Annotated in this window: 33 protein-coding genes (1 of these 33 only partly in view); 11 read left to right on the forward strand and 22 right to left on the reverse strand. The window is 64.0% G+C overall.

All coding sequences use genetic code 11. The features are described 5' to 3' along the window. The 5 genes from H597_RS32925 to H597_RS0128955 all read right to left on the reverse strand — a co-directional run. A partial coding sequence (locus H597_RS32925; RefSeq protein ID WP_035375476.1) for a transglutaminase domain-containing protein occupies positions 1-7,341 on the reverse strand: 7,341 nt, incomplete at its 3' end. 57 nt (positions 7,342-7,398) lie between these two features. Further along, the gene (locus tag H597_RS0128940; RefSeq protein WP_161630659.1) at positions 7,399-8,244 is read right to left on the reverse strand and encodes a choice-of-anchor A family protein; all 846 of its coding nucleotides are present in this window, start codon (positions 8,242-8,244) and stop codon (positions 7,399-7,401) included. 14 nt (positions 8,245-8,258) lie between these two features. Beyond that, positions 8,259-27,032, reverse strand: coding sequence for a CARDB domain-containing protein (locus H597_RS0128945; RefSeq protein WP_211232103.1), 18,774 nt, complete (start codon positions 27,030-27,032; stop codon positions 8,259-8,261). A 19-nt stretch (positions 27,033-27,051) separates the two neighbouring features. Continuing rightward, positions 27,052-27,423 carry a hypothetical protein gene (locus tag H597_RS0128950; RefSeq protein ID WP_154668338.1) on the reverse strand — a complete coding sequence of 124 codons (372 nt, stop codon included), beginning with the start codon at positions 27,421-27,423 and terminating at the stop codon, positions 27,052-27,054. A 289-nt stretch (positions 27,424-27,712) separates the two neighbouring features. Further along, on the reverse strand, positions 27,713-28,612 hold the full coding sequence (locus H597_RS0128955) for a LysR family transcriptional regulator (RefSeq protein WP_028105190.1): 900 nt from the start codon (positions 28,610-28,612) through the stop codon (positions 27,713-27,715). A 117-nt stretch (positions 28,613-28,729) separates the two neighbouring features. Between H597_RS0128955 and H597_RS0128960 the strand changes: the two genes are divergently transcribed. After that, positions 28,730-29,329, forward strand: coding sequence for an FMN-dependent NADH-azoreductase (locus tag H597_RS0128960; RefSeq protein ID WP_028105191.1), 600 nt, complete (start codon positions 28,730-28,732; stop codon positions 29,327-29,329). Positions 29,330-29,347: 18 nt separating this feature from the next. Then, positions 29,348-30,217 (forward strand): pirin family protein, encoded by an 870-nt coding sequence (locus H597_RS0128965; RefSeq protein ID WP_028105192.1) that lies wholly within the window; start codon positions 29,348-29,350, stop codon positions 30,215-30,217. A 40-nt stretch (positions 30,218-30,257) separates the two neighbouring features. Here H597_RS0128965 and H597_RS0128970 read toward each other — a convergent pair whose 3' ends face one another. Continuing rightward, a complete protein-coding gene (locus H597_RS0128970) occupies positions 30,258-31,307 on the reverse strand; it encodes a hypothetical protein (protein WP_028105193.1) in 1,050 nt (349 codons plus the stop codon). A 144-nt stretch (positions 31,308-31,451) separates the two neighbouring features. Here H597_RS0128970 and H597_RS0128975 point away from each other — a divergent pair, with 144 nt between their 5' ends. Next, positions 31,452-31,919, forward strand: a complete 468-nt coding sequence (locus H597_RS0128975; protein WP_028105194.1) for a hypothetical protein — start codon at positions 31,452-31,454, stop codon at positions 31,917-31,919. 195 nt (positions 31,920-32,114) lie between these two features. On the opposite strand, the gene H597_RS0128980 is transcribed toward H597_RS0128975, so the two are convergent. Beyond that, positions 32,115-33,287, reverse strand: a complete 1,173-nt coding sequence (locus tag H597_RS0128980; RefSeq protein ID WP_028105195.1) for an acyltransferase family protein — start codon at positions 33,285-33,287, stop codon at positions 32,115-32,117. Positions 33,288-33,343: 56 nt separating this feature from the next. On the opposite strand from H597_RS0128980, the gene H597_RS0128985 reads away from it, so the two are divergent. Continuing rightward, positions 33,344-34,306, forward strand: coding sequence for a M14 family metallopeptidase (locus H597_RS0128985; protein ID WP_028105196.1), 963 nt, complete (start codon positions 33,344-33,346; stop codon positions 34,304-34,306). Positions 34,307-34,345: 39 nt separating this feature from the next. Beyond that, entirely contained in the window at positions 34,346-35,137 is a 792-nt protein-coding gene (locus H597_RS32930; protein ID WP_083941351.1) for a substrate-binding periplasmic protein, read from the forward strand. On the opposite strand, the gene sugE is transcribed toward H597_RS32930, so the two are convergent. Next, positions 35,134-35,454, reverse strand: coding sequence for a quaternary ammonium compound efflux SMR transporter SugE (gene sugE / locus H597_RS0128995; RefSeq protein ID WP_028105197.1), 321 nt, complete (start codon positions 35,452-35,454; stop codon positions 35,134-35,136). The two genes, H597_RS32930 and sugE, sit on opposite strands and share 4 nt — an antisense overlap. A 124-nt stretch (positions 35,455-35,578) precedes the next feature. Here sugE and H597_RS0129000 point away from each other — a divergent pair, with 124 nt between their 5' ends. From H597_RS0129000 to H597_RS0129010, 3 genes are all read left to right on the forward strand, one after another. Then, positions 35,579-35,938, forward strand: coding sequence for a DUF1304 domain-containing protein (locus H597_RS0129000; RefSeq protein ID WP_028105198.1), 360 nt, complete (start codon positions 35,579-35,581; stop codon positions 35,936-35,938). 80 nt (positions 35,939-36,018) lie between these two features. After that, entirely contained in the window at positions 36,019-36,327 is a 309-nt protein-coding gene (locus H597_RS0129005; protein WP_035375482.1) for an ArsR/SmtB family transcription factor, read from the forward strand. Next, entirely contained in the window at positions 36,324-37,379 is a 1,056-nt protein-coding gene (locus H597_RS0129010) for an alkene reductase (protein ID WP_028105200.1), read from the forward strand. The genes H597_RS0129005 and H597_RS0129010 overlap by 4 nt, the downstream gene beginning before the upstream one ends. Before the next feature lie 44 nt (positions 37,380-37,423). On the opposite strand, the gene H597_RS0129015 is transcribed toward H597_RS0129010, so the two are convergent. From H597_RS0129015 to H597_RS0129045, 7 genes are all read right to left on the reverse strand, one after another. Beyond that, entirely contained in the window at positions 37,424-38,362 is a 939-nt protein-coding gene (locus H597_RS0129015; RefSeq protein WP_028105201.1) for an MBL fold metallo-hydrolase, read from the reverse strand. A gap of 51 nt (positions 38,363-38,413) precedes the next feature. Beyond that, positions 38,414-39,688 (reverse strand): acetate kinase, encoded by a 1,275-nt coding sequence (locus H597_RS0129020; protein WP_028105202.1) that lies wholly within the window; start codon positions 39,686-39,688, stop codon positions 38,414-38,416. A gap of 9 nt (positions 39,689-39,697) precedes the next feature. Continuing rightward, a complete protein-coding gene (locus H597_RS0129025) occupies positions 39,698-40,108 on the reverse strand; it encodes a hypothetical protein (protein ID WP_028105203.1) in 411 nt (136 codons plus the stop codon). A gap of 11 nt (positions 40,109-40,119) precedes the next feature. After that, positions 40,120-40,788, reverse strand: a complete 669-nt coding sequence (locus H597_RS0129030; RefSeq protein ID WP_028105204.1) for a C39 family peptidase — start codon at positions 40,786-40,788, stop codon at positions 40,120-40,122. Next, complete coding sequence (locus tag H597_RS0129035; protein ID WP_154668339.1) at positions 40,785-41,165, reverse strand: hypothetical protein; 381 nt, start codon at positions 41,163-41,165, stop codon at positions 40,785-40,787. The genes H597_RS0129030 and H597_RS0129035 overlap by 4 nt, the downstream gene beginning before the upstream one ends. A gap of 34 nt (positions 41,166-41,199) precedes the next feature. After that, a complete protein-coding gene (locus H597_RS0129040) occupies positions 41,200-43,041 on the reverse strand; it encodes a hypothetical protein (RefSeq protein ID WP_154668340.1) in 1,842 nt (613 codons plus the stop codon). 217 nt (positions 43,042-43,258) lie between these two features. Next, positions 43,259-44,602 carry a sigma-54 dependent transcriptional regulator gene (locus tag H597_RS0129045; RefSeq protein WP_028105207.1) on the reverse strand — a complete coding sequence of 448 codons (1,344 nt, stop codon included), beginning with the start codon at positions 44,600-44,602 and terminating at the stop codon, positions 43,259-43,261. A gap of 197 nt (positions 44,603-44,799) precedes the next feature. On the opposite strand from H597_RS0129045, the gene H597_RS0129050 reads away from it, so the two are divergent. Then, on the forward strand, positions 44,800-45,315 hold the full coding sequence (locus tag H597_RS0129050) for a 1-acyl-sn-glycerol-3-phosphate acyltransferase (protein WP_307581411.1): 516 nt from the start codon (positions 44,800-44,802) through the stop codon (positions 45,313-45,315). On the opposite strand, the gene ureB is transcribed toward H597_RS0129050, so the two are convergent. The 6 genes from ureB to H597_RS32940 all read right to left on the reverse strand — a co-directional run bounded on the left by ureB (position 45,293) and on the right by H597_RS32940 (position 53,509). Continuing rightward, positions 45,293-45,565: an urease subunit beta gene (gene ureB, locus H597_RS0129055; RefSeq protein ID WP_035375478.1), complete on the reverse strand. Its 273-nt coding sequence runs from the start codon at positions 45,563-45,565 to the stop codon at positions 45,293-45,295. The two genes, H597_RS0129050 and ureB, sit on opposite strands and share 23 nt — an antisense overlap. Positions 45,566-45,634: 69 nt before the next feature. Continuing rightward, on the reverse strand, positions 45,635-47,383 hold the full coding sequence (locus H597_RS0129060; RefSeq protein WP_028105210.1) for a DUF885 domain-containing protein: 1,749 nt from the start codon (positions 47,381-47,383) through the stop codon (positions 45,635-45,637). A 111-nt stretch (positions 47,384-47,494) separates the two neighbouring features. Further along, the gene (locus H597_RS33695) at positions 47,495-49,798 is read right to left on the reverse strand and encodes a sensor histidine kinase (protein WP_028105211.1); all 2,304 of its coding nucleotides are present in this window, start codon (positions 49,796-49,798) and stop codon (positions 47,495-47,497) included. A gap of 28 nt (positions 49,799-49,826) precedes the next feature. Beyond that, complete coding sequence (locus H597_RS0129070; protein ID WP_028105212.1) at positions 49,827-51,455, reverse strand: SulP family inorganic anion transporter; 1,629 nt, start codon at positions 51,453-51,455, stop codon at positions 49,827-49,829. Further along, positions 51,455-52,024 carry a TetR/AcrR family transcriptional regulator gene (locus tag H597_RS0129075; RefSeq protein WP_028105213.1) on the reverse strand — a complete coding sequence of 190 codons (570 nt, stop codon included), beginning with the start codon at positions 52,022-52,024 and terminating at the stop codon, positions 51,455-51,457. The genes H597_RS0129070 and H597_RS0129075 overlap by 1 nt, the downstream gene beginning before the upstream one ends. A 111-nt stretch (positions 52,025-52,135) precedes the next feature. After that, positions 52,136-53,509, reverse strand: a complete 1,374-nt coding sequence (locus tag H597_RS32940) for a diguanylate cyclase (RefSeq protein WP_229632272.1) — start codon at positions 53,507-53,509, stop codon at positions 52,136-52,138. A gap of 188 nt (positions 53,510-53,697) precedes the next feature. Between H597_RS32940 and H597_RS0129090 the strand changes: the two genes are divergently transcribed. Together H597_RS0129090 and ku are read left to right on the forward strand one after the other, a co-directional pair. Next, positions 53,698-54,681 carry an SDR family oxidoreductase gene (locus H597_RS0129090; protein WP_028105214.1) on the forward strand — a complete coding sequence of 328 codons (984 nt, stop codon included), beginning with the start codon at positions 53,698-53,700 and terminating at the stop codon, positions 54,679-54,681. Positions 54,682-54,683: 2 nt separating this feature from the next. After that, positions 54,684-55,670, forward strand: a complete 987-nt coding sequence (gene ku / locus H597_RS0129095) for a non-homologous end joining protein Ku (protein ID WP_028105215.1) — start codon at positions 54,684-54,686, stop codon at positions 55,668-55,670. A gap of 1 nt (position 55,671) precedes the next feature. Here the strand turns inward: ku and ligD are convergent, their stop codons facing one another. Then, positions 55,672-57,671 carry the 3' portion of a DNA ligase D gene (gene ligD, locus H597_RS0129100; protein ID WP_028105216.1) on the reverse strand. 448 nt of this gene lie beyond the right edge of the window, so the window shows 2,000 of its 2,448 coding nt (coding positions 449-2,448); its start codon lies off the right edge, out of view; it ends in the stop codon at positions 55,672-55,674.

A 57,671-nucleotide genomic window follows, 5' to 3' on the forward strand; every position in this document is an offset into this window, starting at 1 on the left:
GCCGTCGCGCGTGGTGCTGGTCACGCGGTTCAGCTTGTCGTAAACATGCGTGGTGGCGATGCCGCGCTTGTCGGTTTCCTTGGTCTTGTTGCCGTTGTCGTCATACTCGAACTTCAGCACCTGGTTCAGCGCGTCGGTCACCAGTACCGGACGGTTCAGGGCGTCGTACTGGGTGGTGGTGCTGTGGCTGAGCGGGTCGGTTTCCCTGGTCTTGTTGCCAACCTTGTCGTACTCGAAGACGTGGGTGTAGCCCTTGGCGTCCTTGCTCAGGATTACGCGGTTGAGCTTGTCGTACTCATAGGTCGTCTTGTTGCCGCGGCCGTCCGTCAGGCCGGTGCGGTTGCCCATCAGGTCGACCTCGAAGACCAGGTCGCGCCCTTCCGGCTGGTGGCTGGCCTTCAGCTGGCCCAGCGCATTGTAGTCGTGCGTGGTGGCGTTGCCGTTGGCGTCGGTCTGGGACAGCACGTTGCCGTCGGCATCGTAATCCCAGGCGCCAAGCTTGCCCAGCTTGTCGTAGCTGGCGGTACGGCGGTCCAGCTTGTCGTAGGTGTGGCTGATCGCGTTGCCGTTCGGCTCGGTCTGGCCCACCAGGTTGCCCAGCCCATCGTAGCGGAAGGTCGTCACGTAGCCTTCGGCGTCCTTCAGGTCGATCTTGCGGTTCAGCTCGTCATAGCTGTACAGCGTCACGCTCAGGCGCGGGTCAACCACCTTGATCAGGTTGCCTACCTTGTCATAGTCGCTGGTCGTGACCTTGCCGTCCGCGTCGATGCGGTTGATCAGGCGGTTGCCGGCGTCATACTCGAACTTGGTGGCGTTGCCGCGCGCATCCGTTTCGCGGGTGCGATTGCCGTTCTTGTCGTAGGCGTAGCCCAGGCTGCCGATCGGGCGGGTCACCGTCACCAGGCGGTTCATCGCATCGTAGCTATTGCTGGTGGTGCGGCCTTCCGGGTCGGTGGTGGACAGCAGGTTGCCGACGTTGTCGCGCTCCATGGTCCAGCTGCCGCCGGCGGCGTCCGTCGTGCCGGTGCGGAAGCCCAGCGCATCGTAAGCATGGGTGGTGGTGCGGCCCAGGCCGTCCTTTTCGCTGGTCACATGGCCCACGCCGTCGTAGCCGTAGGTGGTCTCGCGGCCCAGCGGCTCGGTGCGCAGGGTCAGGCGGTTGGCCGCGTCATAGGCGAACGTGGTCTTGTTGCCGCGGTAATCGGTTTCCCATGTCTTGTTGCCGACATCGTCATAGCCCATGGTCTTGCTGCTGCCATCGGCGCGGGTTTCCTTCACCGGATGGTCGTGCGGCGAGTATTCCCAGGTGGTGCTATTGCCCTCTTCGTCCTTTTCGCTCAGCTTGTTGCCGACTTTGTCGTAGGTGAAGGTGCTGACACCGCCCTTGGCGTTGGTGCGGCTGGTGATGCGGTCCAGCAGGTCGACTTCGTAGGTGGTGCCGTGGCCCAGTGCGTCGGTCTTGCGGATCACCTGGCCGCGCTCGTTCAGGTCCATCAAGGTCGTGGCGCCGAGCGGATCGGTGACGCCAACCAGGTTGCCCTTGGCATCGTAGCGGTAGGTAGTGGCGCCGCCGCGTGCGTCCACCGACGACAGCAGGTCGCCGGCGTCGCTATAGCTCTTGGTGATCTTGCCACCGTCGGGGTTGTCGATGGTGATCAGATTGCCCTTGTTATCACGGCCGAATTTGGTCGTGTGCTGGTTGCGGTCGGTCTCTTCCAGCAGCTTGTCCTTGATGTACGGGCGCTGGGTCTGGATCAGGTAGCTGCGCTTGATCGCCTTGCCGCCTACGGTTTCGCTCGCCAGGTTGCCGGCCGCGTCGTACGCGAATATGGTCTCGATGCCGCGCGGGTCGACTTTGCTCAGCATCTGGATGTCGTCGGTCGCCCAGGTCATGCTGGTGGTACCGGCGCCGTCGATGATTTTCAGCGGCGAACCGAACGGGTTCAGCTCATAGTCGGTCGTCTTGCCGTTCTGGTTGGTGACGGTGGTCTTGGTGAAATTGCCGATCTCGTAGTCGAAGCGGATCGGGCCGGTTGGCGTGACCACCTTGCTGACCACGGTCTGCGGTACGGCGAACGGCATGCCACCGTTTGGCAAATTCAGCTTCAGTTCGTAAGGCGTGTACTCGTAAGTGGTCTTGCGGCCATTCGGGTCGGTATAGCCGATCAGCTGGTTGCGCTCGTTGAAGTCCGGGGAGTTGACCTTGTAGTCGAAACCTTCGCTGCGGCCGTTGCCGCTGGCCTGGACCAGGTTGCCGAAGTCGTCATACTTGAAGTCCATTGCAACGCCGGGGCCGCTGACGGCGCGCAGCAAGGCGCGTTTTTCGCTCCATCCACGGCGTGTCACAACTGCGTCCGCATAGTCGAACTTGAGCATGCGGCCATCGTTGGCGGTGACCGTCTTCAGCAGCGGCGCCGGACGGGCTTGCATGTCGTAGGTCAGCGTCAGCGCGTTGCCGTTGCTGTCCTTCACCGACATCAGTTTCCATTGGTTGCGTTCATCGACAAAGCCGTAGTGGTATTGCGTGCCGTCCTTGCTGAAGAAGTCGAAATCGTTGCCGTCGCGCACCAGCGTCGAGTGGTAGCCCTTGGCAGGGGTCAGGCCGCCCTTGGCGTCCGGGAAGAAGACCACGTTGCCGCTGTCGCCGCCGCTGACCACCACGTTGCCGCAGCGGTTGATGTGCACGCCGGAGTCCCAGTTGTGGCCCCAGTTCATGCCCATAGGACCCAGCTGGCCGTTCACGCCCGTGCTGTAGGTCGGCTGGAAGCGCATGGACGGGCCGCGGCCCGGCTCGGAGAGCGGATATGGCTGCACCGTCAACGTGCCATCGCGCACTTTGACACCGTGCACCAGCACCTGCCCTACCGGCAGCGGATTACTGCGCTGGAATTGCGAACCAAAACCGGACTGGGTGCTGTCGGTCAGGCCAGGGTCGGCGGCACTGACCGCACTGAGCGTCATCAGGAAATCGCCGGTGCCGATCTCGCCCGCCGGCAAAGGCAGGTCAAAGTCGCCCGCCTCGTAGGATTTGTTTGCGAACAGGCTGCGCTTGGCGCCCACCGGCTTGCCGTCCACGCCAAGCGACTGGATTTCCAGCTTGGCCACGACCGGGGAATTGAAGCCAAAGGTGGTCGTGCCGTTGATGTCGCAGCTGCGGTTGTTGATTTCGTCGACTTCCAGGCTCGGCGAAGTCGCGTGCAGGTGGGAAATCAAGCGCGGCCGGGTCGGCAGCGTCACACGCTCGGAACGCAACTCCACCTTCGAGTCGCGGTTCAACACGAGCTGCGCCTGATAGACCTTGCCGGGTTCGAACGCCATCCCGCGCGGGACCAGCGCCTTGCCTTTGCCGTCGACCACGGCAGCCCTGATCACGCCGACCATGGTGTTGTTTTCGTACAGGTCCACATCGACTTCCGTGGTCCGGTACTCGCGCGGCGCCACCTCGAATTCAATGCTCAGCGGCTTTTCGCTGCGATTGCGATTGTCTAGCGCGATCTGTCCTTGGGCATCTTTGGGCGTCACATCGGTGATTTTCGGCTGGACCGAAAATACCGTGGTCCAGGAAGGCGTCGTGTTATAGAGCCCAATCCTGGTCATGCTCAGGGCGTTGTTCGAAATGATCGGGTATTCGACCACCATGCTGGCGTCGCCGTTCACCCGGTTGAGGGCGGGCGACGGACCCACGGTGACTTTCGTTTCGTAGAGGCCTTTGCCCACGTGCGTGGTGCCGTTGGACATACCGCCATTGCTGACAGTAAAGACCACATTGTCCGCATCCTGGCGCTCGTGCTTGACGAACGGGAAGGTGTACAGGATGGGTTTTCCGCCGCTGCTGCGCACTTCCCAGTTGTATTGGGCGTGCATCACCGTCGCGGTGACCGGCTGCTTGTATTCCTTGCCAGGCAAGGCGGCGCTGATCCAGTTGCCGTTGTTGTCGGTAATTCCGCCTTCGACAATGACGGAGATCCAGCCGAAGTGGCTTCCCACCTCCCGCTCGCCGCAGCTTAAGGCGCCTTTATATGTTGCCGTCTGCTTGACGCCGGCGGCGCTGGCCGTCACCACGTTCAAGCCCGCCGCGTCGTTCGACAGGATCACGCCGAGCGCGACCGTGCCGTCGCTGACGGTGCTCAAATTGATGCTCGGCTTGCCGCATTCGCCCAGAACCGGGCTGGAGACGTCGCAGCGCTCAGGGCCGGTGAAGGCGCCGTTGAAGAGCGCGCCGGGCCTGAAATACTTGTCCGCCTGATCCGATTCGCAGACGCGCACCGAATCCATGCGGGCCGACACGTCGATATTGGCCAGCGGGTTGCCGAACTGGTCCGCCGCCTTGATCCCGAGGGTGTCGCCCCACAGGGCCGGCATGCCGAATTCCACCGGCGCGCTGGTGCGAACCAGCTGGGTCAACTTGTCGGGGCGTGCCGTCGCGTCGAACGGCACGTCGATGTGGACTGCGCCGCGTTCCGACGCCACCTCGGCATACACCAGGTGCTGGGAGACGCGGGTCGTTGTTTGATCGTCCGGGTTAATGTAGGTGTAGTACGCGTTGTCGGCGGTATTCTGGCCCAGCGTCAACTGAACCGAGGCAATACCGGACGCATTGGTCAGCACGGTCGTGGAAGATTGACCGCCCACGGTGCCGCCGCCGGCGCCCACGCGGAACGTCACGGCCGCGCCCACCACCGGTATGCCGTCGGCATCCAGGGCCGCCACCGACAAGGGCTGGTCGAGCACCTGGCCCGCCGTACCCGTCTGGCCATCGCCGACGCCAAGCTTGAGCAAGGTGCGTACTGCGCTGGCATCGGCATTGGCATCGTGGCCATTCTGCGCCGCGAGTACCGCGGCCAGGAAGGACAGGGTCCAGGCTTTCGGTTCGGTGGCGGTGGCACCGCCATGGATGCCGCCGGACAGGAAGTAGCCGCTGGCGCCGCTGGCATGGTCGATCGCGCGCCAGCCGGAGCCGCTCCAGCCGGCCACGTTCAAGGGCCCGGACGGGATGTCAATGCGGTAGCCAAGGCGTGCCAGGTTGCGCACGCTGTCCTTGACCGCTTCCGTATGGCTGGTGGCATCGAGCTGCGCCAGGTTGGAATTGTCCAGGCGTAGCAGCGCGACTTTCCTGGCTTTGGCTTGCGCCAGCACCTGGTCCGCCGAAACGGCGTCCACGCTGAATTGGCGGCCGGGGACCGCCGCCTCCAACGAAGAGCCGTGCAGGCCGGACAGTTGAAGGAAATCGCGCGCGCCGCTGCCCACCGCATCGACCGGGTGCGACAGCGCGTCCATCGTCACACCCTTCCACTCCAGGGTGTAAGGCGTCTGGCCGTGGTAGAGCGTATCGAAACGATCGGTCACGATCAGCAGCGATGGCACGGGACGCACGGCGCGTGCGCCAGCCAGGGCGGCCAGTTGGTCTTCACCTTGCGTCCAGGCACGGGCATATGCCACGCCCACCCCGTCCAACAGCCGCATGGCCTGGCTATCGGCGTCGCCAGCTTCGGCGGTGCCCGGCCGTGTGACGGCGTTGCCGGCCATCACCAGCACCTGGTTACCGCCTGTTGCCAGAGTCTGCGTCACGCGCTGGCTACCGAATGGGCCGGCGAACTCCACATCGAGTTTCAGGTCGCTGCCTGCGGACAGGCCCTCACTGGCGCGTGCCAGCACGTGGCCGCCCAGGGCCAGTTGCGGACGCAGCTTGATCAGGTAAAGCGGCACCGCATCCTGGCCGCCCATCAGCAGGCTGAGGCGGTGGTCCTCCAGCGATGCCGGCTGATAGGTCAGCGACACACGCTGGTTCAGGGCCTGGTACAGCGGCAGGTCGGTGGCCAGCACGGTACGGCCGGCGCTGGCCAGCTTGATCCTGGCCTTGACGATATAGGCGTCGCCGAGCCGGGCCTCTTCGGATGTTACGGCGACAACAGTGTAAGGCAGCGAATTGGGAAGCAAGCTCAGGTTCAGGGGCACCAGGGTCTGGCGGCCCAGTGCAGCGTCAAAGTCGGCGGCCGCGCCGCTGCGGGACTGCAGCAGGTCGGTGCCGCGGCGCTTGACGAATTCGGCGAAGGACTCGCTGCCCGGTTTGGCCAGATAGGCCTCCTGCAGCGCGGCAGCGCCGCCCAGGTCCGTCAGGCTCAGGCCATTCGCGCTCCAGCTGCTGGCCTTATAAGACGGGTCGAGCGGGATCCAGGTCTTGCCGGAGGCATCGACCATGGCGCCGCGGTAGTTGGTATACGGCACACGCGCCGTCACCCAGGTATGTTCCAGCGCCACCGCAACCTGCTTGCCGCCGCGCGCCACACCGCTGAAGGCCACGCCGGCCTTGGCCAATGCCGCCGGCACCTGGGCCGGGTCCGGCAGGCCCAGGTCCTGGGCCACTTTTTCCAGCGGCAGTTCGATCACGCCGTGTACATAACGGGTGGGCAGCGAAGCGGCGCGCAGCAGCGCCACCAGCAGCGCGGCCTGGTCGACGTCATTGCCGCTGCCGCTGCGCAGGGTGCCAACGGCGCCCTGCACTGCGCCCGCGTACCAGGTGGTTTTCGTGTTGTTGCGAACGTATTCGTAAATGCGCACGTAATCGTTGCCCAGCTCCTCGGCCTTGGCAACGATCTCCTGCGACAGCGCGCCTTCCGGGGCGGCGGCACTGTCTTCCGGCGCACCTGCCGCGTCGGCCTGGCTGGCATATGCGGGAGTGACCACGGGCGCCAGGATCGGCGCCCGGCTGGCCAGATTCAGGCCGCCCACAGGCAGGTTCAGGGCGTGCAGGACATTGTCGCTGGTCTTCTTCGGCGCTGCGGCCTGCAGCAGTGCCAGCGCTTCAGCGATAGCTTTGCCGTTGTCTTTTGGTGCTTCCCTGGCGGCACTCTTGTCCGCGGATTGCTTCGGTGCCAGCAACGGGTCGAGCAGTTTCACTACCTGCTCCCGGCGGGCCTTCAGGGTGTCCGATACGCCGCGCTGCGCCGCCACGTAGGCAGAACCCTCTTCACTGCCTGCCAGCTTGCTTTCCACACTGCGGTGGCGCGCGGCCATCAGCAGCGCCGCACCTTGCCATTCGCGGTAGGCGGCTGCCGCCGCTTCCGGGCTGCCCTTGCCTTTCCAGCTTTGCAGGGCGGAAGCCAGGTTGGCTTCGGCGCCTTGCAGCTGGCGCAGGGTGGCGGCGCGGTCCAGGCGCGGGCTGCCTGTTGATGGATGGGCCTGCAGGTATTGGCCGATCATGGCGGAGGCATCCCCGCCGGCGGCGATCCGGTCGACGATCTTGCGTTCAGCCGCCTTTTGGTCCTGCGCCGTGGCGCCGGTTGCGGTGAAGATTGCCAGCACGGCGGCCACGGTGGCGCGCCAATTCAAGCTGCATTTCATACTTTGCATTCCAGTGTGGTGTTGCTTAGGTGTTTATTCTTGTGTTCTTTGGGCCCATCAAGGCCCTGGGGTGAACGGCGCCTGGGCGATTTCCGCCGGGCCGATCCAGCTGGCCGCAAACACGGAGCCCTCTACCCTGCCGGCGTTGCCCTTGACGCAAGCTTGTGGCGCCAGCAGCGTGCCCCAGACGGTGCCGCCAGGTAGCGTCAGCACATCGGTGTCGTACAAGTTGTACAGCACGCGCGCCTGGATCGCCTGCAGCGGCGCATGGTTCCAGCCAATGACGACCTGGCGCTGCGCATCGCCACCGACATTCAGCACAAGCCAAGCGCCCGGTTTAATGTTCGACAACACCAGGGTCTTGCCGCTGGCGACCTGCATCGCCTGCAAGTTGAATACTTCCATTGCGGCGCCACTGCCCGTCAAGGTGATAGTGCTGGTCGACTGGATGGTCTTGCCGGTGGCGGCCCGCCCTTTCAGACTGGCCGACAGCATGTCCAGCCAGGCGATTTCGGCCGGAAAATCGAGCACCGCCGCGTCCTGACGCAGGTCGAGACTGGCGGAGGCGCTTTTGATGCCCGCGCCCACTGTGCCATACCCTTTTCGTCCGCTACTGCTCCAGATGTCGCCAGCGGTATAGGCGGTTACATTGCGGCGCACCACCAGACTGGGCCCGGCGTCGTCGCTGGCGGGCAGGTTGCGGCCAACCTCCAGTTGCGCCGCATCCAGGTTGCGCCCCACCGCCAGGCGGCCTTCCACCTTTTTCAGGCCGCTGGCGTCGCCGTAGAAGAAGCCGGCATAGCGCCCGGCTGCTCCCAGGTCGAGCTCCTGCGCCAGACCGGGTCCAGCCCAGGCCAACCCGAGCGCCAATACCACCATGCTTGTTGCCATGCTACGTTTCATTCCTAATCTCTCCATCACATGCGGCGCTCGATCGCGCGCATCAGGCGCGCCAGAGCTTGCTGAACCGTGCCTGCGTCGTCGCTCAACTGCTCCAGCCTTGCCTGGGCGGTTGCCGCTTCGCGCAGCGCCCGCTCATAGTTGCCGGCAACCGCCGAGGCGCGGGCGCGCACCAGCCAGCCAGCCGCATCGGACTTGGCGCCGCCGTCCGGCAGCACAGCCAGCGTGTCCGCGGCCGCACGGCCAAGGGCATCCAGGTCGGCTACCTGCAGGCTGACATCCTGGCTGTTCAACAGCGTATTGCTGCCGCCGACTGCGGTGCTCACGCTGTAATGCAGCTGGTAATTGCCGCTTGCCTGCGGAGCCTGCAAACGCAGGTCCAGCTGGGCATCGGCACCGCCGTCGAGCGTCAACTGCCACGTCACCAGGTCGCCATTGGCGCCCGCCGTGACTTGGCCGGCAGGCTTGCTCTCGAGCAGCTTGGCGCCGGCCGGCAACTGGGCCGACACGGTCACGCTGGCGCGCTGCCCGCTGTTATGCAGGCTGGTGCGCCGCACCAGGACGTCGCCGGCCACCATTGGCCCGGCTTGTTCGGGCGCTTGGTTCAGCCAGCCGAAGCTGTTGCGTGCCATCGCCTGCCAGGCCGGATCGGCGCCTTGGGCGGTGCAGCTGGCTTCAAAGTCGAAGCCGAACAGCAGCGTACGGCCGCTGCCGTACTTCCCGCTCAGGACGGCCGCATCCGCGCCGCTGGTCGAGCCTGGCGCAGGACACACTTGCACCTCCGGACCGGCAACCGGCGCCGCCGTGCCGCAGGCGTCGTCGTCCCAGGCGACCGACTGGTTGGCATCACGCTGGAACAAGCCCTCGGCAGTTGCCGCGCTACGGCCCTGCAGCGTGAAGATATCGCCCAGCACGGACAGCGATCCGCTGCCCAGCAACGGGCTATGAAAACTCAGCTTCGGCCTTGCAGTGCCATTGAACCTGCCGCTGTACTGCATCCCCAGCAGGCCGTCCAAGGCCAGGTCCGACTGGCGCAGATCGTGCAAGCCGTCCGCCACCAGGGATTCTCCGAGGTAGAGCCCATTGCGCAGTTCCGACGTCAGCGGTTGACGCAGCTTGGTCGCGCCGCCGCTGATCCAGTAGCCGGAATAGGCACCGCTACGCAGTTCGCGCGCAAAGTCGGTTTCCTTGACCACGGTCTTGTGCGGCACGCCCAAGCCATCGAGGAACTGGTCAATGGTTTTGGCGCGGTTGGTGTCGCACAGGAGCAAGGAAGTGGCCGTGTCGACCGTCAGCGGCTGCGCGCCGCAGCGGCCCAAGCCGGCCGAGGCGCTGCGTTTGCACATCGACAGCACCAATACGCGGTCCAGGCCGGCTGCGCTTTGCTGCACGTTGAGCACAGGTAAAGGCTCGACCGCAGTAAAGCTTGCCTGAGCCAGTTGACTGCTGCGCCCGCCCGCCGTTGCCGACAGCGTTGCCAGGTAGCTGGCACCGGCCGGTCCCGGCACAGTCCAGCCGCGGCCCAGGTTCCAGCTGGCATGCGCCGCCAGATCCACGGTATCGATCGACTGGAACACCAGGGCGCCGGTGCTGCTGTTGGCGATCACCAGCTCGATGCGCGTGCCCGGCGCCGGCACGGCGCCATTGCGCACCGTGCCGGACAAGGCCACCGTCGCGCCCACTTCGGCACGGGCCGGACTCGCGTCCAGTGTGCCACTCAGCTCAGGCGCCGCCGACACCAGCGTGAAGCTGATGCTGCGCACGGCCGAGTTGCCGGCTTGGTCGCGCGCCGTCACCTGCAGCGTGTGCAGGCCCGGCGCCGCTACCGGCGTACCGCTGGCGAAGGCGGCATTATCCAGCGTGATGGTCACGTTGGCCAGGTGCGCATCCGTTGCGCTGGCCACCGGCGTCACGGCGGCGTTGTAGCGGCCGCCCTCCTCGATGCCGCTGACGCTGAGCACCGGCGCGGTGTTGTCCACCACCAGCTTCAGCACGGCCTCGGGACTGACATTGCCGAAGCTGTCCGTTGCGCGCGCGCGGAAGCTGTGCTGGCCATCGGCCAGGTCTTGCAGCTGCCAGCCATACAGGGCTTGTTGAAGGTTCCGCGGCTGCATGGCACGCCATGGGCTATCGTCGACGGCCACTTCCACGCTGGCCACTTGCGATTCGCGGTCGGTGGCCTGCGCCACCACGACAGCGTCCGCACCGCCAATCACGCTACCGGGACTTGGAGTAGCCCATGCCAGCACCGGCGCCACGCGGTCGATGACGCGCAAGCTTGCGCGTTGCAGCGTCACTTGCTTCCCGTCCAGGGACGCCTGCAGTGTCACCTGCAGCGTCGTCAGCGGCCAGCCGGACACCTCGAAGCCAGCCTCGCCCTGCGCCTTGCCACGGGCCGCGATATCGGCCTGGGCCGGTACGCTGGCCAGCACCGCGCCATTGTCGGCGCGGCTGACCACGACCATCACCGGCACACCGGCAAGCGCCGTGGCACCGGCGTTGTTCAGCGTGTAGCGCGCCGCCAGGCGGTCGCCGTTGGCAACGGCTTGCCCACTGAGCGCGAGCTCACCGGTCACGCTTGCTGTGGCGCTTGCCGCTTTGACCTCGAAAGCGGTTTCCGCAATAGCAAGCTGGCTGTCGCCGGAGCGCACCAGCATGCGCGCCGTATAGTTGCCGGCAGCAGTAGCGCCGACATTCCATAGCGCGGCCACATTGGCCGAAGCGCCCGGCAACAGCGTGCCAACCGGCTGCGTACCGCTCCACAGCACGCTGCCGTCCATCGCCAGCACTTGCAGCACGGCCTCGACCTGATCCAGCTGGGCATTGGCGTCGGCCAATTGCACCGTTCCTCCCAGGTTCACGTCCTGGCCGTGTACATACTGGCCGCGGTCCACCGCCAGCGTGGCGGCGACCTGGCGTAGCGCCGCGATCCTGAAGTCCGCACTGCCGCGTTGCACAGCCTTGCCGTTTGCATCGACCAGCTCTCCGACCAGGCGGTAGCCGCCGGCCAGATAGCTGGCCGTATTCCAGCCGGTGCGCAAGCTCAGCTCCTGTCCGGTCGCCAATTGCACCGTCTGTTCCGGCAACGCCGCAACCAGGTAGCCTTGCGCATCTTCAACGCGCAAGGCCAGCTTGGCAGCGAGCGCCGGCCCGGCATTGGAGAGCACGATCGTGCCCGCAACCGCTGCCTTGCCGCCGTAACTCGCGGCGTCGGTAGTCACCACCACTTTCGGGAGCGCGCTTTCCGCCACGCGGACGTCCAGCACACCGACGTTGTTGAACTCATTGCGTTCGGCAACGATATTCGCCGCGTCCAGTGTCAGGGCAAAGGTATGCACGCCTGCCATCGACGGTTTCCAGTCGACGGCGATTGACGCCGACGCGCCCGCCGCCAGCGACGGCAGCTTGCGCTCCTCCAGCGTAGTCAGCAGGCCTTGCGGGTCGCGCAACATCAGCACCGCGCCGACATTGGCGGCATCGGCGTTGCCGGCATTGCGGACCGTGATGGTGACACGAGTCGCCTCGCCGGCCACCGGTGCCGCCGGCAACACGACAATGTCGTTTGCGCCCGCAGCCAGGTCAGGCTGCGGCGCCGGGTTATAGATCACGTGCGCCGGCAGCGCATCCGCGCCACGGCGGCCCGCCACATCGCTGGCATAGGCGCCGAAGGCGTTGTCGCCCTCGTTCAACGGCACGCCTTTGAAGATCGCCAGGCCCGGCGGATCGTACCGCAGGAAAGCGCCGCCGCCGGGCGCATCCAGATAAACCTGGCCGGCGCGGGTGTACCACATACCCCTTGCCGGAGATGCACGGCCCGACAGCTCGGAAACGCTCACCCCGCCGTGCGAATAGAACGCCGGCACGCTGTTGATCTCGGCCACGAAGTGACCGGCCGCCCCCGCCCAGTGGGCGCCGCCGAGCGCGTAAGGCCCAGGCGCAACAAGCAGGGTTTGCACCTCGCCGCCAGGCAGGGACATTTCCCTCACCTCGCCGATATTGTTGGCGGGCGTATGCGTGAACAGCAACTTGCCGTCTTTGGACCAGCTCACGCCAGTGTTCCCTTCAGCCGCGCTGGCCACCACGCTGCTGTCGTTGGTCTTGATAACCTGCAGGCCGCTATCGCGTGCGAACGCCAGGTATTGGCCGTCCGGCGAGAAGGCCAGTGCCAGCACACGCTGCGCGCTTTCGGCCGCCAGGCGGCGCTGGCCGCTGGCGATATTGAACAGCCACACGCCCGCCTTACCGCCGTCTTGCGCGCCGGCGACGGCCAGCGTCGCCGAATCCGCCGACCAGGCCGGCAATTCGCCCGTGTACGGGAAGGTCGCCAGCGTGCTGGCCGTCTCCCCATCCAGCACCATGGTGCGCAAATCGTAGCCATCGCTGTCGGCCGATCGCTCCCAGTAAGCGAGCATCTTGCCATCCGGAGACAGGCTGAGTTCGCCACGCCGGGCAATCCTGGTCTGCTTGCCGCTTTCCTGGTCGACAATGACGGTATCGCGCGCAGTCGTTTCGTAGGCAAGCGTTCGGCCGTTGGCGCTGACCGCGCGCAGGCTTCTCAGTTCCGCGACCGCTCGCTGAAGCTCGACATAGCCGTCAGCGGCCCGCGCTTGCTCCAGCACGCGTCCAGCACGGGTCAGTGCAACCGTGGTGCCGCCTTCCGCGGACACCAATACATCGATCCGGCCGGAATTCACGGTCGCAGGCAGGCCCGCGCTCGCTGGCGCGAGCAGGACCGGCGCCGCTGGGGCAGTGTCGCCGTTGACCATACCGCTGGCCACATTCGACGTGGCGCGGTCACGCCCATCGGCATCCAGCGCCGTCACTGTGTAGCAGTAGCGGACGCCTTTCTTGACGCTGTCGTCCACATACCGGTTCGTTGCGGCATAGCCCGACTGCTCAAATGGTCCGTCCGCGCTTGCCGCACGGCGCACGCGGTAGCCTGTCACCACATCGGGAGCCACCTGCGTCCAGCTCAAGGCCAGCGTGCTGCTACCCGGCACACCATCCACCGTGAGGGCCGGTGCTGGAACCGGCGAAGCCACCACGACCGCCTTGGCGGCGCGGTTGTCGTCCGTACGGCTTTCAGCCACGCCCGGCGCTTGAATCTCCGCTGCGATCGTGTAAATGCCGACGCTGGCAGGCGTCCAGTCGGCCTCCACGGCCTGCTGCTGGCCCACCGCCAGCGCATTGACCAGGCGCGTGCCGAGCGCCGACACGGCGCCATTGCCGTCGATTGCGCTCAGCGCGACCGAGAAGGCGCCCGCGTCGGCGGCGCCGGCGTTGCTCACGGCAACGCTCAATCGGACCGCCTTGCCGGCTTCGAGCACATCCTTATCGAAGGTGATCCCCTGTTCCGCCACCGCCAAGTTCGGCTGGAAGGCATCGGCCAGGGTAATCTCAACCGGCGCCGATGGCACGCCCTGCGCGCCGCTGCGGGCGGCAAAGCGGTTCACACCGGCATTCAGCGCCACATTGGCAAAGCGCGCCGTACCGGGCGGCAGCAGGCGGACAAATTCCTGATTCAGGTTGCGGTACACGACAAAGCCGTTGGCGCTGACCAGCAGCGGCGCAGCGGCATCCAGGTCTTCGGCCAGCAGTGCGCGGTAATCGCCTGCATTGCTGCGCAGGACAGCGGCCTTGTCTTCGACCTGCACAAAGCCGTCATTGCCCGGCATCGTGCGCAGGCTGCCGGCACCCGGACCAAAGACGCCGATATCGGTCGTCTGGCCCGACGCTGGTGCAAAGCCGGAAACGCTGTGCACGTCGCCGTCCGTTGCGGAAACCAGCAGGATGGCGCCATCACGCGTCCAGTTCAGGGCACTGACCTGGCGGTTGGCCGCCAGTTCTGTCACCGTACCGTCAGTCACAGCCGCGATGCGCGCACCGACGCCGCTGCTCCATGACAGGAACTTGCCATCGGGCGACCAGCCAAGCTGCGCGAAACTGTCGCCGGCCGCCCCGCTCACCAGCTGACGCTGGGTACCATCGGCAACATTCACCAGCCACAGGCTGAGATTGCCGCTGCGGTCGGGAGCGGCGAGCGCAACTGTGCTGTCGTCCGGCGACCAGGCCAGTCCGGCTTGCGCGCCATACAGGCTGCCCAACGGGGTCGCTGCGGCAGCGCCCGGCGAATACAGCTGCAGCAGGCTGCTCTGCGCCGCATCGACGAAGGCAATGGTGCGGCCATCATGAGACCAGCGCAGCGACGTGGCGCTATTCAATACCGGCGCCGGAACGATTGTCTGCGCCGCAAAGTCCAGCAGGTAGGCTTGCGGCCCGGTGCCGGCAAGCATTCGTCCATCCGCACTGAGATCGGCGAGCGCCAGCGACGGTTCCAGCTTCAGCTTGACCACGCTGGACTGCGCTTGGGCCGTCGCGGAAGCGACGACCTGGTCGCCGCGCAGCAAGGACAGCTGCGCGCCGGGCGAGGCGCTGGCGACGATATCCACCGCATTCTGGCGGGTCGAGAATGGAATACCGCTGATAGTCGGCGCGAACAGCACTGGCGCGGCCAGCAAGTCCGGTGCGCCCATGGCGGCGTGCGCTTCGTTGGAATTGCCGCCGGCGTTGCCCAGTTGATCCACACCCGCTACCACATAGTAGTAACGGTTGCCTGGCACAGCCGTGTTGTCTATATAGCTCAGGCCATAGACCTTGTCCGCCACGGATGCGTAGGCAGCACCAGGTTGGGTCGAGCGCAGCACACGGAAGGCCAGCACGTCCGCTGTCGGACGATTCCAGCGCAAGGCGATGCCCGCGCGCTCGGCTTGCGCCGACAGATTGGCCGGGGCAGCGGGAGTCGGAACATTGACAACCAGCGTCACCACATTGGAAGCGGCCGAACGGTTGCCATCGTTGTCGATCGCCAGCACCGTGAACTGGTAGCTGCCGTTCTTCAGCGTGGCGTCGTACGACAAGCCGGCGGTTTCGCCCTGGGCGCCGCCATCCATTCGGATTTCGTACTTGGCCACGTCGATGGCCTGGCTGGCAGTCCAGGCCAGGCGCGCCTGCGAACCATTGACCGAGCCGGTCAAGCTTACCGCCGCGGGCGGCGTGTCGCGGCCCTCCGCAGTAGTGCTGGCGGCAGGACTCAACAGGCCAAGCCCGTTGACCGCCCACACCTCGATACGCGGGTTGTCGCCGCTACTGAAGCTTAGACGGGTGTCGCGATACAGCAGGGAAGCATAGGCGCTGACTTCCGACAAGGTCGGGATCGCCTGCTTGGTCGGCATCAGTTTGATACGCAATCTATCGGTGAGATAAGGCTGCGGCAGCTTGGTTTCAACGGTTTCGGCGGTATTGCCGCGCAGCGATGCCAGCGGCACCCACTCCATTCCACTCCAGCCTTCGATATCGAAGTCGGCGGCGGCCTTGCCAGGCAACCAGTGGGTAACAACCGTTTCAATGCTGGACTGCTGGCTATCCTGCGCCACAAACCAGGCATCAGCCAGGCCAAGCGCCGGATCGGGCGTCCAGACACCACCGGACTGACCGTTCAACGGACAGCTCGGCCACGCGCCTGCCGGCATGCTGGAGCGATCGCAGCTTGACCACGCAAAGTTGGTGATGGTCGTCGCGCCGTTCGCGGCGGCGCGATAACCGATAATGTCCGGCTCCGCGTTCGCCTGCCATCGTGCTTGCAGCACTTCGCGGCTGCCCTGCATATAGGCCAGCATCAAGCCGCTCGGCTTTGCCGGCGGAGTGCCCCGGACAACCCGGAATGCGGCTCCCATGCTGATGTTGCCTTGTTTGTCGGTATGCACCAGTTCGAAGCGGTTCTCGCCCAACGCCAGCGGCAGCGCAGGCGGCACCATCGTACCGTCGGCCGCCGTTTCAAACGACAGGCTCGAGTCCGGCTGGCCGGTTACGCGACGAAGCACGCTCATCTGCCCTGCGCCGTTGGCGCTTGCCTGCAGGCGGAACTCGCTGTCGCCGGTCGGCGTATAGGGCTGGCGGAAGGCCGGCGCGTAGATCAGGACCGGGACATCGTCACTCGCGACACCTTCGCTGCCGTCACCGTAGCGTGCATGGATAGTGTAGCGATAAGCACCGGCCGGCACGTTCCAGTCGGTGTGGGCGAGCGCATCGGCAGCAAGCTCCATCGTTTGCTCATTGCCGGGCTTTTCGTCCGCGCTATGGCGCACCAGCACCAGGCCGGTGGCCTCGGCTGGAACGCTCGGCCAGCTCAAGCTGACCATATTGCCATTGACTTTTGCGGCCAGGACCGGCGCCGGGTGGTCGCCCAGGTGCACAAGAATCGGCATCGGCGCGGGATCGGTCAAACCGAACTTGCCGCTCGCGACCGCCTGCAACTCGTAGTCGCCAAACTCCAGGCCGGCAGTATTCCACTGCACCGTGAACGGCGCCTGGGTCGCTGCCGGCGCGACCGGGATCCATGCGCCGCCCGCAGCCGGACGGTATTGGAACTCAATCTGCACCAGGTTGCTGTCCTGGCTGACCGCCCGCAGGCGCACACCATCCCCCACCCTCGCATTATTGGACGGTGCGGCCAAGACCGCGTGCGGCGGCACCCGAACGTTCAATTGCACCGGATTCGATTCCTGGCTGAGGTTGTCGGCCATGTCCATGGCCTGCACCGTGTAGGTATAGTCGCCGTTCGCCAGTTTCAGGTCAGTGAAAACAGTCTGCGTCATCAGGTAAGGCTTGAGGCTGCCCACCACTGGGCCCTGGGCATTGGCCAGGCGGCCGTTGCGCCACAACAGGTAACCGGCCACGTCGGCCGACGGGCTGGCAGTCCAGGACAGACTGGCATTGGGGCCATTCACCTGGCCCGCCAGCTGGCTTGGCGCAAGCGGCGCCACATTATCGACCAGCACGGCCGCCGTGGCGGTCGCCACCTGGCCGGAAAGGTCTTCCGCTTCGAGCTTCAGGGTGATCGTGCCATTTTCCTCGATGCCGAGGGTGCTCATACCGCCCAGGATATCGGCCACCATCGCCACCGGGGAGCGGCGCAGCAGCTTCCAGTCGGCCGGTGCCGCGCCCTGCCCCATATACAGCCGGTATTCCTTGAAGGAATTGCCTGCGCTGGCGGTGCCCTTCACTTCCAACGAGGCGCCTACTTTCGCGCCTGCCAGCGGTGAATAGATCACCGCGGTCGGGCCAGCATTGCTGACCGTGGCGGGTGCCCGCGCGGAAGCATCGCTTTCCCAGCCGGCCTTATCGACTGCCTTGACTACATAGCCGTACAAGCCAACCGCCAGCTTGGCGTCGACATAGCTCGTGACTTTCAGCAGCGCCTGATTGAGGCGCTTGCCATCGCGGTAGACGTTATAGCCCGCCAGGTCGCTTTCGGTGTTGGCGGTCCAACTGACGCGCACATCATTGCCGTTCTCGACGTTGGCGCGCACGCCTTGCGGTGCGGCAGGCGGCTTGGTGTCGACGATGACTTCGGCCATCGCCTGCGCGCTATTGCCTGCCTTGTCCGTTACGCTCAGGCGCAGAGTATGCAGGCCATCGATCGGCAAGCCTTGCCAGGCCAGCAGCGTTCCGCCTTCCACCGAGGAAGCGCCTCCGCCCAGTGGCGACCAGCGCTGGGCGGCAGCCTTGCTGCCCGGCGCAATTTCAAGATGGTATTCCTGCAGGTTGGCGTCGCTGGCCACCCCGACGATGTCGGACGCGGAGCGAACATAGGCACCGCTCGCCGGCGCCGTCAATTTGGCCAGCGGCGCTGTGTTGTCGACAACGACGGTGACGCTGGCGTCGCCCGCCAAGCCGGCCTTGTCCTGCGCGTGCAGGGCCAGCACATAGGTGCCGTCAGCGACATTCGCCAGATCCCAATTGGCCAGCAGTTCTGCCGCAGGAGCGGCGTTAGCTGCGGCCAGCTCGATAACATCGCCGTTGTCGGCACGGGTCGCGCGCAGGCTGTAACTGGCCAGATTCGGCTCGTCGATCTTGCCGCGTACCGCAACGGGACCGCTGCGTGCAGCAAGATAGGCACCGTTGGCGGGTGCCACCAACGATGGCTTCGGCGGCGTGTTATCTACCGTAATCTGCTTAATCAATTCGCTGCGATTGCCGCCTTGATCGGTGGCGATCGCCTTGATCGCATACTTGCCTTCGGCCACGCCCTCCAGCGATTTGACGGACAGGCCGGAACCGCTGGCGCTGCCTTCTGCCGCCAGCTGCCAGCTGCCGTCATTGGCGGGAGCGGGCGAGAAATACACCTTGTACGACTCAAGATTGGCATCGGCCACATCGAGTGTGACGGAACCATGGCCCGAGATCATGTCGCCGAGCGGATTTGTCAACGAAAGTACCGGCGCAGAGTTGTCAAGCACAAAGCCCACCGTCTCTTCCTGGGTATTGCCCGCATCGTCCTGTGCCGCAAGCGTCAACTTGGCGACATATTTTCCATCCGCTTGCAGCGTGCCATCGCCGGACTTACCGTCCCAGACGACCGCCGCCACCCCGGCATCGCGGTCAGCGTCCTTCATCAGGGTTGCGATCACCTTGCCAGGCGTCAGTTCGGGCGCAATCGTCACCGTTGCCTTGACAGCATCCAGTGCCGTCCAGCGCAGGCTGACAAAGTCCTGGCGTCCATCGCCATTTGGCGAGAAGACGGATGGAGTGGCGTCAAAACCGGTGACGAGCTTACCGCGCTGGCCAATTTGGACGGGCACTTCCAGCATGCTGCCGTTGCCGGCCAAGTCCACCGCGCGCAAGCGTAAGGTCATCGGCTCGGTCAAACCAAAGGTATTCCAGTTTGCAAACAGCTGAGTCGTCATATTTGCCGGTGTGGCTTTCTTGCCGTCTGCCAGGGGCAGCCAGGCATTCGGCGCGCTCGCCAACGCAAATTCCAGCTGATAGGACTCCAGATGGTCGTCACGCACAGTGCCAGTGACGGCCGCCAGCAGGCCCAGCTTGGCATTGGCAATCGGCGATGCAATGTTCAACAACGGCGGCGTGCTATCCACCTCGACCGGCAGAATCTCGACCAGTTCGTTCTGGCAAGCGTCCTTATAGCTGACACGAATTGCGTACAAGCCATCTGCCACGGGCTGCTGCCCGTCATCGCGGCCATCCCACTCAAATCTGGACTGACCAGCCATCAGCAGCACGCGGTCGACGATTGTGCGCACGACATTGTCTGCAGCTAGCAGCTCGCCCTTCGATCCACGAACGGCCGCTCGCACTTCGATATGAACATTCAACTCCTCGCCGAGGGCGAGACCGATCTGGACATGCGACCGCGGTGCCGGAGCGAGCGGCGAGAACAGGCCGCGATCAATCGTGAAATGCTCGGTCTCTACCTGGGCATCGTAATCGACCTTGATCGGTGCAGTGCAGACGTTGTAACCGGCGCCGTTATAGCCATGCAGACGCAGCGTGACGGACTTCTGGCCTGGCTCAATCTTGACTCGACCAACTTCGCCGCTCACCGCATCGTAACCGCGATGTCCATGCTTCTTATAGAACTTCTCATCCTCCTTTGGATGGGCAGCTTCAACTGGCCGGGCATTCCGGCAGGTTTCAGCCTCAAGGTCCGCATCAGTGCAAAGAGTTTGTATCCACGGCGCGCCGCCAAACTCGACACCATAGTTCATCGGACTGCTGCTGCCGATTTCTGCCTCAACCGGCAGTTCAAGCGTTCCATCCTTCGCGCGCGAAGGGCACAGCTTGCCGCCAGCAAGCGGCGCTGTGATCCTCATTTCGGGCGCGTCATGCGCCACATTGACAGTTATCTGTTCGTCGTGGGTTTTACCATCTTCATCAACCAGACGTGCAAAATACTGGCGTTCCCCCTTAGGCAAGGCCGCCGTATCGATTTCAAAGGTGTACTCTTCTTCACTCTTGACGTCGTTCCAATTATTCAGGAAGCTTTCCGCCCCATTCGGCAGACGTTCACCGAACAGCAACTGCACCAGACGACGACCGTTCAGCGCGAGCGGCTTGAGTGTCACAGTGGTCATGCCGGAGGGCTGCACATTGCAAGACTCCGGCGCATTCGGCCTGACAGCCCATGAGACACCCAGGCACCTTTTCTGCAACGGATATGGAGGAACCACATCGCGCTCGCCGCCTCCTTCAAACACCGCGTGGAGATAGAACGAGTAGTCGGCGCATGGCATCAATTGCAACTGCCCCAGGTCATGGTAATAAGACGCGGGAGGGAAATCGCGCGAAGCCACCGTGGCCGGTGTCAAGTAGCGAGGATCCTGCCCATCAAGGCTCGTCAGAAGCAAATCGATGCGCCGCAGTGCTCGCGCCGAGTCGGCATTGATAAATACGGCCACGCCCCCGGGCCTGCCGTCTTGAACTTTTTCGATCGAGATGTCGCGGGGTGCACCTTCATTAGCAAATATGTACGAGACTTTGCTGACGAATTCGGTACCAGCGGTATCACGCAACTTCACCCGGAATATATAGTCCTTGTTGCGGGGGAGGTCTTTCGGATCCCATACCAGCTCGAACTCGCCCTCGGGCGCTACGCCCGACGCAACGACCATATCGCCTTTCAGAACACCGAAACTGGAGATCGCAACTTCACGCCAGCAGGTCGTGCAGTCGCCAGCAGCCCGAACCAGCAAGGCTACGGCAGACAGAGGCTTGTGCACGCTTTCGAAGACGTGCAGGCTGATTGGACCGCTGCCGTCATAGGGTTTCAAAACGGCCATCGGCTCCCGGTGATCGGGATCATCAAGGGCGACGTACCCAATCCTACTGCCAAACGACCATCTAGTTTTCCCCGTTCCATTCCTGTCGCTGAGGTAGCCCCAGGAGGTAGCGAATACCTCTTCCTCCGCCAGCCCGCTGTAGGCTACGGTCTTGTTGCCAGCCTTATCCTGTACCGTCATGCGGTATTGGATGTTGGCGAATTTGTCCAGGTTCAAAGGAACGTAAGGCGGATTGACTTCGACCACCAGACTGGATTCGCCGGCTCGCGGATTACGAGGTACCGCAGACCACTGATCGGGGGTCTCGCCAACGCCCATCTCTTGCAGCATCGACCCGAAGTTGGCGTCAGCCGACTTCCAAATCAGCTTCGGATCGACACCGACATAGTCCAATTCAGGCCTGCCGCCATTCCTCCTGACATAGGCCGAACTGAACTTCAATTCAGCGACCGGCGCCACGCGATCCAGGGTGGTGAAGAATTCGTAGTCCTGCAAACGCACGCGATACTGGCCATCCGGCAAGTCCATGCCGCCCTGGTCACGGCCATCCCACTGGAAAGCGGCTTCGACGCCAACGCTGAGATGGTCACGAGCGATGCTGCGCACTACTTTATTGTTCTTGTCGAGCACTTCGAACATCAGGTGTACCGGCTCCACGACACGGTAATGGAGGACGAAGTTGTCCTGCACTTGGTCGCCATTTGGCGAAACAAACTCATGTTCCTTGTAGACGTCGGTGATACTCGGCCTGTCGTCCCAGGCGAGATCCAGTATGCGTTCGCGCAGGTTTCCAGCAGCGTCTTCCACCGCCAGGCGCACCCGGTAGCGGCCATAAGCCGGCGGAACCCAAGTGGTGAATCGGCCATCAAGCACAGGCGTCGACGAGGCCGGCTGAATTGGCCTCCAGTCGTTCGGCGTCGCGACATTCGAGTATTCCAGGCGGAAGCGCGTGAAATTCAGGTCGGCGGCTGTCCCGCTCAGAACAATGCCGCCCCCTTGCCCACGCAGGGCGCGCAAGTCAGCAGTCAAGTTCAGCAAACTGGATACGGCAAACAGGTCCTGCCCGCTTTGGTAGCACTGGCTGCCGGAGTTCTTTGCATCATGCGACGAGGTAAACAGCAGCCTGCGCCCGGATGGGAGGAACCCCATGATGGAAGCGATGGTGCGATCGCTTTTTACAAACAGTGGACGACGGGCGCCACTTTCCAAGTCAAACTCGACGCCACAAGCTGAATTATTATCATCGCTCCCGGCGCAATAGCTGGTCTTACTCACGACCTTCTGCTCGCCTGGGGCGAACAAATATCCCGCTGAGGCATGCACCCCGCCTTCGAAGCCACCCGCACGCATGCGGCTCGCCTCCACTGGCGCCATGCTGAGCTTTTCCAGATCGACCAGCATCAAGACCTCCTGCTGGAGGCAAGGATCGAAATCAGGCCCCCACTGGGAATCAGGTCCAGCTTTTACGCAGTCCACCGGCATGTATGCATGACCGAAGCCGAAACGGCGGCTATCGCCCGACCAGGCAATTTCCGTAGCGCCGAGCTGCCAGCCGGCATCGCCTTTGCCTTGAGCCGTATCGCCGCTGAAGGCGGCCTTGCCCTGGCGATCCAGGACTTCAACGTGAACGACGTTCCGCATATCGCCGTTGCTGTCGCCGGCCTGGACTTTCGTCAAGCGTGCGAGCCATTGGCCATCCGGGGACCATGCCTCCGACTGCATCGACGACAGCGGAGCATCCGCTTCTCCGAGGATGGTCTCGGCCGAGCCATCGACTGGAATGCGCAGGCGCTTGCCACCGACAACCGCCTCGAAATAGCGCCCGTCATCGCTCAATTGGCCCTTGAATTCCTGATTGCCAAAGTCACGGAGCAGTCGTGCATCGCTGCCATCGGCCTGCATGACCCATAACTGCCGGCGCAAGAAGTCGCTCCACAGCTGACGTTTGGCTGCAAACACCTTGCCGTTGGCCGATACGCTGAAGTCAACCCAATCACCTTCCTTTGCCAAGTCTTCTGGCAATATCGGCTTCAACTCGGAACCATCGCTCAGTGCGTGCCAGTAATTTCTGAGCATGCCGCGGCTCGGGTCGCGACCCGCGCTCATAAACACGCGCTCTTCATCTCCCGTGAACTGCATGTCGCGACCAGAGTCGAGGTCTAGGACGAAGTAAGGCATTTCACACGAAAGATTCTTGCGATACTCAAATTCGGTATCGATGGCGGACAAAACCGAGGAGCGGTTCGTATCCAGATTCGTGCTCATTTCGCCCAGCGCACGGCCATCTTTGGCCAAGATCCGCAGGCGATAGTCGCCGTCGGCCACCAGGGCCCCGCGCTCGTCCTTGCCGTCCCAGGTAACGCTGCCGCTCTTGATGCCGGTCAGCGTGGCGCCGTCGAATTGGCGCACGCTCTTGCCAGCCTGGTTAACGACCTGCACGCTCACATCCGCCAGCTGCTTCAGGCGGAACGAGAAGGTGGTGCTATCTTTGATGCCATCGCCATTCGGCGAGAAGAAGCGTTCGGAGATGAACAGATCGCCATCTTGTACAGTGGCGTCAAGGCGGGCAATGTTGTTATCGCGCGATTTTTCATCGATACGCTGTTCTGGATCGATCACGACCACGAAATTCAAGCCGGCCGAACCTGTGCTTGCCGGTACGGCGAAATGCAGCACTTGGCTGTCCCCGCCAGCCAGCGTCGCGATCTTCTGGTCAGCACCGATCACACGGCCACCTTGTCCAGGTTCGCCGTTATACAGCCGCACGGCTATATCCCGGGCCGCTTGTTTGCCCAGGTTGCCGACCTTGACCGCCAGGTCGATTGCCTCGCCCGGCCGTGGTGCCGCAGGGCTCATTTGCAGGTCGGCCGACGATACGGCCAAGTCCGGCAAGCCGGCGGGCGAAATGATCACAAAGGCGCTGTTATCGTCGCGCGTCATTTCGCTTAACTTGCTGAAGGGGTCGACCACAGCGAAAATCAGGTGTTCAGCCGCATCCGGGAAGCGTGCCCATTGCACGCCTACCGTGGCTGCTTCGCCCGGCGCCAACGACGCAATGCTCTGCACTGTGCCGATCATGCGGCCGCCAGCGGGCTCGCCATCATAAAAAGCGACCTCGACATTGCTCGCCGCGGCAACGCCGGTATTGCGCACTGTCTGGCTTAGCATGACTGGCAAACCTTCAAGCACTTGTGCCGGCTGCACTGCCAGTTCTTTGAAGCTGAGCGCCAGGTTCGGCCCGTTGGCAGCGTTCACCTGGAACGGCAACACCGCAGCATTGTTGCTGCGGTCGCTTTCGCTTAACACGCCGTCCGGGTCGATCTCGACCTTCAGGGACAGGTTGCCGGCAGCGGTGGTCCGCCAATTGAAATCCTCATTGGCGGTGACGCCGCTCGCCAGTTGCAGCGTACGCGCAACCGTTTCGAGCGCGTTCGTACCATCGGTAATCGTGTAGCGTACCTTGAACGGCGGGCTGTCCTGCGTGCCGGCATTGCGCAACTTGATCGTGAAGCTTGCGTCCGAGCCGAGGTAGACCGGATTGCGCACGATGACGATATCTTGCGGCTCAATTTCCAAGTCAAGCGCTGCCGATGTCTCCACATGGACGCCAGCGTTGTTATCGGACTTATCCTGTTCCGCCACCCGATTGTCCGGATCGATCACGACCGTGAAGTCATAGGCACCGGACTTGCTAATGGTCGCGCTGAAATTGACCACTTGCTGCGTACGGGCCAGCAAGTTGATTTGCTTTTCCCCGACCACGCGTGCGGCAGCGCCCTGCCCCTCCATCAGCACAACGCGCACATCATGCGCGTCGGTTTTCCCGATATTGCTGACGCGGGCCGATATGCCCAGTACCGCTGGCAACCGGCTTGGTTTGGCCGGTGTGACGACGATATCGCTAGCTTGTACCGACAGTTCGCTGCCGGGCGGCGCCGAACCCACGGTCAGGCTGATCATGGCCAGGTTGTCGGACTTGCCCGCTTCGGTCACGGTACCGGCTGGGTCCACCACCAGCACAAGCTTGTGGGCACCAGCCTTACCAAGGGTGTTCCAGACCTGCTGCAATTCAACACTGCTGCCCATCAGCAGTGGCGGAATGGCGATGTCATTTCCAATCGGCACACCGCCGGCGGCAGGATCGCCATCGTAGAAACGCGCAATCCCCGCAGGTGCGGGGGCGTTTCCGGTGTTGCTGACATTGATCGACAAGACCACTGTCTGTCCATCAATCGGCGCCGCCGGCGCAGCACGCAGGCCGGCCACACTCCAGTTGAACAAGCCCGAACTCTTTAACAGGCGCACGGCCAAGGCCGTGGAATAGGCACTGCCATCCCAACTGCCGTTTACCTGCTGCGAGGCCGCAATATACGCCCTGGCATCTGAGCTGCGAATCGCGTCCAGCGCGTTTTGCGACAGCAGCGCCAACATGACGTTTGCCGTATCGTGCACGGTGCTCGGACTATCGCCAAAGCCACCGTCGGGGTTCTGCTTGCTCGCCAAGAATACCTTCGCCTTGCCCAGCATTTCACGGCTTTGGGCCTGGCCGAACAATGCCTGCATCACGAAGGTGGAAACCGAAGTACGGGACACGCCGCCACTCAGGTTGCCCCAACCGCCATCCGGATTCTGCTGCGCGGCCAAATAGGCAGCCGCCGGCGCCAACTTGCCTCGCGCCAGCGTCGCCTCGAAAGGCTGCAGCGCGAGCAAGGCCAGCGCTGTATCGAGCGGGTTACTTTGATAGCCGGCAGCGACGCCCCAGCCGCCATCCTGGTTTTGGGCGGATAACAGCTGAGTTGCTGCCGAACTGGCGTCGGCCTTACTGCGCGTCAGCGCTCGGATGGCACGGGCCTGGTAATCGGTATTGGAGCCGGCCTGCCCACGCATCCAAGTCAGCGCCTTGCGCGCTGCGCTCGATTGCGGGTCATCCATATCGACCATGGTATCGAGTGCGACCGCGGTATCGCGCATACCGGTGAATGGATTGTCGCGCCACGCTCCGTCGTCATTCTGCTTAAGGCGCAGCCAATCCAAGCCTGCATCCGGGTTGGCGTTGGCGCGCGGCTTGCCGCTGTCATTCGGCACATCTGGAACCGCCGCACCAGCCTTCGGTTCAAGATAACTTTGCACCAAGGCACGGCCGCCGCTCAATACCGCCAGGCGCGTGGCAATCGCAGTGCGAACGCTGTTGAGGGCAGCCAGCTGCTCATCGGGAACAGTCTCGCCTGGACGCGTTAACAGCACAAAGCCCAGACGGAATTCCTTCTGGGCGTGTTCTGCGTCCGGGATCCGCGGCCCTTCGGCCGCGATCACATCATCGATGGTCAGGTTGCGGCGGGTGCCGCTGATTGTGACGCCATTTTCAGGCAGTCGCGTCTTGTCGACACCGGGACTGTCGATCACAAAGAAAGGAGGCACCTCCTCTTTCTTCAACATCCCCATCAAATAAAGATCCAATGGACTGAAGAACTGGCGGCTGGCGACCGAAGTGAAGGTGCCATTGCCGTTATCTTGCCATTGGTTGCCGTACTCGACCGAAGCGCCACTGTCGAACAGGAAGCTCCAGTGCGAGCCGTCGCGTCCCAGCAGCATCGCGCTCGGCTTGCCGTCGGCGCCGCGCACTTTAATCTGGCTGCCCCATTGGTGCAGGAATTCATGCGCAAAAGTTTGCAGCACGCGGTCAAAGCCTGCGCTGTACGGATTCAGGTTGTAGCGCGACAAGGCCGCCATGTCGATATAGCCAAGGAGCTTGCCGCGGCTGCCAAATTCCGCCGAATTGTCGTAGACGGGCATCCCCAGACCGCCCACTTTGTTTTGCACGCCAACGTGCACCGCCGTTGCATCCTTGGTATCGAATTCAAAATTCGAGAACACGACGATAAAGTCGTAGTTGTCCGCGTGAGCGCGCAGAAACGCCTTGGCGATCTCGGTACGCGGCTCGATATTGGAGCTGCCGTCAGCGAGCATCAGGTTGTAATTGCCGGCCAGCGACATCACGACAACGTCGTTCTTGGCGCGGACAATCTGGGGCTGGTACGCCCCCGTATGCGGGAAACCAGTTACTTTGGGAAAGTCTGCCTTGGCAGTGCCGCACAAGGTAAAAGCGAACGCCAGCAATAAACAGGCGTGACAAAACTTCTTCAACTGGGTAACCATACGCATATCGCCGCAGCGATCAATTGGAATTTTTGACGACGCCGGATGCATCGTTGCCGGGCGCTTTGCCGACGGGTTGAGTCAACACTTGTGGTTTGCTGCGCGACACCGACGGCGGTGCGCTGGACTTAAAGCATTGGACCGAGCCATCTTTGTTCAGGCGAACGGTCATTCCCTCCCCTCCCGGTGAGGGAGGCAGTTCAAACACCGCTGCCGCCTGCAACAGTTTCGCCAGGCGCGCGTCCGTGCCCGGAACTTCTTCACCCACAGCCATCTCATGAAGATGAAGGTCGGGCATTTGCAGCACGATGCGGTTATCTTCCGCGCCAAGGGCGATCAGCTTGACTCGAGCAAGCGCGCACTCCCCTGCCTTCGCCTGAGTCGAAAACATGAGAACCATCAAACAGAGAACGCGGCGCAAAACTTAACCCCTAGAGACATGCAAAGGGGCGGATTTTATCAGATTTTTAATTTACTTACAAAAACTTATATTTCCGATGTGTATCACATAAGATTGGCTTGGCGCGCATTGCCCTGCACAGGAAACTGGCTTGGGCCACTCTGCTTTAGCGCTCTGTCATCACCGGCATCCAGTCACGATCATATGCGTTGCATTGATATTTCGACAAATTCTGGTATGGCACCTGCAGCCTGCCTGGCAAGATGGGACGGTTCCAGCGCTAACCGTCTTTAAATCGCTGCTCCAGCATGTCGAGAAAGACCCGGGTCTTGGCTGGCATCAGGCGGCGGCCTGGAAACACGGCCCAGCCCGTCACAGCCGGGAAGCACCAGTCAGGCAGCACGCGCACCAGCTCGCCGCGCGCCACCAATGGTGCAGCAAACTGCGTAGTACAAGTGGCGATGCCCATGCCAGCGGCGGCCATGCGCGTCAACAGTTCCGGCGAATTCCCCATCAGCCGCACCGGCAAATCGCGCTCCCAGCTGGTTTTGCCGCGCGTAAGCGACCAGCGCACCAGGCCATTCGTCATCCGGCGCAGGCTGAGCAGCTGGTGCTTGAACAGGTCATCCGGCTGCTCGGGCAAGCCATGCAGGGTCGTGTAGGAAGGCGACGCAAACAGGCCCCAGGTGGAAATCATCACCTTGCGCGCCGCCAGGGTGGCATCGTCAGGAAGCGCGCCCATGCGCAGCGCGATGTCAAAATTCTCCGCAATCAGGTCGACCCGCCGCGGCGAAAGGTCGAATTCAAGCGTAATGGCGGGGAATTTCGCCATGAAGTCCGGCAGCATGTCCGCCAGGTAGACATTGGCGAAGTCGGCCGGCATCGACACCCGCAGCAGCCCGCTGGGCGCTTGCTGGCGGTGCTGCGCCAAGGCGGCGGCAGCTTCGGTCTCTTCCGTGACCCGGCGCGCGTGCTCCAGCAGGCTGGCGCCGAATTCGGTCAGCACCAGCTTGCGGGTGGTGCGGGTCAGCAGCCGCTCGCCCAGGCGGGCTTCCAGCTGGGTCAGGCGCCGCGAAACCGTCGATTTAGGCAGTTGCAAGCGCTCGGAAGCCTGGCTCAGGCTGCCAAATTCGACGATTCGGGCAAACAAAAGAAGGTCGCCGGGGTCCAGTTCCGTCATGATTGTTCCATGAGTGGCACGATGTTATCCATTTTAGCGTCTTCTGGATCAAATATGGAACCGCTATAGTTACTCCATCGACGCAGCACTTAACCAAATACTGAAAGGGAACACACCATGAACATCCTGCAAATCAACTCCAGCGCAAAAAGCACCGGTTCCGAATCCACCCGCGTAGCGAGCAATATCGTCGCCAAACTGCTGGCCGCTACGCCCGGCGCGAAAGTGGAAGTGCGCGACCTGGCCGCCAATCCGCACCCGGTGCTGGACGAATCGGCCCTGCAGGCCCTGTTCACCCCTGCCGACCAGCGCACTGCCGAACAGGCCGCCCGTGTGGCCCTGGATGATGCTCTGATCGCCCAGGTGCAGGCAGCCGACGTGATCGTGCTCGGCGCGCCGATGTACAACTTTGGCATCACGGTGCAATTGAAGTCCTGGTTCGACGCGATTGCCCGCGCTGGGGTCACCTTCAAGTACACGGAAAAAGGTCCGATTGGCCTGCTGCAAGGGAAGAAAGTCTATGTCGCCACCTCGCGCGGCGGCATGCACAAGGATGCGCCGACCGATACCCAGTTCCCGCACCTGAAGATGTTCCTCGCTTTCATCGGCCTGACCGACGTGGAATACGTGTTCATCGAAGGCCAGGGCTACGGTCCTGAAGTGGCCGCCCAGCAGAAAGCCGCCGCCGATGCCCGCGTAGAAGAAATGCTTGCTTAACCAACTAAGGAAAAGAAGATGGACAACATTGCACAAACCCGCACAGTGGAACGGATTATCCGCGGCCAAGCCGTGATGGATGGCGCTGGCGTGAAAATCAACCGCGTGTTGACCCAGCCCCTGCAGCGCCGCCTGGATCCGTTCCTGATGCTAGACAATTTCGGCTCGGAAGAAGCCAACGATTACATCGCCGGCTTCCCCAGCCACCCGCACCGCGGCTTCGAAACGGTCACGTATATGCTGACCGGCCGCATGCGCCACCGCGATAGCGCCGGCAATGAAGGCCTGCTGGCCAGCGGCGGCGTGCAATGGATGACGGCCGGACGCGGCGTGATCCACTCCGAAATGCCGGAGCAGGCAGAAGGCTTGATGGAGGGTTTCCAGCTGTGGCTTAACCTGCCGGCCAAGGACAAGCTGCAGCAGCCCTGGTACAAGGATTTCGATGCCGCCGAAATCCCGGTGGTGCAGGCTGAAAACGGCGCCCTGGTACGCGTCATCGCCGGCGAAAGCCAGGGCGTGGCAGGCGCGGTGCAGCGTGAAACGACGGAACCGCTGTACATCGACGTGGAATTGCCGGCTGGCGCAAGCTTCGGCCAGGCTATCCGCGCAGGCCATAACGCCTTCATCTACGTCTATCGCGGCGAGGTGACGGTGGATGCCAAGGCGGTGCCGGCCCAGAGCATGGCGATCCTGGCGAATAACGCGGGCGCAGACGGTGTGACGCTCCAGGCTGGCCCTGACAGCCGCTTCATCCTGTTGTCGGGTAAGCCCTTGAATGAGCCGATTGTGCAGTACGGCCCATTCGTGATGAACTCGCAGGCCGAGATCTTCCAGGCCGTCGAGGACTTCCGCGCAGGCCGCCTGGGCGAGGAAGCGCACGCGGCGTAAGCAGTGGCGGCATGATTGCCGCCATCAGCCCTGCTGACGGTCAGTCCGATGCGTGCTGCCAGCAGGTGTGCGCCCGTATCCCAAAATACGCGGCGCCGCCAAAGCAGAACAGGCTGGCCAGCAGGTATACCGGGACCAGCTTGACGGATTCGACCGACCACCCGGTCCATCCGAATATCGGGGTAAGTCCGCCCCACAGCAAGGCAAGCGCCATTAGCAGCAACTTCGCGCACCGGAAAGCCTGGACTGCAAAGCCACCGCCAACGGCACGATAGGGGCGCTGCCCTGCCCGCGCCTTACCCGCATTGGCACTGCGTTGCTGCAGTCCACCCACCGTGCGGAACGCACTCGCAATCATCGCTCGCCAGGTGGATGGCTTGGCTTGTCTGCCCGGCATCGCCACGTAAACATACTTGCTGTCGGCCCAGGCGTGGCAACCAGGCGGACGCCACGTCACCTCCCGGCCGGTGATGGACGCAGGGATTGCTGCAAGAATGAAGGTGGTCTTAGCTTGGCCATGGCCATCCGCCATCAAACCGAATTGGTCGTGGGCTACTTCTACGATCATGTAGGGAGCACCATCCTGCTCGCCTTCAATCGCCCACAGCGGCTCGCAATCGTCAAGATCAAGCCTGCCCCACAATGGGTCCGGGAACGAATCCAGAAAGCCAGGCCCGATGTCGACTTCACGTGGCTTCGCCTCGCTTTCGAAGTCATCGCGCTCTCGCGCAACGGATTGCTCCTTGCGCACAGTCGACCAAGCCAGGCAGGAAAATGCGGCAACCACTGCCAGCCCAAACAATCCGGGCACGCCCGCAATCAGCGGGAACAAACCGCCCAGCACCAGGATTGCAATGTACCTGCTCGTCGTCTCGATCCGGCGCAAGATCGCGCCAAGGATCAAGCTGGCCGGCACCATCACAGCAAAAAACGTGATTGGCCCCATGAACATGAGGAGGAACAGGAGTTCGCCGCGCTGCCCCGGCCCACGGAATATCGCCATCGAGGGCCAAAGGCCATACAGCGAAGCGATGGCGGTGGCGGCGCCGGTCCATAGCGGATTAAGCGGGGAAAGTTCGCTGGTCTTCAATTTTTTCTATAGCCAAAACAATCGCATGCTGGCAGTTAGGGGCGCCCCGGCAGTATACCTGCACGGTGCCACTGGACCATTGCTGCAGGGGTGGAATGAGCACGGGGCACACGCTGCTTAAGCAGTGGCGGTACAATGTCCGCCATGAGCTCTGTGATCCTTGATTGGTTGAAGAAGCTGAGCCACGCGCTTGGCTTCGACACCGCCGACTCCTTCCCTCCCGGCCATCAGTACGCACGTACCCGCTGGGCCGGGGCATATTTCGACATCCCGTCCGACACCAGGCCGGACGATATTGAACGCCGCCTGTGCGACGCCATTGCCAATACGCCCCTGGTCTTCGCCCACATCGAAAATCCCACGCCGCGCATGCAACGCGTACTGATCGAGCTGATCGAGCGGCGCCTGAGCCAGAACCATGAACGGGAAGCGGTCCAATTGGCCGCGCTGCTAATCCGCGCATACGCCAGCCCGCATATCATCGAGGCCATGCCGGGCCTGCGCCGCACGATCGATGCGACCGAGGGCTACGAGGCCCCGGCCCGCGTCAGGACGCTATTTGCCTTCCTGACCGATACCCATAACGATAACGTTATCGAAATGCGCAGCTAGTCCTGGGGATGTCGCTCAAGTCCGGGCGAATTCTGCGCCCCAGCGCCCAATCACGAACATGCGTGCGGCCGCTTGGGCCAGGGCCTGGGCGCTAAGAGGCCGTTTCAAAATGGGCGTGGCTAGGCGCAGCGACGAAGGCAGTGCGCCTGCACGGCAAGGAGCTGCAACAACGCCATGGCCATTTTGAAACGGCCTCTAAGCGGGAACAGGGACGCTGCCGGCAGTTTCCGCATGTGTTCTCCGTTTGGTATTGGACGGGATAAAGCGATCGCGCAATTTCATGAACGGCGTTTCGACCGCAAAATATAGCAGCCAGCCTGCCAGGAGGCTGGCGCCGATCATGACGGCGATCGATTCGGGGTCGATCGGCTCCCAATGGTCGGCCAGTAGGATGCACAGCTGCTTGTGGGTCAGGTAGATCGAATACGACCAGACGGCGATGGCGCCCATGCCAGGAATGCGCGTGCGGTTCAGCAGCGATCCTTCGCTCAAGGCCGCCACCAGCAGGGTGGCGAACGCCAGGCCAAGCAAGGGATAGCCGAAAACGCTCATCTTCCAGCTGAAGTGGTTTTCCAGGAACAGCTTGAAGACCAGGGCAGTCAGCCCCACGCCAGCCGCCAGCATCCAGTTCCCGTGCCGGGTCAAGCCCTTCCACAAAGAGGGATGGAAGTTGCGCAGCATGGCCAGCGCGACGCCGGCCAGCAGTTCGTCGAAGCGCGTCAGCGTCGAGTAATAGATCAGGGTGTAAAAAGCGCGGCTTCCATGCTCATGCAAGTCCATCTGCGACACCCACAATCCGTTGCGCAGCCACATGCCCGCTCCCACCGCCGATGCCAGCGCAGCCCAGCCCAGCGCCAGGGCGATCCGGCGCCGTACCAGCGCATAGGCGCCGCCCTGCCCGGCCGCAATGGCGGCAATGGCGAACACGATCGGCGGCAGCAGCAGGTAGAACTGCTCTTCCACGCACAGCGACCAGGCGTGGGAGAACATCGTGCCCGGCTTGAGATTGATATTCAGCGTGAAGGTCAGATACTTCCACCACGGCGCGTGCGGCGAATTGCCCGCCCAATACGGCCACCAGGCATACAGCGCCAGCACCGCCAGGTAGGCCGGCAAGGTGCGCAGCAGGCGGCGCGCATAGAAGTTCGGCAGCGACAGCCCCGGTCCACGCAGGGCGGAAAACACCTGGTTGCCGATCAAATAGCCGGAAAGCGCGAAGAACAGATCCACGCCCGCCCAGCCGATTTCGCTGACCCAGCCAAAAGTGGGCTGGCGGCTGACGAAGCCCATATAGTGGTTGGCAAACACCAGCATGATGGCGAGCGCGCGTAAGGTGTCCAGTCCATGGATGCGGGAAGATCGATTCATGCGCGCATTTTACCTGCGCTAGAATATTGGCCACTTATTCGCTTCTAGGGAACAGCATGACCGACGCCAGCCAACTGCATTTCAAATCTGTCAACTACACCGGCCAGCGCAAAGGCCGCCGCCTGATCGTCACGGGCGCCGTGCACGGTAACGAAACCTGCGGTACCAAAGGGATCCTGCGCGTGATGGAACAGTTGGACAAAGGCGAGCTGCGCATCCTGAACGGCAGCGTGACCTTCGTCCCGGTCACCAATCCGCTGGCCTACCAGAAAGGCGAGCGCTCCGGCGACCGCAACCTGAACCGCAACCTGTTCCCGACCGAAAATCCGCAGGACTTCGAAGACCGCATCGCCAACTGGCTGTGCCCCCTGCTCGGCCAGCACGAAATCCTGCTGGACCTGCACTCATTCAACGCCCAGAGCCAGCCTTTTGTGATGGTCGGCCCGCGCAATAACGACGGCGCCCTGCAACCCTTCCAGCACGAAGCCGAGGAGCGCGCCATGGCCCGCATCCTGGGCGTCAAGCGCTTCGTCGACGGCTGGATGGCCACCTACGGCGCCGGCGTGCAGCGCCGCCTGCGCAACGACAGCGAAGTGCAGACCGTCCTCAAATACGGCGTCGGCACCACCGAATACATGCGCAGCACCGGCGGCATGGCCCTGACCCTGGAATGCGGCCAGCACGCCGACCCGCAAGCGCCGGACGTGGCCTACCGCGCCATCATGAACACCCTGGCCCATTTCGGCCTGATCGACGCGCCGAAGCCGCAGCCGATCGCGCTGGACGACATGGAATACCTGTCGATGGTCGAGGTGCACGACAAGCTCGCCACTGGCGACGCCTTCAGCCGCACCTGGTCCAGCTTCGACCGCCTGAAGACTGGCGACGAAATCGGCCGCCGCGCCGATGGCAGTGCCGTGCTGGCCCCCTTCGACGCCTATATGTTGTTCCCAGACGTCAATGCCAAGCCAAACGCCGAATGGTTCTATCTGGCGAAAGTAAGCGACGCTTTCGTCTGACAAGCATGCGCCATACAATTGCGGTAACGGGAGAAGAAGATGCGAACAAGCCCGATGACCGCGATGGCGATGGCGCAGCTGCTGGCTGCGGCGCTGCCGTGCGCGGCTGCGAACGAGGATGTCCTGGTCCTGCACGCCATGGGCCAGGAAAGCCTCCCTCCCAAGTGGCTGCTCAGCGACGGCCAAGCGGCTGGCCTGTGTCCGGACATCCTGGCCGCCATTGCGCGGCTTGAGCCGCGCCTGCGTTTCACCGGGCAGCAGGAATTCCGCTCCGTACTCGTGATCGAACAGGGCCTGCTCAGCGGCAGTGTGCACGTCGCCTGTGCCCTGCTGGATACCGCCACACGGCGCGAAATCGCCGATCCGGTCGAACAGCCTTTGTATATTTCCCGCCAGCGACTGGCGGCGGCGGCCGGCGATACCGCCGTGGTGAATAACCTGGACGACCTGGCCCGCCTCAAACCATTAGTCAATACCTCGCGCGGCGCAGCGTATATCGATTTTCTGCGCGACCGCGGCATCGAGGTGGACGATAGCACTGGCGCCAACCTGACCAACCTGAAAAAAATCCTGGCTGGCCACGGGCGCTTTTTCTATATGAACGAACTGACCCTGCACTGGCTGATACGCGAGAACAAGCTACAGGACAAAATCAAGCTGATGCCGGCGGTGCTGAAGGCAGATCCGCTGTATCTGTGGGTGAGCAAGAAAGCCCCGCCCCAGGCCTTCGCCATGCTCGCCAACGCGATCGGCAGGCTGCAGGACAGCGGCGAGCTGGCGCGCATTTACGCGCGCTGGGCCGGCGAGTCGGGCGTGCGCGCGACGAATTAGTGGGCCGAGAGCAGTTTCAAGCCGGCGATGCCCGCCACGATCATGGCGATGCAGGCGATGCGCGCCATGCCGGCCGGTTCGTTCATCATCATGATGCCCCAGATGACCGTGCCGATGGTGCCGATGCCGGTCCAGACGGCGTAGGCCGTGCCCAGCGGCAGCGCGCGCAGCGCCAGTCCAAGCAGGATCACGCTGCCGGCCATGGCGGACAGGGTAATGGCGCTCGGCACCAGCCTGGTGAAACCTTCGGTGTATTTGAGTCCAACGGCCCAGACGACTTCCAGCAGTCCGGCGAGTAACAGAACGATCCAATGCATGGTGCTCTCCCAAGTCACGACGGGGTCGTCCCCGCCTGGCTCCCTGGTCTTGCGGCGGGGTCGTCCCCGCAGGAGAAGGCCGACAGTATATCATTGGGGGTCCAAATTTTCAGGGAGCCATACAATGCTACTGTCCGCGCAGATCGCCGTTGCCATCGTCCTGCTGATCCACGTCTATATCGTCCTGCTGGAAACCGTCTTCTTCGATACCCGCGGCCGCCGGGTGTTCGGCCTGTCGGCGGAAAAGGCGGCCATCGTCAAGCCGGCCATGTCGAACCAGGGCTGCTATAACGGCTTCCTGGTTGCCGCCCTGGCCGTGGGACTGCTGCATGGCGAACCCGCCGTCCGCTCGGCCTTCGTCACTTACGGCTTGCTGTGCGTCGCCGTCGCCGGCATCTGGGGTGGACTGACCGTCAGCCGCCGCATCATCTTCGTCCAGACCGTACCTGCCATGCTGGCCCTGGCGCTTTATCGATTGGCATAAAATCAAGCCTTGTATTCCATCGTCATGCACCGATATACGAATCGGAATTTTCCGATATAATGATCGTGAAACACCGAAATATGACCAACTCTATTGACATTGATGCAATCCACAAGGCCCTGGCCAATCCGGTCCGGCGCCAGATCCTGTCCTGGCTGAAGGAGCCGCAAGCCCACTTCAGCGAGCAAACCGCTCCCCTGTCGCTGGGCGTCTGCGCGGGCATGATCGACAAGCAGTCCGGCCTGTCCCAATCGACGGTGTCGGGCCACCTCGCCATCCTGCAGAAATCGGGGCTGGTGACGGTGCAGCGGATCGGCCAGTGGAATTTCTTCAAACGCAATGAGGAGGTCATCCTTCAATTTATTGAGCATGAGAGGAATACCCTATGAGCACCCTGTTCGACCCCATCACCATCGGCGCGCTGACCCTGAAAAACCGCGTCATCATGGCGCCCCTCACCCGCTCGCGCGCCATCGGCGGCAAGCGCGTACCGAACGCCCTGATGGCCGAATACTATGCGCAGCGCTCCAGCGCGGGCCTGATCATCAGCGAAGCCACTTCCGTCACGCCGCAGGGCGTAGGCTATGAAAACACGCCGGGCATCTGGTCCGACGAACAGGTCGACGGCTGGAAACTGGTGACCGAGGCGGTGCATGCCAAGGGCGGCAAGATCGTCTTGCAGCTGTGGCACGTGGGCCGCATCTCCGATCCGAGCCTGCTGGACGGGGAAGCGCCGGTCGCGCCGAGCGCTATCGCCGCCAATGGCAGTGTGAGCCTGCTGCGCCCCGTGCGCGCCTATCCTGTGCCGCGCGCCCTGGATACCGCCGAAATCGCCGGCGTGGTCGAGGCTTACCGCAAAGGCGCCGAGAATGCGAAGAAAGCCGGTTTCGACGGTGTGGAAATCCACGGCGCCAACGGCTACCTGCTGGACCAGTTCCTGCAGGATTCGACCAACCAGCGCCAGGACCAGTACGGCGGCAGCATCGAAAACCGTGCACGCCTGATGCTGGAAGTAACCGACGCCGTGATCGGCGTCTGGGGCGCGGACCGCGTCGGCATGCACCTGGCCCCGCGCCGCGATACGCACGATATGGGTGATTCGACGCCGGCCGAGACCTTCGCCTATGTGGCGCGGGAACTGGGCAAGCGTGGCGTGGCCTTCATCGCCGCCCGTGAAGCCGTCGGCGAAGATTCCTTGGGCCCGCTGCTCAGGCGTGAGTTCGGCGGCGTGTACATCGCCAATGAGAAGTTCGACGTGGCGGGCGCGCAAGCGGCGCTGGCGGAAGGCCGGGCCGATGCAATCGCCTGGGGCAAAGACTTCATCGCGAATCCGGACCTGCCGCGCCGCCTGCAGACCGGCGCCGCGCTGAACGCCCAACGCCCGGAATTCTTCTACGCCCCGTCGGCGGAGGGTTATACCGACTATCCAGCGCTGGCATAAGCCCATAACAGCGGTAAGGCGGAGTCGGACCCCGCCTTGCCGGTTTAGCGCGGCACCGAATAGTTCACAGGATAGAACTCATACCCCTTGCCCTCCGCCCGCAGATGCCCGATTGCCGGAAACGGCAAATGCGCCGCCCCCATCCAATACCCCTGCTTCGCCGCCTCGGCAAACGCCGCCTTGCGCTGCGCCATGGCCGCCTTCGAATCGCTGTCAAACTGAATGGTCACGCCCGGATCAGGGAACTGCACCGCCGCGTTATGCATCAAGTCGCCGATCAGCACCAGCTTCTGCCCCTTGCTCTCCACCACATAGGTGGTATGCCCCGGCGTATGGCCAAAGCTTGAACTCGCGCGCACACCGGGCACCAGCTCGGTATTGCCGTCGAACGGCTTCACCTTGCCCGCATAACCCGACACCGAGCTGATCGGGCCCTGGAAATTACCCTTCGCATCGCCGCTGGCCTTTTCCAGGTTCTCCTTGCTCAGGAAATACTCCGCGTCGCGCTTATCCATGCGCACCACGGCATTCGGGAAGAGCGGCTTGTCCTGCGCGCCCAGGCCGCCGACGTGGTCGCCGTGCAGGTGGGTGATGTAGATCTCGTCGACCTGCTCCGGCTCATAACCGGCAGCCTTCAGGCTCTTCACCAGGTTGCCCAAGGTCGGGCCGAACAGGCCGCCGGCACCGGTGTCGATCAGCACCAGCTTGGCGCCGGTATTGACCAGGAAGGCATTGACCGAGGTTTCCACCGGCGTCTTCAGGAAGTTCTCTCCCAGCGCCTTGATTGTCTTGTCAGGCTTCTGGTGCAGCAGCTTTTCCATCGGCAGGTCAATAGTGCCGTCGTTCAGCACCGTGACTTCAAAGTCGCCTAGCGCCATGCGGTAAAAGCCGGGCGCCTGGCTCTTGGCCATCGGTGCGGCGGCGTGGGCGGCGCCGGCAACGGCGGCGAAAGCAAACGGTACGGCGAGCTTTTTCAGGAACATCGGATCTCCCTCTTGTTAGTTGCCAAAACACTAGATTAGCGTAAACAGCAACTACATGCTCGTCGGGAAACGCAGCAGGAGCGAGACATCCGGCGTATCGCGCGTCAGCCCCGCGCCCACCGAAATATTGACGGTCTTTTTGGGATCGAGCCGGTAGGAAAAACCGAGCAGCAGCGTCCCCAGTTGCGTCCGCACCGAACCGGGCGCCGGCACGCCATTTTGCCGGGTCCGGGCGATCGAACTGTGGTCATAGCCAAAGCTGATGGACGCCTTTTCGTTCAAGGCCAGGCCCACACCAAAGTTAAAGCCAAGAACAGCGCCCGGCTTGACCGTCCCCAGCGGCTCCCACTCCCCGTCCAGCACACGCCGCCTGATTCCCTTGCGCTGGAAGTTGTGCAGGTAGCTGGCGCTGCCGAACAGGACAGCCGGATCGCTGGGGTAGAGCCAGGTCAGGCTCGGTTGCAGGGCGTAGAAGCCCGAACCGGTCGGCAGTTCCTGCGGCAGCCCCGTGCCGCTGGCGTTTTCGCCGACGCAGCGGCGTACGCAATCGGTGACGACTTCAAACGGATCGCGCCCGGTGCGCGTCTTGAAGCGCAGGCCGGCCACATAGTATGGCTTGTCGGCGCCGCCGTCATTGAGCTGGTGGCGCAGCGACAGTTCGACGTCGCCGATGGCATGGCCGCTGACATCAAACACCCGTTCCACCGCCGTGCCGGTAAAAAGTTCCCGGCTCACGGTGGAATCGGAGCGGTAAATATACGGCAGGCGCATTTCGAGTTCGGTGCGGTTGCTCAGGCCATAGCGCCCGCTCAAGGTCGCGGTGCTGGTATTGCGCTTCACTTCCCGCACGTCGATCAGGCCAACCAGCAAGGCCGGGATGATGGTGTAGCCGACCAGGGCGACCCGGTTGCTGGACGAATAGCCGAACTGGAACGAGGGTTCCAGCACCAGCTTGCCATGCGCCGTCAGCACGCCGGGGCTCTCGAATATCGGTGCCACCTCGGGCGGTTTGAGATCGCGTTTGGGCGCCTGGCCCACGGCAAGCGCGGGCTCGGTCGCCGCGCCGGGCGGCATAGGAAGCTGCGGTTGCGGCTGGCTTTGCACAGCCCCCGCCCCGGCCGCGCCCGCACCGCGGGCGGATGCCAGCTTTTCCTCAGCCACCTGGCGCCGCAGGTCTTCCAGCAGCGCGCGCTGTTCCAGCAAAGCGCGCTTCAATTCAGCCAGTTCGGCCGCCAGTTCCGCATTGCTGCGTTCCTGCGGCTGCTGGGCCAAAGCCGACTGGCTTGCCAGGACCAGCATGCCGGCCGCGAATGTCTTGGAAAGCATGGTTCCCTCCTAGCGTGGCACAACGGCATTCGACAGGGCCTGGCGTACGCTGCCCTCCAGGTTCAGGCTTTTCAGCGTGGACAAGGCATTCACCGTGAGGTCGATCCGCGTCAGGCTGCGGATCAACTGGCCATTCGCATTGTTCTGGAGCAGCAGCGGCGCCAGTGCGCTGCGGACTGCCGGCGCATCCTGCAGCCGCGCCACGTCAGTCAGTTCAATATGGGTGCGGGCCACCACCACGCCGTTGACCTCCACCATGCGCTCGACGCCCAGCGCGACCAGCAGGCCATTGCCTGTCTCGAAGCCGCCGCGCGCAGCGTCCAGGCGCTGCGCCGCCACCGGCGCCCAGCCCTCAGTTGGCTCCTGCGCCTTGGCCGGCATTGCCAGCAAGAGCAACAGAGCGCAGAGCCTTGGCTGCATCGCACTCTCCTTTAAAAGTCGCCAGCGCCCAGCTTTGGCACGGTCACGTTACGCAAGCTGTCGCGCACGATGCCGTCGGCCAGCAAGGCTTGCGGGGCTACGCGCCAGTCAGCCGCCGCATTGAAGCGCGGCTGCCCGGGCCGGCCATGAATTACGAACAGCAGGCGGTTCTGCCAGATCGCTTCGAATGCACTGCGTGCCATAGCGCGTGTGCCGCCGGCCGGGTCGCCCAGCAACACGCGCTGGTCTTGCACACCCTTCACCACCACGAAATGGCGATAGCCGTTGTCGGCCACCAGCACGATGGCGGGCAAACCGGCCTGCGCCAGCTGGTCGAGCGGCTGCTCGAAGCCGTCTGCCGTGAAACCACGCGTGGCCAGGTAGCGTTTCATGTCCAGCAGCGAGAAGCCTTCGCGCCGGATGCGCGGCTGGTCGCCGCGCGCGTACATGTCGCGGAAAATTTCCTGTTCCGTGACAGGCAGCTCATAGTGATAGCTGAGCAGGGTCGCCAGCGCGGCCGAGCCGCAGCTGAAGTCGTATTGCTGGCGCACCGTGCTGCGGAAGCGCGCCTCCTTCAGGCTGGTGAGCGGCACGACAAAGCTGGCGCCGCCGGCTGAAAAGTCGGCGGCCTGCACGGCAAATGCCGGCAGCATTACCAGAACGCTGATCAGGCTTCTCATTTGATTTGCACGTTGACGATGGTGGCATTCTGGATCAGTACATTGGCGCCCGAATTCTGGATCACCATCGGCAGTCCGGAAGCATTGCTGAAGGCGCCGTCGGTGACGGTATTCGATCCCGTGACCACGTTCACGGCGCTGTTGTTGGCCACCGTTCCCGACAGCTTCATATCGCTCCACGGCGAGATGTCGGCACCGCCGCGCATCTGCTCGAGCCGCTCGTCGCACGCCGGCCGGGAAGCGGCGTCGGACCGCGCCGCATTCGCAGGCGCCGGAACGGCGGCCGCGGTCAGCGGACCCAGCGGCAGCGCCCCCACCCACGGGGCAGCCGCCGCCAGGCCCGGCGCCAGCGCGGCGCACAGGGCCAGGACTTGCACTGGCCTGCCTAAGCTTCGCATGATGCGCCGCGCCTCACTTGCCGACAGACAGGTTGGCCTGCACATTCACGCTTTGCTGCACCAGCGAGGACATGCCGCTGTTCTGGCTCACCATCATGATGCCCGCCGCCGACTGGCCGACACCGCTCATGGTATTGGACATGTCGAAGCTGCCAGCGTTCACGCTATTGGTGCCGCCCGCCCCGCCAGAGCCGCCGCTGCCATTGCCGCCGGTGGCAGCGCCTGCGGTATTGGTACCGCCATGACCGCCCGCGCCGCCGCTATTGCCGCCGCCGCCCGCGCCGCCCGCGCCGCCGTCGCCAGCGACGGCATTGCCGTTGGTGGCGGATCCTCCTGTGCCCGAGGCCCCGGAACCATTCCCTCCCGTCGCCGCGCCGCCCGTGCCGCCGCCGGCGCCGCCGCTGGAGCCCGCAGTATTGCTGGCCATGCCGCTGGCCGCGCCACTGCCGCCGTTGCCGCCCGCAGCCCCCGCGCCGCCGCTACTGGAGCCGCTGCCACCAGCCGCACCACTGCCACCCGCGCCGCCGGAACCCGAGGCGCCAGCGCCGCCATTGGCCGCCACGGCGCCGCTGCCGCCGCCGGTACCCGAGGTACTGCTGCCGCCGCTGGCTCCATTGCCCGCTGTATTGCTGGCCGCAGCGCCATTGCCGCCCGCCGCGCCGGCACCGCCGCCGCCGCCAGCGCCAGAAGCGCCTGCTCCACCGCTGGTGCCTGCTCCGGAGCTGGCGGTATTCCCCGAAACGGTCGAGCTGCCGCCGCTGGAAGTGCCCGCCGTCGCAGTACTGTTCTGGTCGCCCATGCCGGGCGTGGTTGCAGGCGGCGTACCGCCCGTGCCATTGCTGGCGGTATTGCTGGAGCTCGCGCCGCCCGCACTCGATGCCCCGCCGCCCGAACCGGGCGTCGAGCTCGAAGCGCCCGTCGCCACACTGCCGCTCATGCCGCCCGCACCGCCAGCGCCGGCAGCGCCACCGGAACCGCCCGCGCCACCCATGCCGCCGGCGGCCGCGCCGGTCGCACCGCCATCACCGCCCCGGGCGCCGGAAGCGGCCCCGGTGGCGCCGCCCGCGCCGCTGCCGGCGCTTCCAACCAATCCACCCGCACCGCCAGCCGCGCCGCCACCGGCCCCGCCAGCGCCACCGGCACCCGCCAGGATCGCACCACCGGCGCCACCAGCCCCGCCCTCGCCGCCGCGCGCACCATCACCGCCACGCCCGCTGGCCGCACCGGCCGCAAGACCGCCGGCGCCGCTGGTGCCGCCTGTGCCCGCGCCGGCATTCGCCGCACCGCCGACCCCGCTGCCGCCGTAACCATCGCCGCCGGTTGCGCTGCCGTTGATCGCCACGCCGCCCGCAGCCCCCGTCGCACCGGCGCCGCCGCTCGACATGCCGCCCGCGCCGCCGGTGCCCGCCGCACTGCCGCCCAGCGCGCTGCCGGCATTGCCGTTGCCGGCCGCACCGCCGTTGGCATTGCCGCCGTTGCTGGCCACATTGCCGATATTGTTGATCACGTTATTGGTCACCGTTCCCGTCAAGGTACTGACCGCGGTTGCCGTGGAAGTATTGAACGCGTTGCTCATCGACGCTGTCGCCGTCGCGCCGTTATTGGCGGCCGCCGCGCCGATCGCGGCGGCGTCGGCGGCGCCGCTGCTATTGTTGTTGGCATTGGCCTGCCTGCTGTCCTGCGTGGCCGTGGAGTTGTCATTGGCCTGCGCGCCGGGACCGGCCTGGCTCACATTGGGAGTTGGTGGGGGAGTCGTCTGCGCAAATGCACTGCCCATCGCCAGCGCGATGGTTGTTGCAAGCAAAGTTTTCTTCATCTCGTCCTCGCTGATGTCGTGTTCTTCAAATGCCCGCATGCATGGGGCCAGAACCGATATCGCAAGCTTGATGCCAGCTGCCTTAAGCCATTGAAATTACGTGACTTTGCAGTCTTGGCAGCGCAATCGCAAGCTGCCGCGCCAAGTGGATTGTCACGTCGTTGTGACACGCGCTAGCGTTGCGATAGCTGCGCGCAAGAGGGAAGCTAGGCATGGATCGCAGTGTCACATCGCTGTGACGCGGCTGTTCGCGCAATCAGCCTTCGCCGCGCCGGGAGGGGCGCTGGATGCCGTGCTTCGCCATCAGCCGATAGAGCGTCATGCGCGACACGCCGAGGTCGCGCGCCACCGATGTCACGCTGAGGCCAGCGTCAAGCCGCCCTTGCAAGGCCAGCCGTTCCGCGCCGGCACGGGCACTGTCAAGATCTTCGGCAGTCAAGGTAGCGCCGGCGCCATCGAGTTCCAGGTCCTGCGGCTGGATCAAGGCTCCGTCCGCCATCACGGCTGCGCGCCGCACGCGGTTCAGCAGCTCGCGCACATTGCCCGGCCAGTCGTGCGCCCGCAAGGCGCGCAAAGCACTGTTACTGAAGCCGCGCACACCGCGTGCGCGCTCGGTGGCATAACTGTGAAACACTTCCTCGGCCAGCGCCACCACGTCGTCGCGCCGCTCGCGCAAAGCCGGCACCTGCAAGGTCAGCACATTCAGGCGATAAAACAGGTCTTCCCGGAAATGGCCCCGTTCGACGGCTTCGGCCAGCTTGACGTGGGAGGCGGCGATCACGCGCACATCGACCGGCACGCTGCGGGTACCGCCGACCCGGTAGATCGTCTTCTCCTGCAGGAAGCGCAGCAGATTGGCCTGCAATTCGAGTGGCAGGTCGCCGATCTCGTCGAGGAAAATGGCGCCGCCGCTGGCCGATTCCACCAGGCCGCATTTACCGGGGCCGGCGCCGGTGAAAGCCCCCTTCTCGTAGCCGAACAGTTCCGACTGCACCAGCGAAGCCGGAATCGCCCCGCAATTGATGGGAACAAAAGGCCCGTTGGCGCGCCCCGAATGCTCGTGTATCGCGCGCGCCACCAGCTCCTTGCCGGTACCGCTTTCGCCCCAGATCAACACGGGCGCATCGGCGCCGGCCACTTTCAGAATCTGCTGGCGCAGCAGGCCGATGGCCCGGCTATGCCCCGTCAGCCGCATATCGCGGCAGGCAGCGGCCAGCGGTGTGCCGTCGCCAAGTGCCGCCAGGCCGAGCGCATGGCCCAGGGTATGGCTGAGACGCCCAGGGTCCAGCGGCCAGGTGTGGAAATCGACGCAATGCTCATGCACCAGCTGGCGGATCGGCGCGTCTTCCAGCGCCTCGGAACGGAACAGCGCCACCCAGCGCGGCCGGCTGTGGCGGCGCAAGAAATGGTCGAGCTCGCCGAACGGCTGGTGCCAGCCATCCAATAGCAAAAGTCCAACAGGAAAGTGCTGTTCACGCAGGCAGGCGGCGGCCTCATCCATCCCGGCCACCAGGCAAACATCGAAAGTCTGGACGGCAGCAAGCAACTCCGCCGGCAACGCCGCCGTTGTGGCAGCGACGCACAAGACCTGTCTTGTCATAAATTCACCCTTGCTGCCCCGGCGACTGGCGGGATAGAATACCGCCGCACAAATTTTCAGCACCAAGAGTTACAAACTCTCAACGGTGACAATAAAACAATGGGGTAGGAATGGATCAATATAAGCTAGAGGCGGACAAACTGCCAACACTAAAGCAGCGCCTCGCTTTACGTACAATGAACGCGTTCGGCTGGAATATGAAGTTCAAGCCGCTGCCGGAACCGCGTGGCATTGCCGTGGTGTATCCGCACACCTCGAACTGGGATTTCGTGATCGGCGTACTCGGCAAGTGGGCCCTGAACCTGCCCTTCCGCTGGCTGGCCAAGGACAGCCTGTTCAAGATCCCGCTGGTGGGCCGCTGGTTCTATTACATGGGCGGCGCCCCGGTCAACCGCAGCGCGCCGCAGGGCCTGATCCAGAGCCAGGCCGAGGCCATGCACAAGGAAGACTGGTACTGGGTCGGCATCACGCCGGAAGGCACGCGCGCCTACAAGCCTTACTGGAAGAGCGGCTTCTACCAGCTCGCCATGGCCGCCAAGGTGCCGCTGGTCCTGGTGTATATCGACTTCCCGAACAAGACGCTGGGCATGACCGAGCATATCTGGCTGACCGGCGACGAAGAAACCGACATGGCCGCCATCCGCGCCGGCTTTGATGGCCACCTGGGCAAGCACCCGGAGCTGATGGCCCCTATCGTCTTGCGCCAGCGCTGAAGCCGGCCACCTCCACATCCCCTTCCAGGCGCACCAGCGTGACGGTCTGCGCCTTGTTCGGCTCGAAGCGCAGCGCCGTTCCCGGCGCGATATCGAGCCGCATACCATACGCCTTCCAGCGCTCGAACTGCAGCGCCGAATCGACTTCGAAAAAGTGGAACTGGGAGCCGACCTGGATAGGACGGTTCCCTTGGTTGGTTACGGTAAGCGTAGTGCGATCTGTCATATGACCTATATCTGCAAGACCCATGCCAGTAATTTCAAGTGATTCTCTCATCTTTTTTGCACCAGCATAAAGCATTGCACCACGCCGGTGCACTTACTCTTTCGGATAAGGGCTCTTGCCGCCGCCGGCGATGAATTCGTCGACGCGCGCTTGGAGCACCGGCAATGGCACCGAGCCCAGTTCCAGAACGGTGTCATGGAAGGCGCGGATGTCGAACTTGCTGCCCAGGGCCTGCTCCGCCTTGCGGCGCGCTTCGAAGATCGCCATCTCGCCCAGGTAATAGGACAGCGCCTGGCCCGGCCAGGAGATATAGCGGTCCACTTCCGTCATGACTTCATGGGCCGACAGCGCCGTGTTCTCCATCAGGTATTGCTGCGCCTGTTCGCGGGTCCAGCCCTTGGCATGCACGCCGGTGTCGACCACCAGGCGCGACGCGCGCCAGGCCTGGTAACTGAGCATGCCGAACACTTCGTACGGCGTTTCGTAGATCCCCATCTCCGCGCCAAGACGCTCGGAATACAGCGCCCAGCCCTCGCCGTATGCGGAGATATAGGCGTTGCGGAAGGCCGGACGGCCCTTCTGCTCCATCGCGATGGGCATCTGGAAAGCGTGGCCCGGCGCGGATTCATGCAGCGTCAGCGCCGGCAGCGAGTACAGCGGGCGGGCCGGCAGGTTATAGGTATTCACCCAGTAGCCGCCAGGACCGCCGCGCCCCGAGGTATAGAAGGGCGCGATCTCCGGCGCCACCGGAATGATGGCAAAGCGGCTGCGCGGCAGGCGGCCGAAATAGTCCGCCACCTTGCCGTCGAACTTCTTGGCCACCCAGGCCGCGCGCATCAGCAGTTCTTCCGGCGTCTTGGCGTAGAACTGCGGGTCGGTGCGCAGGAATTGCAGGAAGGCCGGCAGGTCGCCCTGGAAGCCGACCTGCTTCATCACCGCCTGCATCTCGGCGCGGATCTTGGCCATTTCCTCCAGGCCGATCTGGTGAATCTGCTCGGCGCTCAGTCGGGTGGTCGTGAATTCAACAATCTTCGACTGGTAGTAGGCCTTGCCGTCCGGGTAGCTCTCGGCCGCCAAGGCCTCCTTGGCTTGCGGGACGTATTCCTCGCGCATGAACTTGAGCAGTTCGGCGTGGGCCGGAATCACCTTGTCGCGGATCGCCTGCAGCGCCGCCGCCTTCAGGGTCTCCTGCTCCGCCGCCGGGATGGCGGACGGCATCTGCTGGAACGGTTTGAAGAACACCACGTCTTCCGGCCGCGCTTCGGTGACCGAGGTGATCGATTTGTCGCGCCCTTCCAGCGTGACCTTCGGCGGCGTGAAGCCGCGCGCCAGGCCGGCCCGCATATTGGCAATCTCCTCGCCGAAGTAGCGCGGCACGTCGTTCAGCTGCGCCACGTAGCTGCGGTAGTCTTCCACCGTATGGAAGGATTTGCGCGCCTCGGCGGCCAGGTTGGACCAGAACGAGGAATCGGCGTTCAGCGGTTTTTCGTACTCGCGGAAACGCTGGTTATCCAGCAGCGCGGCGATCTGGGCGCGGTACACCTGGTAGTTGATGCGTTCGCGGGACGAAAGCTGTCCGGGCTTGATGCTATCGAGTTGGCGCAGCGTGTCTTCCCATTTCTTCTGGCGCTCCATCTGCACCGCCGGACCGACGTTCGGCAAGCGGCTCTCGACGCCGTGCACATCGTCTTCCTCGTCTTCCAGCCGCTGCTGCAGGCGCCACTTCCATTCGGCCTGGTGGATGGCAGTGAAGCGGGCATCGGCGCTGCCGGGCTTGGCCGCCGCATACGTCGGTGAACTGAAAGCTGCTGCGATGGCGAGTGCTGCGACGATCTGTTTCATGGTGCTCCGGGAAGTCAGGTTGGTAACGGTTCCGCGAGTGTACCTTACGGCCAAAGAGCGGGCGCCGTCAATGGCGGCATTGTGCCGGAACGTCTGAGCGGGGGCGCGGAATCAGGCGAGCGGCGCCTCGTCCACCTCGATGGAGAAGCTGTATTCGGCGCCCTCGCCCGCCTGCCTGCGCACCAGCAGTTCGCTGCCAAGCAGGCGCACGAATTCGCGGCTGATGCCCAGGTCCAGGCCTGCGCCGGCGTAGCCATCGTCCTGGCGCGCCAGCCCCGCCCGTCCGGCGCTGGAATCGCGCACGGCGAACGCAAGGCGCCAGCGCCGCGCGCCCGCCGTCTGCGCATCGGCCGCCAGCGTCACGGTGCCCTGCCCGAGCGCGCCGGCGGCATGCGACAGCAGGTTGGCCAGCACCTGGCGCAGGCGCGGACCGTCGGCCAGTATCGGGGGCGGCAGGCCGCCGCAGGCCAGCACCAGCATCACCCGATCGTTTTCCGTGCGCAGGCGTACGATGTCCATCACCTCCTTCAATAGCGGCTGCAGCGCCAGCGGCGCCAGCACCAGCGGCACGCGACCGGTTTCGATGCGCGACAACTCGAGCAGGTCGTCGATCATGCCCAGCAATTGCTGGCCGGCGCGGTTGATGGTGCCCAACTGGCGCTGCTCCGGCTCGAACATGCTGGGCGACGCGGCCAGTGCGCCGGACAGGCTGATCACCGCATCGAGCGGCGCCCGCAGCTCCTCGCTCATCTTCGCCAGGAACACACTGCGCGCCTGATTGGCGGCGCGCGCTTCCGCCACCGCATCCGACAGCGCCTCCGTGCGCTGCCGAACCAGCTCTTCCAGGCGATCGCGGTGCGCCAGCAATTCCGCCTCGTTTTTTTTGCGGGCCGTGATGTCTTCATAGCTGCAGCGCAGCCAGCGCTTGCCATGGGCGGGCAGCCGGCGCAGCTTGACTTCAACCGTGACGGTGCTGCCGTCGGGCCGCCTGACGACGCGTTCGAAGGCCAGCGGCTCGCCGGCCCAGGCCCGCTCGGAAATGCCGCGCACCTGCTGCTGCACGTCGCCGTCGCCAAACTGGCCCGGCGCGTACAGTGTGCTCGGATGCATGCCTTGCAGTTGCGCGCGCGGATGGCCGAACAGCTTTTCCGCCTCGCCGTTGGCGTCGACGTAGCGGCAATCTTCCAGGTCCAGCACCAGGATCGCCTCCGGCGCATACTCGACCAGGGCGCGGAAGCGCTCCTCGCTTTCGCGGCTGGCCAGTTCCGTCCGCGCCAGGCGGCGCCGCTGGACCAGCAAGGCGGCAAGCAGGCCGGCCAGCAGCACGATCACCGCGCCGCCCCCCTGCACCACCGCGCGGTGAGCCCGCCACAAGGACGGCGGCCGGTTGAGGAAGGTGGCCTGCTCCAGCGGCGCGGCATCGATCTGCCAGCGTTCAAGCTGGCGCCAGTCGTACAGGCTTTGCACTGGCCCAGCCGGCACCCGCGTCACACCGGCGTTGACGGCCTGCCGTCCTTCCAGCACGGCCAGCACGCTGTCGGCCAGCTCGATGCCGGATTGCGGCAGGTTGCGCACCGCACCGCCGACCGCGCCCTCGCCGACGATGGTATCGAACAAGGCGAAGACCGGCACATTCGCGGCGCGCATGGTCTCGCGCGCCGCATCGATGGTGGGCAGCGTGTAGCCGTCGCGGTCGCGGTTGAACATGCCGGTGATCACCACGGTATCGCTGGTCAGGTTGGCGACGTAGCGCATCTGCTCGGCCCAGCTCATGTTCTGCAGGAATTCGACCTGGATGCGCCGCATCCACGGCGCCAGCTCGACTTCGGCCTGGCGCAGGAAAGCACGGTCGGCTTCCGCCACACCGGCCGGAACGACCACGCGCCGCGTGCGCGGCAGCAGCAGCATGACCTCTTTCATGGTGGCCCCGATGTCGGGCATGATGGTGTACTTGAACAGCGGGCGGCGGTTGGCGTCCAGCTGCAGCGTCGACGGCTCGCTGTCGGTGAGCAGCGGCGCCTGCGGCGAGATCTCGGCCAACTCCTTCAAGGTGAAATTCAGCGCCGGCTGCTGCAGCGCCACCAGCATGTCGATGGGCAGCCCGCCGTACTGGGCCGACAGCATGGCGCGCCGCGCCGGCGCCACCAGTTCGGCATTGGGCTGGTTCAGGTGCAGGTATTCGACGTGGATATGTTCCAGCGGCACGCCGGCCGTGCGCAGGCGCAGCACGAAGGATTCGACCACGCGGTCAAAAGCGGCGCGTCCGGGGCTGTATGAATTGAGCAACAGGACGTGGGCCGCCGCCAGCGAGCGCGGTGCGGCGGCCGGCCGGGCGCCGTCCGCGCCATGCGCCAGCAGCGCCCATACCGCCAGCATCCAGCCTGCCCAGAATCGTTTGAAGGAATGACCGCCCATGTTGGGACGATCATACCCAATCCATGGTCTACTGCAACTTTTTGTCGGCGATGTCGATGCTGAGGAACACGTCGCCGTTCAGGGCCTGCAGCAGGTCGGACTGGCGCAGCCGGTCCATCACCGGTCCTTTCACTTCGGCCAGGTGCAGACCGATGCCGCGCCGCTTCAACGTGGCATTCAGCTCACCCAGCGCGAACAGGGCCGTGGTATCGATCGAGCTGACGGCCGTCATCGCCAGCACCAGGTGGCGCGCGTCAGGATGGCTGCGCAATTCATCCTCGATCCGTTCCTGCACCGCTTCCACATTACCGAAGAACAGGTTGGCGTCGACGCGCAGCATCAGTACCTCCGGCCGGGTTTCGGCCGGATAGCGCTCGATATTGCGGAAATGCTCGCTGCCCGCAATGCGGCCCAGCACCGCGATATGCGGACGGCTGGCGCGCCAGATCAAGGTTCCCATCGACAGTGCCACGCCGATCAGCACGCCCGCTTCCACGCCCAGCGCGACAACGCCGGCGCCGGTGGCAAACCAGGCCAGCGCATCGCCGCGGTCATAGCGCCAGGCCGTGCGCAAGGTATCCAGTTCCAGCATGCCAAGCACCGCCACGATGATGGTGGCCGCCAGCACCGGCATCGGCAACAGGGCCAGCCAGCCGGTCGGCGCCACCAGGGCCAGGGCCAGCAGGCATGCCGTAATGATGCTGGCCAGCGGGGTCTGCGCACCCGCCGCAAAATTCACCGCGGAGCGCGACATGCTGCCTGTGACCGGGAAGGCACCCGACAGCATGCTGGCGACATTGGCCGCGCCCAACCCTGCCAACTCATGGTTGCTGAGCAGCTTTTCATTGCGCTTCAGCGCCAGCGACTGGGCCGCCGACATACTCATCAGGAAAATCACAAAGCCGACCAGCATGCCCGGCTGCACCAGTTGTTGCCAATGGCCGGGTGACGTGGCCAGGTTCAATCGCGGCAGCCCGCTCGGCACCGTGCCGGTGGTGTGCACGCCCTTCGCCTCCAGGCCCAGGACCTGCACCAGCAGCAGGCCAAGCAAGACCACAAACATGGGCGCCAGGCGTGCCGCCATATCGGCGCGCGCCGCGCGCACGCCGCCAGCCTTCAGCAGCGGCGACAGGTGGCTGCGCGAAAACACCAGCACCAGCACTGCGGTCAGGCCCAGCGCGGCGCTGGGGCCATGCCAGTGCGGCAGGTCCGCGCCGAGCAGGGGCTTGAGCTGGCCCCATGCGATCACCAGGGCCGAGCCGACGGTAAAGCCGCTCATCACCGGCCGCGAAAAAAAATTGGCCAGGAAGCCCAGACGCAGTACGCCGCACAGCAGCAGCACCGTCCCGGACACCAGCGCCAGTTGCGCCGCCAGCACCTGGTACAAGCCCGAGCCGGCAGGCGCCATCTGCCCCACCACGGCAGCTGTCATCAGCGACACAATGGCCATGGGCCCCACCGATTGCGTCATGCTGGTGCCGAACAGCGCATAAATAATCGGCGGAAGAATGCTGGCGTAAATACCGGTCACCGGCGGCAGCCCTGCCACCAGCGCATACGCCATGCCTTGCGGGATCATCATCATGGCCACCACGATGCCCGCGCTGATATCGCCCGGCAGCAGCGCGCGCCGGTAATTCCGCAGCCATGCCAGCATCAGCGGCTCTCTTCCAGCGAGGACAGGACGGCCGCCAGGATTTCGTCGGACTGCTTTTTATTCGCCACCGAGCGGGCCAGGACCAGGCCGCCGACCATGGCCGCATACGTGGTAATCGCATCGCGCCGCTGTTGCGCCGGATCGCCGGGCAGCGCCTCGGCCAGCGCCGCCAGCTGCTTCTGGAAGCTGTCGCCCATGGCTTGCCGCACTTCCGGGCCGACCCGCGACACATCGGGGCCGAGCGCAGCCAGTGCGCAGCCCTGGCCGGGATTGTCGCGGTGCTCGGAAGTCAGGTACATATGCGCCAGGGCGGCGCGCGGGTTGGCAGGCTCCGCTGCCAGCAATTCGCTCCAGCGTTCGGCGGAATGCGCCATCGCCTTGCCGAAGGCTTCGGCCAGCAAATCTTCCTTGGAAGCGAAGTGGCCGTAAAAGCCGCCGTGCGTCAGGCCGGCGCTTTTCATCAAGTCGGCCACGCCGATGCCGTCGTAGCCCTTCTCCCGGAACAGGCGAGATGCCGTTTCAACAATGCGCTCGCGGTTCTGGGCCGCTTGCTCTCTGCTAACACGCATGATTTCCTCCTTGATTATTTTTATTATGGATGTAATATATCACACGTGGATGACGACCATCATCTATCAATCGTGCTTTGCGGCGGACCACGGCAAGTGGCCGCCGCTTTTTTAGCGTGCCATCGCGATTTCGACGCAGTTGCGCCCTGCCCGCTTGGCGCGGTGCAGCGCCGCCTCCAGCCGCATCACCAGTTCGCTCGCGCCTTCATCCGGCGCCAGCTGGGCGACACTGAAGCTGGCCGTCACCGTATCGGCGCCCGGCAGTTCGGTGGCGGCAATGGTTTGCCGCAGTACTTCGGCCAGGCGGTAGGCATCCACGGCCACCGTATGCGTCGCAATCACCAGGAATTGCTCGCCGCGCATGCGCGCCAGCGTGTCGGAACTGCGCAGCCGGGCCTGGATCGTGCCGGCCAGGACAGCCAGCGAACGGTCGCCCGTGGTATAGCCATACAGATCGTTGACAGTGCGGAAGCTGTCGATATCAAAAGCGATCACGGCCAGCGGCACGCCGTAGCGCCGCGCGCGCCGGATTTCGCTGTCCAGGACTTGCTCGCCCTGGCGCCGGTTGGCAACCCCGGTCAAACCGTCAAACGGCGTCACCTGGGTCAGCTCAAGGCCCAGGGCATCGTTCTGGTGGCGCAAATCGCTCATCACCATGCCGAAACTGATCAGTTGCGAGGCCGAGCCGAAACAGCTGAAATGCTCCCTGCTCATGGTCAGCTGCCGGTCGAACAGCATGCAGATGACGCCCAGCAGGGGGCCGCCCGGCTGGCCCCGCAGCGGGAAGGCCAGCAGCATGTGCACATCCTGCCCCTCCAGCAGCTGGGTCAGCGCGGGATCGCCGGCCTTGGACGGCGCGTCCAGCAGCACCAGCTCGCCGCGCGCCACCGGCGCATCCAGCAAGGCGGCGCGGCCAGCCAGCACCTCGTTCATGTCCAGGTCGATGCGCCCATCCTGCGCCACCAGCCGCAGCGTGCCGTCATCAACAGCCTGCAGCAAGGCCGCGTGGCAAATGCCGGGATAGCCGCACAGCGCATTGCAGACACGGGCGCCCATCCGTTCGATTTCTTCCGATCCGTAAAGCGCACGCTGCAAGCTGCGCTGGATTGCCAGCAAGTCGTTCAGTTCCGCTTCGCGGTCCAGCAGATGTTGCTGGGCAGAGGCCAGGGTATCGGCCGGCGGCGCAAGCAGCAGTCGCACGGCATCGCGCAAGCCATCCGCGCCAATCGGAGTGATGCGATAGGCCAGCGGCCCCTGCGCCATCAGCTCTGCCATCGTGGCCGATCGCGTGAAAGGACTCAGCACCAGCACCGGCGCACCGGCACGGCTGCGCACCAGGGCGGCAAGCTCGGTTCCCGCCGCCATGGCAGGGCCATCGAGATCGATCACGAGCAGGGAAATCTTGTTCTGCGCCATCGCATGGCGCGCGCTGGCAATGCTGTCCGCAGTCAGCAAACGGCCGAACGATTCAGCGCATGCGGCCACAAATTCCTGGCGCCGCGCAGCGTCGGGATGGAGGAAAAGGCCTGTCCGTTGAGGGCGGCCCGCAGCAGTAGGCATGTAGATTAGTTTGCCACAAGTTCAAGCAAGACAACATCCCTTTTATGTGAGGAAGCGCACGGTTAGCAACGTTGCCGCGGCAAATACTGGCCTTCCGAGCACAGGAGGAAGCCATGTCGAATTCTCAGCAGAAGACTGGCGCGGGCAGCGAACAGCGCACCGTCCAGCGACAGCAGGATCAGCGCGATGCAAGCGAAGCCAAGTCCGGAGAATCGCAGCAGCCGGCCCAGACCGGAACCCATGCATTTCCCGCGCCGCCCCTGCCGGACCAGCACTTGCAAAAGCCGGGACTCGAGCACGACATGCAATTGAAACCGCAATTCATGGCGCCCGACTACTGCGGTAGCGGCAAGCTGGCTGGAATGGCTGCGGTCATCACGGGCGGCGATTCCGGCATAGGCCGCGCCGTTGCGGTACTGTACGCCCGCGAAGGCGCCGACGTGGCGCTGGTCTATCTCGCCGAAGAGCAGGAAGACGCGGTCGAGACCAAACGCCATGTGGAAGCCGAAGGCCAGCGCTGCATCCTGGTGCCTGGCGATGTGCGCGACCCGGGATTCTGCCGCCACGCCATCAGCGAGGCGCTGCGGGCCTACGGCCGGGTCGACATCCTGGTCAACAATGCCGCCTTTCAGGAACATGCCGGCTCGCTCGAGGACTTGTCGGAGGAACGTTTCGACCTGACCATGAAGACCAATATCTACGGCTACTTCCACATGGCCAAGGCGGCCTTGCCGCATATGAAGCGCGGGGCCTCGATATTAAATACCGGTTCCGTGGTCGGCCTGCGCGGCTCCAGCAATCTGCTGGACTATTCGACCACCAAGGGCGCCATCCACGCCTTCACCATGTCGCTGGCGTCGAATCTGCTGGACAAGGGCATCCGCGTGAATGCGGTGGCGCCCGGCCCGGTATGGACCCCCTTGAATCCAGCCGACCAGTCACCCGACAAGATCAAGGAATTCGGCGGCAAGACGGATATGCACCGGCCGGCCCAGCCGGAGGAAATTTCGCCGGCATTCGTCTTCCTGGCGGCGCCCTCCTGCGCCAGCTATATCACCGGTATCGTATTGCCGATTACCGGAAGTATCGGAGAATAAGCATGGCTCGAGCACTCTGGAAAGGCGCGATCAGCTTCGGCCTGGTCCATATCCCCGTCGAACTGCACAAGGCCGTGGAATCGCACGACCTGGACCTGGCCATGCTGGACAAGCGGGACTTCTCGCCGGTCGGCTTCAAGCGCTATAACAAAAGCAGCGGCAAGGAAGTCCCCTGGGACAATATCGTCAAAGGCTATGAGTACGAGGACGGCGAATATGTGGTGCTCAGCGAAGAGGATCTGCGCCTGGCCAATCCCAAGGCTACGCAAACCATCGACATCATGGCCTTCGTCGATGCCGATTCCGTGCCACTGACTTTTTATGAAACGCCCTACTACCTGGCGCCGGGACGCGGCGGCGACAAGGTCTATGCACTGCTGCGCGAAACCTTGCGCAAGGCTGGGAAAATTGCCGTCGCAACGGTGGTGATCCGCACGCGCCAGCACCTTTGTGCGCTGGTCTCGGCGGGCGACAGCATGATCATGAATACCCTGCGCTACGCTACGGAAATCCGCAGTCCGGAAGAATTGAAGCTGCCTGGCGACGCCAACATCACCGACAAAGAACTCAAAATGGCCTTGTCGCTGGTGGAAGAGATGAGCGAGGAGTGGAACCCGGCGGAATATCACGACACCTACCGCGAGGATGTGCTCAAACTGGTCGAGAAGAAGGTCAAGGCCGGACAGACGCACACGCTTACCGAGCCGACCGGAGAAGCCCCAGCGCCAAAAGCCAGCAACGTGGTGGACCTGGTGGCGCTGCTCAAGCAGAGCCTCGGCTCAAAGGGTCGAACTGCTGCCAGCGCGCCCGAAGAAGTCGAGGAGGAAGCCGAGCCGCGCGCGCCTCGCTCACGCAGCGGCACCAGCGGTGAAGACGGCAAGTCGCGCCGCGCCAGCTCGCGGACTTCCGCCAAACCGGCCGCCGCGAAGCGCGCCAGCGCAGCAAAATCCGCCGCCAAACCGGCTGCATCACGCCGCAAAGCCGCCTAGCCTAGCCCGCCTTCATGCCGATTGCCTTGAGCGCCGGCGCCAGGCCGACAGCGGCGCTGGCATAATCGGCCCACGGCGCATTGCCGACATCCAGCCGCGTGTGGGCAGTGGCAACCGTCCAATGGTCGCCTCCGCGCAGCCCGGCAAGTTCGTCCCATCCTACCGGAACCGAAATGCCAAGCCCCGCCCGCGCCCTTGCCGACCAAGCCGCGACCGTGGTGGCGCCCCGCCCATTGCGCAGGTAATCGATGAAGATCTTGCCGACCCGGTTTTTCGGACCGCTCTTGAACGCGAAGCGGTCCGGCAAGGTAGCGGACATATGCTCCACCACCAGCTTGCTGAACGCCTTGACCGTATCCCAGTCATAGTAAGGCTTGATCGGCACGACGACATGCAGCCCCTTCCCGCCGCTGGTCTTGAGGAAGCAAGGCAAGCCCAGTTCACCAAGGAAGGCGTGCACCAGCTGCGCGGCCTCCTGAATTTGCGTCCATTCCACGCCGGAACCCGGGTCGAGGTCGAACAGGATGCGATTCGGCTTTTCATACGTGCGGCCGAAAGCATTCTGCGTATGGAATTCGATCACATTGAACTGGGCCGCGGATAGCAAGGCTTCCGTGGTGCCGACTTCCAGCATGGGCGGATGGTCTGGATCCAGCTCGCGCGGGAATTCCTTGAGTCCGCGCAGCTTGCTGACATCCGCATGCTTCTGGAAGAATAGCTCGGCCCCGACGCCCTCCGGAGCGCGCAGCATCGCCACCGGGCGGCCGCGGGTGTGCTCCAGCATCGGATCCGCCACCAGCGCGTAATAGCGCACCACGTCGATCTTCTTCAAACCACTGGCCTGGTCGACCAGGCGGTCCGGATTGCTCACCTTGAGTGAGGCGGGCAGCTTGCTTTGCACGGTTTCCTCCTCCAATGCGGCGGCTTCCTCGCGGCGGATTTCGCCGGCCTCTTTATCCTTGCGCAGTCCCTGGAACACGGCGTGGCGTACGGAACCGCCGCGCGTCCATTCGCCGAAGCTAACTTCCGCGACCAGCTTCGGCTTGACCCAGTGCGCTTTACGGGCGATGGCTTTGCTGGCGGAGAACGGATTTTCGCTGGACCCCAGACGCTTCAATTTTTCGGCAAGTTCACGCAGCGTCTTGTCATTGAAGCCGGTGCCGACATTGCCCGCATAATGCAGCGCACCATCCTTGTCATAAACCCCAAGCAGCAGCGAGCCGATGCCGGTGCGGCTGCCTTGCGGATCGGTGTAGCCGCCGATGACGAATTCCTGGCGCTGCGCGCATTTCAGCTTGATCCAGTCGCGCGAACGCCGGCCGGTGTAGACCGAGTTGCGGCGCTTGCCGATCACGCCCTCAAGGCCCATCTGGCAGGCGGCTGCCAGCACCGCTTCCGGCGGCGCGGCCAGCTTGACGCTCAGGCGAAGCGTATCGCCTTTGACGCCGGACAGCACCGCTTCCAGCCTGGCGCGGCGCTCCATTAGAGGCAGGCCGCGCAAGTCCTCGCCAGCCAGGTAAGGCGCATCGAACAGGAAGTAGACGATATCCTTGGTGCGCTCGCCATCGAAGGCTTGCTGCAGCAGGCCGAAGTCCGGACGCCCCTTCGCATCGTGGACCACGATCTCGCCGTCATACCAGCCATCGGGCAAACCGGCGGCGGCCAGCGCATCGCGCAGGGGGCCGAGCTTGTGCGTCCAGTCATTGCGGTTGCGTGTGTGGAGGCTGATATCGTCGCCCACGATGCGGGCCAGCAGCCGGTAACCGTCGTACTTGACTTCAAACAGCCAGTCTTCCGGCGTGGAAGGTGGTGATTCGACCAGCGTGGCCAGCTCCGGCTCGAATTCGGCCGGGAGCCGCTGGACTGGAGGAGCCTCAGGCCCTACCTCGGCATCGGCAGCATCGCCCAGCCCCTTCACGCTGTCTGGCATCTCATCCACCACGCTGAACTCGTCGGCGGGACGGACATATTCATCCTTTTCCTTGATCAGAAGCCAGGGCT

It is taken from the genome of Pseudoduganella violaceinigra DSM 15887 (assembly GCF_000425385.1).
Lineage (GTDB): Bacteria > Pseudomonadota > Gammaproteobacteria > Burkholderiales > Burkholderiaceae_D > Rugamonas > Rugamonas violaceinigra.

Excerpts from the sequence above, each read along its gene's own strand:
- H597_RS0128940 (WP_161630659.1), bottom strand. The coding sequence starts at position 8,244 with ATGAAACGTAGCATGGCAACAAGCATGGTGGTATTGGCGCTCGGGTTG.
- H597_RS0128945 (WP_211232103.1), bottom strand. The coding sequence starts at position 27,032 with ATGGTTACCCAGTTGAAGAAGTTTTGTCACGCCTGTTTATTGCTGGCG.
- H597_RS0128950 (WP_154668338.1), bottom strand. The coding sequence starts at position 27,423 with ATGTTTTCGACTCAGGCGAAGGCAGGGGAGTGCGCGCTTGCTCGAGTC.
- H597_RS0128955 (WP_028105190.1), bottom strand. The coding sequence starts at position 28,612 with ATGACGGAACTGGACCCCGGCGACCTTCTTTTGTTTGCCCGAATCGTC.
- H597_RS0128960 (WP_028105191.1), top strand. The coding sequence starts at position 28,730 with ATGAACATCCTGCAAATCAACTCCAGCGCAAAAAGCACCGGTTCCGAA.
- H597_RS0128965 (WP_028105192.1), top strand. The coding sequence starts at position 29,348 with ATGGACAACATTGCACAAACCCGCACAGTGGAACGGATTATCCGCGGC.
- H597_RS0128975 (WP_028105194.1), top strand. The coding sequence starts at position 31,452 with ATGAGCTCTGTGATCCTTGATTGGTTGAAGAAGCTGAGCCACGCGCTT.
- H597_RS0128980 (WP_028105195.1), bottom strand. The coding sequence starts at position 33,287 with ATGAATCGATCTTCCCGCATCCATGGACTGGACACCTTACGCGCGCTC.
- H597_RS0128985 (WP_028105196.1), top strand. The coding sequence starts at position 33,344 with ATGACCGACGCCAGCCAACTGCATTTCAAATCTGTCAACTACACCGGC.
- H597_RS32930 (WP_083941351.1), top strand. The coding sequence starts at position 34,346 with ATGCGAACAAGCCCGATGACCGCGATGGCGATGGCGCAGCTGCTGGCT.
- sugE (WP_028105197.1), bottom strand. The coding sequence starts at position 35,454 with ATGCATTGGATCGTTCTGTTACTCGCCGGACTGCTGGAAGTCGTCTGG.
- H597_RS0129000 (WP_028105198.1), top strand. The coding sequence starts at position 35,579 with ATGCTACTGTCCGCGCAGATCGCCGTTGCCATCGTCCTGCTGATCCAC.
- H597_RS0129005 (WP_035375482.1), top strand. The coding sequence starts at position 36,019 with ATGACCAACTCTATTGACATTGATGCAATCCACAAGGCCCTGGCCAAT.
- H597_RS0129010 (WP_028105200.1), top strand. The coding sequence starts at position 36,324 with ATGAGCACCCTGTTCGACCCCATCACCATCGGCGCGCTGACCCTGAAA.
- H597_RS0129015 (WP_028105201.1), bottom strand. The coding sequence starts at position 38,362 with ATGTTCCTGAAAAAGCTCGCCGTACCGTTTGCTTTCGCCGCCGTTGCC.
- H597_RS0129020 (WP_028105202.1), bottom strand. The coding sequence starts at position 39,688 with ATGCTTTCCAAGACATTCGCGGCCGGCATGCTGGTCCTGGCAAGCCAG.
- H597_RS0129025 (WP_028105203.1), bottom strand. The coding sequence starts at position 40,108 with ATGCAGCCAAGGCTCTGCGCTCTGTTGCTCTTGCTGGCAATGCCGGCC.
- H597_RS0129030 (WP_028105204.1), bottom strand. The coding sequence starts at position 40,788 with ATGAGAAGCCTGATCAGCGTTCTGGTAATGCTGCCGGCATTTGCCGTG.
- H597_RS0129040 (WP_154668340.1), bottom strand. The coding sequence starts at position 43,041 with ATGCGGGCATTTGAAGAACACGACATCAGCGAGGACGAGATGAAGAAA.
- H597_RS0129045 (WP_028105207.1), bottom strand. The coding sequence starts at position 44,602 with ATGACAAGACAGGTCTTGTGCGTCGCTGCCACAACGGCGGCGTTGCCG.
- H597_RS0129050 (WP_307581411.1), top strand. The coding sequence starts at position 44,800 with ATGAAGTTCAAGCCGCTGCCGGAACCGCGTGGCATTGCCGTGGTGTAT.
- ureB (WP_035375478.1), bottom strand. The coding sequence starts at position 45,565 with ATGGGTCTTGCAGATATAGGTCATATGACAGATCGCACTACGCTTACC.
- H597_RS0129060 (WP_028105210.1), bottom strand. The coding sequence starts at position 47,383 with ATGAAACAGATCGTCGCAGCACTCGCCATCGCAGCAGCTTTCAGTTCA.
- H597_RS33695 (WP_028105211.1), bottom strand. The coding sequence starts at position 49,798 with ATGGGCGGTCATTCCTTCAAACGATTCTGGGCAGGCTGGATGCTGGCG.
- H597_RS0129070 (WP_028105212.1), bottom strand. The coding sequence starts at position 51,455 with ATGCTGGCATGGCTGCGGAATTACCGGCGCGCGCTGCTGCCGGGCGAT.
- H597_RS0129075 (WP_028105213.1), bottom strand. The coding sequence starts at position 52,024 with ATGCGTGTTAGCAGAGAGCAAGCGGCCCAGAACCGCGAGCGCATTGTT.
- H597_RS0129090 (WP_028105214.1), top strand. The coding sequence starts at position 53,698 with ATGTCGAATTCTCAGCAGAAGACTGGCGCGGGCAGCGAACAGCGCACC.
- ku (WP_028105215.1), top strand. The coding sequence starts at position 54,684 with ATGGCTCGAGCACTCTGGAAAGGCGCGATCAGCTTCGGCCTGGTCCAT.